A 56,959-nucleotide genomic window follows, 5' to 3' on the forward strand; every position below is an offset into this window, starting at 1 on the left:
CATTCACTGGCCGCGGTCAGCAGAAGAACTGCGACATGCGAGCGCCCAGGTATGGGCTTTGCCTCCTCGCTTGTGATCGAAGAACCATCACCTGAGCCCCACCGGCACATATTGCGGAGGTTTTAGTCACTGCAGCGGGATAAAATGTACCGCACCTCAGGCTGTTCAAAGATGCACCTTCGATGCGCTCAGGAACAGAGCATCCATACCCCATGGGCCAGGTCAATCCATATACAGTACCGACATGGAAACGAAAGTTTGGTGGCTCCACAAACCCCGAGGGCCACCTTATTCAGTGAAGCCTTAGGAACAATTCCACCACTGAAAGGATCTGTTTTGATCAAGCGCGGCACCATACTTGTTCGCTGTCATTGTCGTGACGAAGACGGCTCGTTACTGGGTGGAAAATGCCCACAGAAGACAAAGCGAAATCATGGAACTTACTATATTCAGCAGGAGTTATTCCCGGTAGATGGCCAACGGAAGGTATTTCGGCGCTCAGGATTCAGCAAGAAAGGAGAAGCCAGTGAAACCTTGAACGCCGTATACGAGTTGCTGTCGCTACCTGAGACTGATGCCGAGAAGTATCGATTGACCGAGCTATTGCTTGAGGTCAGCACGAATCGGGATTCCGTTCCGGAACCTGACCGTGTCCGGGCTTACCTTCATCAGGATCAGGTCGTGTTCGGGGTAGCCCCGACGGTGCGAGAGTGGCTGGAGTATTGGCTGCCTCAGCAGAAGCATCTTTCCCGAGCAACGTTCCGCAGTTATTCGGATCATGTGCGTATGTATTTGATCCCGTACCTGGGTGACGTGCCGTTGCACCGGCTCAACGTCAGCCATGTCGGTAAGATGTTCGAGGAGATAATCGCCGAGAACGAGCGTGTCACCGCAGCGAACGAAGACCGGCGCGCCATGCTGAGCCGCATCGACCGAGCCCCGACTAAGCCTCGGACGATCCGACGCGAACTGCGCGCTGAGCTGGCCCAGATGGCTCCGTTTCGTCGCCCCGTTGGGCCTAGCAGTCGGGATCGTGTCCGGGCGACGTTGCGCAAGGCGCTCAACGACGCAGTCCCGTTGGAGTTGGTGTCGATCAACGTCGCCCATCACTTCAAGATCAGCTACGACAGGCCCCGGCCGATGGTCTGGACTGCCGAGCGCGTCGCGGCGTGGCGCCGCACCGGCGTTCGCCCCTCGCCAGTGATGGTGTGGACGCCAGAACAGGCCGGGCAGTTCCTCGACGGAGTCGCCGAGGACCCGCTGTACGCGCTTTGGCATCTCGCGGTGATACGCGGTCCTCGCCGCGGTGAACTCTGCGGAGTGAGCTGGACCGAAGCTGCCGAAGACTACCGGTCTCTTGAGGTACTGACGCAGCTCACCGAGGTGGACTACGAAGTCGCAGAGGAATCACCGAAATCCGAAGCCGGGTTCCGCACGATCGCACTCGATGCTGAGTCCGGAGAAGTACTGCGCGCACACCGACTTCGCCAGAACAAGCACCGCCTGGAGGTCGGAGAACTGTGGACCGACACCGGATACATCTTCACTCGCGACGACGGCCAACCCCTACGACCGTCGTACGTCAGCGACCGCTTCGAACGGATCGTCCGCAACCTCGATCTGCCACCGGTCCGATTCCATGACCTGCGGCACACCGCGGCGACGATCGGCCTGAAAGCCGGGACCGACATGAAAGTCGTCCAGGTACTCCTCGGCCACTCGTCACTATCAGTGACCAGCGACATCTACACGTCGGTGCTCCCCGAGCTCGCCACAGCGGCGGCCGAAGCTAGCGCCGCAGTAGTCGCGAACACGCGTCGCCGGGCGATGGGCACGCAATGAGCACGCAGACCGACTAATCGGACAGCCCAACACTGGGGATCACGATCTTGCTCGACCATGGACATGAAGAAACCCCCTGCGTAGAGGGGGTTTCGGGTGATGCCTTCACTGCGCGCCCGTAGGGATTCGAACCCCAAACCTTCTGATCCGTAGTCAGATGCTCTATCCGTTGAGCTACGGGCGCATGGCCTGTCGGCCGTTTTCAGTTGTGTCGCCGGCGGACCGGCGAGCGCGGAGGCTCCGGGATTTGAACCCGGGATGGGCGTAAACCCAAACCGCATTAGCAGTGCGGCGCCATAGACCAGACTAGGCGAAGCCTCCTGGAGCCTTCGGCTATGTGCAGGAGATAGCTTACACAACCGTTCGCGGGCTCCGCACGCGGGTTCCGGTTCACCCTCGGAACCCGCGCTGCGCTGGGCTGATCACGCCAAGCACCCGGATCACCCGGATCGCTGGGCGGCGAGCTCGATGAAGGGCTGCAGCGCTTCGGGGCTGGCGAGCGCGTCGAGGGAGACGGCTTTCTCGACGGGGGTGCCCGCGAAGATGCGCTTGACGGGCACCTCGCATTTCTTGCCGTTGAGGGTGCGCGGGATGGCCTGGACGAGGTGGAATTCGTCGGGCACGTGGCGCGGGGACAGTTCGCTGCGCAGGGCTTTGCGCAGTTCGGCCTCGACGTCGGCGAGCTGGGCCCCGGGCGCGAGCACGAGGAAGCACAGGAGTTTGCCTTCGGCCCCACCGGCGGAGGTGTCGATCACCAGTGAGTCGGCGATGGCCTCGAAACCTTCCACGACGCGGTAGAACTCGGCGGTCCCCATCCGCACCCCGCCGCGGTTGAGGGTGGAGTCGGAGCGACCGTGGATGACGGCGGAACCGCGTTCGGTGATGGTGATCCAGTCGCCGTGGCGCCAGATCCCGGGGTACATCTCGTAGTAGGCCTCGCGTTCCTTACTGCCGTCGGCATCACCCCAGAGCCGCAGTGGCATGGAGGGCATGGGTTCGGTGATCACGAGTTCGCCGACCTCGCCGAGCACGGGCCGGCCTTCGGGATCGTAGGCGGCGACGGCGGAACCGAGCGCGGCGCAGGAGAGTTCACCGCGCCAGACGGGAACATCCGGGGCGGAGCACACCATGGCGGTGCACAGATCGGTGCCACCGGAGACGGAACAGATCTGCACGCGTTCCCCGATGTGCTCGCCGATCCAGCTGAACCCTTCCGGGGAGAGCGGTGCCCCGGTGGAGCCGAGGGCACGCACCCCGCTGAGGTCGTGCTCGGCGCGCGGATCGATCCCGGCCTTGAGGCAGGCCTGGATGAACGGGGCCGAGGTGCCGAAGTAGGTGACGCCTTCCTCGGCGGCGAGCTGCCAGAGCGCGGACATGTCGGGATACCCAGGGGAACCGTCGTAGAGCACGATCGCCGAGCCGACGAGCAGCCCGGAAACGAGCAGGTTCCACATCATCCAGCCGGTCGTGGTGAACCAGAAGAACCGGTCGGACTCGCCGAGATCCATCTGCAGGCGCAGGGACTTGAGGTGTTCCACGACAATGCCGCCGTGCCCGTGCACGATTCCCTTGGGCAGTCCGGTGGTCCCGGAGGAGTAGAGCACCCACAGCGGGTGGTCGAAGGGCACCGGTTCGAAGTCGAGCTCGCCGCGCTTCGCGGTGAACTCGCTCCACGCCACGGTGCCCTCGAGGGAACCGGTACCGGTGTAGTCGATCAGCACGCACTCCGCGCCGATGGTCTCGCGCACCTGGGTGACGGTGTCCAGCACCGAACGGACTTTCCCGCCGTAGCAGTACCCGTCCACGGCGATGAGCACCTTCGGCTCGATCTGGGCGAACCGGTCGATCACCGCGTGCGCCCCGAAGTCCGGGGAACACGAGGACCACACGGCGCCGAGGCTCGCGGTGGCCAGGAAGGCGACGAGGGTCTGCACGCAGTTGGGGGCGAACGCGGCCACCCGGTCACCGCGGCCGACCCCGAGCGCGCGCAGTCCCTCGCGCGCCTCGGCGACCTGTGCGCGCAGCTGTCCGTAGGTCACCCGGTCGCGCAGCCCGTCCTCGCGGGCGAACACCACGGCGAGCGCATCATCGGCCCAGCCGGTGAGCGCGTGTTCGGCGTAGTTCAGCGTGGCTCCGGGGAACCACTGCGCACCGGGCATGGTGCGGGTACCGAGCGCCGAACTCGGCTGCTGGTGGAACCGCACACCGGCGTATTCGGCGAAGGCGGACCAGAAGGCCTCGAGTTCGGCGACCGACCACTCGTGCAGCTCGGCGTAGTCGGCCAGTTCCAGGCCGTGCCGCTCCCGCAGCCAGTCGCGGAACCGCGCGGTCGCGGTCTGCTCGGGTTTTTCCGGACGCCACAAGACTTCTGGCTCAGCATTCACGGTTCGCACAGTACCTAAGCGCGCTCGCGAACGGGAGCACTACGGACTGTGGATGTAATGGGCCTCCGCGCTCGACCGTTGGGGGGATGGACGGGAACGCGGAGGCGGCCCCAGCGTAATACACCCACCCGTGCATGGCACAACCTAGGGGCAGATGTCCCACTCAGCGCAGATGCGCGTCGAACCAGTTGACGACGCGGTGCAGCACACCGGCCGCGACCTCCTGATCACGGTCGAATCGGTGCTCCTCGGCGGGCACGGTGAGCACGTCGTGGGCGACCTCCGAACCGGCGACCGCGCGCTTGAGCACCTCGATCGCCTCGGCGGTGGCGAACCCGTCCGCTTCCCCGTAGACACCGAGCCAGGGACAGGACAGTTCGCCTGCGATATCGCGCAGCGCGGGAAGGCTCGCCGAGCCCGGTTCGAGGATCCCGGGCGCGGCGATGCTCACCGCGGCCCCGATGGACCGCTTGGCCGCGATCTCGAGCGCGTATCCGCCACCGAGATCGAACCCGAGCACGCCGAGCCGGTCGGAGGAGATGTCCCGTTCGGACAACCACACCCCGGCCGCGTCGAAGTCTTCGATGATCTGCCCCTCGCCGGATTCGGGGACGACCGTGAGCCAGCCCTCGCGCGCGAGGGTCGCGGGGACATCGGCCGCCGCATCCCCGTGGAGCACGATCAGCCCGCCGCGAACCGCGTGCTCGGGTTCGGCGATGGCCATCCGCAGTGCGCGCCCATCGGTGAGCCGCACCGTTTCGGTGAAGGTTTGGGTCATCGGGCAAGCCAACCGGTCGGTGCGAGCACGAGTCAACAGTTCACCGACGGTTACCGACCTCCTCCCGCTTCCGCCTCCGGAGCCGATCCTGATTAGCTGTGTCCATGACCTCCTTGCCACGCGCCGACCTCGCCACGCTGCCCGCCTACGTTCCCGGGAAGACCATTCAGGGGGCGATCAAACTCGCGAGCAATGAGGTTTCCGCTGGTCCACTGCCGAGCGTCCGCGCGGCGATCGCCGAGGCGGCCGCGGGGGTGAACCGCTACCCGGACACGGGTTCCCAGGCGCTGGTCTCCCGCCTGGCGGAACGGTTCGATCTCGAGCCCGAGCGCGTGGTCGTCGGCTGCGGTTCGGTGAGCCTGTGCCAGATGGTGATTCAGGCCACATGCACCTCGGCGGACGCGGTGCTGTTCGGCTGGCGCTCCTTCGAGGCGTACCCGATCCTGAGCCAGGTCGTCGGCGCCACCCAGATCACGGTCCCGACCACCCCGGAGCACGCGCTCGACGTGGACGCGATGCTCGCCGCGATCACCCCGGAAACCCGGGTGGTTTTCCTGTGCTCACCGAACAATCCGACCGGGACCACACTGACCGGGGCCGAGCTCACCCGGTTCGTGGAGTCGGCCCCGGAGCACGTGCTGATCGTGCTCGACGAGGCCTACCGGGAGTTCGTGGACGATCCGGAGGTCCCGGACGGCATCGAGTTCGCCAAGCGCTGCTGGGCCGAGGGCAAGGAGAACGTCGCGGTACTGCGCACCTTCTCCAAGGCCTACGGGCTGGCCGGGATCCGCGTCGGCTACTGCGCCGCGCCGGTCCCGGTGGCGGAGGCGCTGCGCAAGGTCGCCGTGCCGTTCGCGGTGAACATGCTCGCCCAGACCGCCGCGATCGCCTCGCTGGACGCCGAGGACGAACTCATGACGCGCTGCCGGGAGATCATCGCCGAGCGCGCGCGGGTGCGCTCGGTACTGCAGGAGTACGGCTACGAGGTGCCGCCGAGCCAGGCCAACTTCGTCTGGCTGCCACTCGGCGCGCGCACCGCGGCCTTCGACGAGCACTGCCTCGGGCACAAGGTGATCGTGCGCGCCTTCGCCGACTCCGGGGCGCGGGTCACCATCGGGACGCGCGAGGAGAACGACGCCCTGCTCGAGGCGGCGCGCACCTTCAGCGGGTAGCCGTTCGGTCACCGAGGATTACCCGCCTGGCGGTACCCCCTCAGGGGGAGCGGTACTTACCGTCAAAATATGAGGCGGATCACAATGGCGTGCCGCGTCGCGCTGACAGCACTGCTCATCGTCCTGCTCGCCGCGCCGGGTACCGCATCGGCGGTCACCCCGCGCAGCGCGAACGGGGCCCATGTCGTGACCCAGAAATGGCTCGGCGACCGAACCATGGACCTCACGATCTCCTCCACCGCGCTCGGCAGGGATGCCATGGTGCGGCTGATCGTGCCACCTGGCTGGTCACCGGAATCCGGGCGCAGCTGGCCGGTCGTGTACCTGCTGCACGGCGCCAATGACGACGCCGACTACACCGCTTGGACCAAGTACACCGACATCCAGCGGTTCGCCAGGGACAAGAACGTCATCATCGCGATGCCGACCGCGGACACCTTCGGCTTCTATTCCGATTGGCTGCACGGCAAGCCCGCGTGGCAGACCTTCCATCTCGACGAGCTCCCGCAGATCCTGGAGCGCGGCTATCACGCGAGCGATCAGCGCGCGATCGCCGGACTGTCCATGGGCGGGTTCGGCGCGATGCGCTATGCCGAGCTGCGCCCCGGAATGTTCAGTGCCGCGGCCTCCTACAGCGGGTTGCTGGACACCACGTTCCCCGCGGTGCCCCAGGCGCTGCAGTTGCTGATGTTCGCCCGCGGTCTCGATCCGAACGCGCTGTGGGGTGACCCGAACCGGGAATCCGCGATCTGGCAGCGGAACAACCCGATCGCGCACCTCGGCGAACTGCGCGGCACCCGGTTGTTCTTCTCCTCGGGCAACGGGAAACCGGGAAAGCTCGACCGGCCGGGCAAGGGGTTCGATCTCGTCGAGGCCGTGATGGGCACCGTCACGAAGATGTTCACCGATTCGCTGCACAAGGCAGGAATCCCCGCGACGACCGAGCTCTACGGCAACGGCACGCACGATTGGCCCTACTGGCAACGGGAACTGCATCGCTCCTGGCCGCTGCTGACCGAGGGGTTCACGCGATAGCGTGCTGCGCATGACCCGCAAGCTCGTGCTCGACGTGGACACCGGAACCGACGACGCGGTCGCGATCATGTTCGCGGCACTGCATCCCGAACTCGAACTGCTCGGGGTGACAACGGTGAACGGGAATGTGCCGGTCACCAATACGACCGACAACACGCTGCGGGTGCTCGACTGGATCGGGCGCTCCGAGATTCCGGTGTACCGCGGCCTTTCCCGCCCGCTCGCCCGCAACGGTTCGCCGGGGCCGCGGCACTACGAACGGGACGGGAAGGCCGATCCGCACGGACTGGCCCTGGACATTCCGGAACCGCGCAGCAGCGCCGCGGACACCGGGGCGGTCGAATTCCTCGTCGAAACCCTGCGCGCGGTCACCGATCCGCTCACCCTGGTCGCGGTCGGCCCGCTGAGCAATATCGCCACCGCGCTCGCCATCGATCCGGGACTGACCGAGTCCGTCGAGGAACTCGTGATCATGGGCGGTGGGCATGCGGTGACCAATGTGACCGCCTCGGCGGAGTTCAACATCTGGGGTGATCCGGAAGCGGCCGCGGTCGTGTTCTCCGCCGGATTCGGCCGTCTCACCCTCGTTCCACTGGACGCCACCCATCGCGCGCTGATCACCAGGGAGAGCGTGAACGCACTCGGATCGCTCGGCACCCCGGCCGGTACCGCCTGCGCGCGGTTCATCGGGAAACGAATCGAGGCCTATACGGCGATGCTGCCGGGTACCGATGCCGCGCCGGTGCACGACGTGGTGTGCACCGCTTCCCTGGTGCGCCCGGAGCTGATCACCACCGAGCACATCCCGGTCCAGGTCGAGACCGCGAGCCCGCTCACCATCGGCCGCACGGTGATGGATCGGCGCCCGCACACCCCGGACGAGCCCAATGCGCATGTCGCCTTCGACGCGGACGCGGCACTGCTCACCGAGCTGCTGCTGGAGACCTTCGGCTAGGCGGTTTTCCGGCTCAGCGCCCCGGTCAGCAGCGAGGCGCCGTGCCCGAGCAGGCAGATCCCGGCTCCGAGCCCGGTGACGGTGCTCGGGAGCACCGGGCTCAGCAGTCCGGTGATCAGGGCCGCGATCGCCACCGCGGTCACCGCGCCGGAGAGCGCGAGCATGCCGATCCCCGGGAACACCCGGTTCAGCGGCGTGAAGTGGATGCCCACCACGAAGCAGATCAGCGCGGCGATGAACTCCGCATGACCGGTGACGCCGAGGATCGCGGCGCCGACACCGCATACCCCGAACTCCGCCCCGACGGTGATGCCGTACCGCCGGGCGGCCGCGCGGTCCCGCAGCGGCGAGGAATCCCGTGGTGCCCGGAGCATCGCCAGCACCCCACCGAGCAGGAGCAGCACGGCGAGAATCTGACCAGTGCCCCAGGATCTTTCCGATCATGGCGCGGGTTCGCCGGGTTCGAGCACCGTGATGCGCACCCGCCCGGCCAACAGGGTATTCGCGGGAAGGCCGAACATGGCCCGGAAACTGTCGCTGAAGTGACCGGGTGAGGCGAACCCGGCCGCGGCGCCCGCCCGGGTCAGATCGTGCCCGGCCTCGATCGCCGCGGCCGCGCAGAGCATCCGGTTCCACAACCGGTAGCGGCGAAAGCTCGTCCCGGTGTGCGCGGAGAACAGGTGCAGGAACCGCGAACGTGACAGGCTCACCTGGCCGGCGAGCCGATCCGCGCTCGGGGTGTTCGCCGGATCGGCCCGCATGATGCGCAGCGCCACCCGGATCCGCTCATCGAGCCGCGCGGAATCCGGGGCCGTGCACAGTTCGCGTGGTCCCGTGGACCGGACCCGCCGGATCAGCTCGCGTTCCCCGGTGATCCCGAACCACGCCGCGCTCGTGTGCTCGCTCATCCGTTCCCGGATCCGCGCCGCGGCGGCCGATCCGGGATCCAGGTAGCAGAACAGCATGCGGCCTTGCGCGGACAGCAGATGCCGTTGTCGCGCGGGAATGAGCGCACTGCGCGCCCGCCGCTCCCCGATGCCCTCGGCGCACAGCGTGAACTCCGCGTCCATGCCGAGCGCGAAACAGTCCACCGAGCCGGAATGCGCGCCGAGGCGCAGCGCCGGTCCCAGATACGCGGCCTGCCCCGGTCCGATCCAGATCCGGGACTCATCCGCGGGACAGCACGTTTCCGGAAGCGCGGGATCGTCCACATCCCCGATGCTCGCACGGAAACCGATCCGCCGGAGGGAACCACGCTGCCATGAGTACCGTTCTGATCCTCATCGTCTGCGCGTTCTTTCTCGGCATGGGCTGCTATGCGCTCATCGCGCCCGCGGCACTGGCCCGGCCGTTCCGGCTCAGCGTGGACAGCTCCGAAGCGCGCGCCGAGGTCCGCGCGGTCTACGGCGGATTCGGCCTCGCCATCGCCGCCGTGCTGCTGCTCGCCGCGTTGGACCTCGGCGGTATCCGCGCGGGCGTGGTGTGCACGGTCGTCGCCGCGCTCGGTGGCATGGCCCTCGGCAGGCTGCTCTCCGCCCTGTTCGACCGACCGGGGGCCTTCTACCCCGTCTGGTGCTATTTCCTCGTCGAACTGCTCGGCACCGCGCTGCTGCTCGCCGCGTGGTGAACGGCCGTCAGGGCACCAGTTCGGCGAGGTGCTTGGCGAAGCGTTCCCCGATGCGCCGGTGCGTCGCCGCGTCCGGGTGCAACTCGTCGGGTAGCGGCAGGTCGGCGAAGTCGGCCTCGCCGTAGAGCTCGCGGCCGTCGAGGTAGTGCAGATTCGGGTCCCCGGCCGCGCGCTCGCGCACGATCCGGTCCAGTTCCTCGCGGATCACGGTCAGCGTCAGCTTTCCCGCGGCGCGATCCTCGGGGTCGCCGGTCGCCTTGAACCGCAGCCGCCCGCTGCTGAGCGCCCCGAAATCGAAGGCTCCCGGGCCGGGGGTGTCCTCGTGGATCGGGCAGTACAGCGGCGAGATCACCAGCAGCGGCGCGTCCGGATGCCCTTCCCGGATAGTGTCCAGGAATCCGTGCACGGCGGGGCGGAAGGCGCGCAACCGCATCAGGTCGCCGTTGACCACGTTGATGCCGAGCTTGACGCTGAGCAGATCCGCGGGGGTGTCACGCAGCGTGCGGGCGGTGAACGGGTCGATCATCGCGCTGCCCGCGAGCCCCAGGTTGACCAGTTCGGCGCCCGCGAGCGAGGCGGCGAGCGCGGGCCAGGTCGCGGTGGGGCTGGCCGCATCCGAGCCATGGCTGATCGAGCTGCCGTGATGCAGCCACACCGGCCGGGTGTGTTCGGTGATCGCTTCGATCGGGGCATCGGCGCGCAGCGCGACGAGCTCGGTGGTTTCGTTGTGCGGCAACCAGATCTCGAGTTCCTTGGCGTGCCCGGGCAGACGAGCGAACCGGACGGTGCCGACCGGTCCGGGTTCGCGCGTCGCCGATCCGGTGCGCAGATCGACGGTCAGTACGTTGCCGCCCGGCACCCCCGACTGCGCGGTGAGCTGCCCGTCCACGAGCAGGTCGTAGACGCCGTCCGGGCGCGGCGGGGCACCAGTATAGGCGCGCTTGGTGCGCAGCGTGTCCAGTTCCACCACCGTTGCCGTGGTGCGGAACGCGAGCCGAACACCGGAAGGCTGTGCCTCCGCCATCGTCAGTTGTGGGTCGGCGGCCTGGGCGCGGGCCCATGCCGGAAGCCGGTGCGGCAGCAGGCCGTTCTCGGTGCGCTCCAGTTCGAGCGCGCCACGCAGCAGCTCCGCGGTGATGGGTGTGCTGATCATCGTTCTCATTCCCCGTCGGTTTTCGCGTGGTTGCGCAGCAACGCGTCCAGGGCACCGATGGACCAGTCCCAGCTCTGCTGCGCATCGGGAGAGCTGTGCGCGAATCCGCCCGCCAGTTCCAGGGTCACGAAGCCCTGGAAAACGCCGCCGAGCAACCGGACGGCGTGCGTCTGATCCGGCTCGTCCAGGTCGTAGGCGCGCAGGAGCGCCCTGGTCAGTTGCGCATGCCTGGGCCCAGCGCTGGCGGCTGCGGTTTCCGCGTCGAGCGGGTGCTTGGCAGCCGCGAACCGGCCGGGGTGTTCCCTGGCGTAGTCGCGGTAGGCGTTCGCGAACGCGAACAGTGCGTCCTTGCCCGCCCGCCCGGCCAGCGCCTCGGTCACCCGGTCAGCGAGCTCGGCCAGCGCGAACAGCGCGATCCCCGTCTTGAGCTCAGCCGAGCTCTTGACGTGCGAATACAGGCTCGCGACCTGCACATCGAACCTTCTGGCCAGCGCCGAGACCGTCACCTGCGCGAAGCCGACCTCATCGGCCAGCTCCGCACCGGCGTGGATCAGCCGCTCCGCGGTCAGTCCGGCTCGTGCCATAATCCTTCTCCCGTCTAGCTATAGCTAGCATATATCTACCTAAAGACATTAGGCAAATAAGATCAGGCTTAGGCACAGCACGGAGCCGACGGGGGCGCTCAGAGCGGGGCGCGGTCCAGCGGACAGGACATGCAGCGCGGTCCGCCACGCCCGGAACCCAGCTCCGAACCCGAGATGGGCAGCACCTCGACCCCGGCGTCGCGCAGCCGCGCGTTCGTCTCGGTGTTGCGCTCGTAGGCGACGACCACACCAGGGGCCAGCGCGAGGGTGTTGTTGCCGTCGTCCCACTGTTCGCGTTCGGCGGTGACCGGATCCAGCCCGGTGTCGATGACCCGCAGCCGCCCGATCCCCATGGCCTCGGCGGCAGCGTCGAGGAAGGGCACCGGCCCTTCGACGGTGACCCCGTCTCCGTTGGGGCGCACCGGATACGCGTCGAGACTGTCCCGGATCGCCGGGTACATCACCACGGCATCGGTGTCCACCATGGTGCACACGGTGTCCAGGTGCATCGAGGCGCGCTGCTGTTCGATGGGCACGGCGAGCACGGTGTGCGCGAGCTCGTCGCGGAAGGCGCTGCGCGCGAAGGATTCCGCACCGGCCGGGGTGGTGCGCTCACCGACGCCGATGGCGAGCACTCCCGGAGCGAGCGCGAGCACATCCCCGCCCTCGATGGGCGCGGAGTGCGCACCGTAGGCGCGGGCGGTCCCGGCGAACCGCGGGTGGTAGGCGTACACGATGTCGGTGATGGCGGATTCCCTGATCCGGGCGGGAAGCACGAGCGAGGCGATCGCCACCCTGTCCCCGACCCAGGCCGAGGAATCCCTGGTGAACAACAGGTTCGGCAGCGGGTCGATGACGAAATCGGCCGGCTGGTGCATCCGGCGCACCAGTGAGGCCCCTTCGGCGGCGGGCAGTTCCTCGAAGGTGAGCCCGGCCATCAGCACCCCGGCAAGGTCCTCGGGTTTGAGCCCGCTCAGGTGCGAGCGCAGCGCGTCGGCGAGGTCGAGCCCGATCCGCCGTTCGACCACGGCGGAACCGATCCCCGCGGCCCGCGCGCGCTCGTCCTCGAGTGCGGTCGCCAGCAGCTCACCGAGCAGCAGCACCTCGATGTCCCGGGAGCGGAGCAGCTCGGCGAACGCGTCGTGTTCCTCCTGCGCCCGCCCGACCCAGGGCAGGCCGTCGAACAGCAGCTGGTCGTTGTTGCGCGGGGTGAGTCGCTTGAGTTCCTTGCCCGGACGGTGCAGCAGCACGCTGCGCAGCGTGCCGACCTCGCTTTCCACGCTTCCCATGGTTTCGGAGCGTACTCGCAGCCGAGTCCCGAACCGAGAGCTGACGGCGTATTCGATCGTGATTCGCCGCAGGACCTACAGATTATTGTGCAAATTCACGATCTGACCGATGGATCGTTGCTCAGCGCAGGAACGGCAGCAGTGGCGCGAGCAGCGCATAGCCGACGAACGCGATCAGGTCGATCAGGCTGTGCGCGAGCACCAGTGGCCAGAGCCGGTTGGTCCGCTGCCACACCCGCCCGAACACCAGTCCCATGAGCAGATTGCCCACGAATCCGCCGAATCCCTGGTACAGGTGATAAGAGCCGCGCAGCACGGCGGCGATGAGCAGCGCGCTGTTCTCCCTGGCCCCGAACCGGCGCAGCCGGGTGAGCAGGAACCCGACCACCAGCACCTCCTCGGCGACCGCGTTCGCGACCGCGGAGATCACCAGCACCGGCACCCGCCACCAGGTCCCATCCAATGTGGACGGTGCGACGTTGAGGTTCGCCCCGATCGCGCGGGCGGCGAAGTACAGACCGAGCCCCGGAATGCCGATCAGCGCGGTGAGCCCGATCCCGCCGAGCCAGTCCCGCCCGGTCACCCGGCGGGCGAACCCGATCGCCCGCGCGCCGATCCCACTGCGGTGCAACAGGTACAGCCCGAGCGCGGCCCAGGCGAACAACTGCAGGATCCCGGCGAGCTGGGCGAGCAGGTCGAGCCAGCCCGCGCGTGCCTGCGGGGCATTGATCGCCACGGTCTGCTTGTCCAGCGGGGTGGTACGCAGCAGCGAATCGAGCAGCGAGAGCAGGCTGCGCAGCCCGGAGAGCCCGAGCGTGATCGCGAAGACGATGACGAGCTCGACGACGATGAGCCGCCGCTCACCGCGATCGGCCCGGGACTCGAACGGATTCGCGGGGTTCAGCCAGTCACGCAACACAACGGGAAAGTTACCGGTAACCAATACCGGGGATACGCGCACTCCCCGCGAGGGGTTGTTTTTTCCGAATGATCGATTCACCGCGGATAAAGTCCGCGTATGCGTACCGGAAACAAAACGGTGCGCGCAGCGTTTTCGCTGTTGGCGGCCGTACTACTCACACTGAGTGGCACCGGGATCACCGGCGCGGCCCCGACACAGCGCCAGGCGGACGACGGTGCGCGCGTCTACCAGGAACAGTGGATCGGCCCGCGGGAACTGGATGTGCGGATGCACTCGCCCGCGCTGGGCAAGAACGCGAGCATGCGATTACTGCTGCCGCCCGGCTGGTCGAAGAACTCCCCGCGGAACTGGCCGGTCGTGTACCTGCTCGCCGGTTGCTGCGAACCGGTCCACGACTACCGGTCCTGGACGGATTTCACCGATATCGAACAATTCGCGAAAGACAAGAACGTCATCATCGCCATGCCGAGCGGCGGCATCAACGGCAATTACTCCGACTGGTGGAACTTCGGCAGGTACGGTCCGCCGAATTGGGAGAAATTCCATCTGGACGAGATGCGCCAGATCCTCGAACGCGATTACCGCGCGGGCACGAAACGGGCGATCGCCGGGCTCTCCGCGGGCGCGTACGGCGCGATGGAGTACGCGAGCCGCCGCCCGGGCATGTTCGGCGCCGCCGCGTCGTTCAGCGGGATCCTGAACACCCGCGCGCCCACCGGTCAGGTCTCCGTGCTGTTCGGCACCCTGCGCAACGACCAGGTCCCGTTCGCGCTCTGGGGAAACCCGGTCACCCAGTCCGATACCTGGCGGGCGCACAATCCCTTCGACAATGCGGACAAGCTGCGCGGCACCCGGCTGTTCGTCTCCGCGGGCAACGGCGTGTCGACCGATCTCGACCCGCCGAACCAGACGCCGGCCGCGAACCTGCTCGAACCGCCGACCCTGGCGAACTCGCTCGGTTTCGTGGCCAAGCTGAAGCTGCTCGGGATCCCGGTGACCACCGACTTCTACGGCGCGGGCACGCACGCCTGGCCGTACTGGTTCCGCGAGCTACAGCGCGCGTGGCCGCTGCTGACCAGGGACTTCTAGGACCCCAGCCGCAGCTGCCGCGCGGGAAGCGAACGGCGGCGATCGGTGACCACGATGCTGGCCAGCCCACCGACGATCAGCCAGGCGAGCAGCTGGATCAGCCCGCTGGCCAGCCCGTCGGATCCGGTGGTCACCGAACGCACGGCCTCGATCGCGCCATTGGTCGGGAGTAGCCCGCCGATGGTGTCGAAGAAACCGGGCACGGTGCTGACCACCCCGCTGGCGATGGTGAGCACGAGCACCGCGAAGGACAGGAATCTCCCCGGCCGCTTGAAGATCGCGATCACGGCCTGGTTGAGCGCGACGAAGGAGTTCGCGGCGAGCACGAGCACCCCGAGCAGTTCGAACCAGTGCCCCGCACCGAGCCCGAGGAAGGGCATCAGGATCAGGCTGATCACCACGGCTGCCGCGGTCGCGATGCCCGCACCGGGCAGTGCGGCGCGGAACACGATCTTCCAGGTCGGTTCCCGGGAGGTGAGCACCTCGGGCGGCACCGCGCGGGTGAGCATGTAGAGCGCGAGCGCGAGCGCCCACAGCGCGACGGCGAGGATCAGCGCGATCGCGAACGGTCCGAAGTCCTGCTGGTCGAGGTAATTCGCCAGCGCGGGATTCGCCGCGACCGACTTCAGGTGGTCCCTGCCGTCCTCGGAGTAACTGGGCACCTGCTGCTTGCCCTTGTCCAGCCCACCGGCGAGCTGCCCGGCACCGTCGCCGAGCTTCGAGGCGCCGTCCTGCAGTCCGCCGACCCCCTTGACGAGTTGGGGTGCCTTGTCGGCGAGCTGTTTGGTCCCGTTCGCGAGCTGCCCGGTTCCGCCCTGCAGCTTGTGGATCCCGCCGTCCAGCTGGCTCGCGCCATCGGCCGCTTTCCCGATCATGCCGATCATCTGCGGCGCCTTGTCGGCCAGCTGCTGGTTACCGTCGGCGACCTGCCGCGCGCCCTTGGCGAGCGCGGCGGTTCCGTTCTTCGTGTCCACCGCGGCCTTGCGGATCTTGGCGAGCTGGCCCTTGGTGTTGTCGGCCTGCCCGGCGAAGTTGTCCGCGGCCTGCTTGAGCCCGGCACAGAACTGCGGGGCCGCACCGGATGCCTCGCACTGCGCGGCGATCTGCTGGAACTTCTTGGCCACTCCGTCGGTGGAGGGGAGGGAATCGATGAACTTGATGATCCCGTCCGCCATCGGGCCGATCTGGTCGGCCATCTTCTGGTTGCCGTCCGCGACCTGTTTGGCGCCGTCCGCGAGTTTGCGCATCAGCGCGGGCATCTGCTTGGTCTGCTCGGCACCCTGCTGCAGCCCGTTCGCCAGCGCACCCGATCCCTGGGCCAGCTGGCCGATCCCGCCGTTGAGCGTCTGTGCCCCGTCGTTGAGCTGATTTGCCGCGCTGCTGAGCAGTTTCGTGCCGTCGGCGAGCTGACCGGTGCCACTGGTGAGCTGGCTCAGCCCGTCCTTGACCTTGCCCGCACCCTGCGCGGCTTTGCCGATCATGTCGTGCATGCCGTTGAAGCCGACGTAGATCTGGTCCAGATAGGTCTCCACGACCTGCTGGTTGAGCGTGGCGACGGTGGCCTTGGCGATATCGCTGCTCATCATCGGGTCGACGACTTTGCCATTGCTCGAGGTCTTGATGTCCACATTGGCCTGGCGGGCCGTTTTCGGATCGCCTTTCATCGTGACGCTCGCCGCGGAGGTCGCGGATTTGGAGAAATTCTTCGGGATGGTGACGACGGTGGCGTATTTTCCGCTCGCCAGACCGTCCTTGGCATCGCTTTCGTTGGTGAGGCTCCAGTCGAAGCTGGAGTCCTTGTTGTCGATGATCTTCCCGGCGAGCTCGCGGCCGAGCGGGAGCAGTTGCCCCTGGATCTTCACCGGCTCGTCGTTGTTCACCACGGCGGCCTGCGCGGTGCCGCGGTTGGTTCCCGGGGCCCAGAACGCCCAGGCGAGCACACCGACGATGAGCGAGGGCACGATGATCAGCCCGAGCCAGGTGCGCCAGGTGACCGGTCCGGTACCGGTCGAACCGGCCGCGTTCGCGAACGGCCGGAAAAGCGAGCCGAACCGGGATTTGCGCTGCGGGTCGAACATTTCAGTTGACCTCCGCGTCCTGAATCGTGAGGGTGTGTTCCATCGTCGGGTCGTCGTTCGCGGGTTGGTTACCCAGATCCACCGAAATGGTTCCCGCGGGTAACAGGTCGAAAAGCAAGGTGGGGGACTGACACGTTAGCGCCACGCTCGCCGGTGTTCCATCCCCGCTGATGGGGGCGGAGAGCACATCCCGGAGGATCGCGCGCTCCTCGGTGTTCACCACCAGATCGGCGTCGTCGAGCAGGATCAGCTGGATCCCGTCGCGCAGCGCGGCGCGCACTTCCTCGCCGGGATGGTTGGTGGTGCGGCAGGGAATCAGCGCCACCTGACGACGGACCGCGTGCGCCCGCTGCGGAAGCACCTTGCCGAGCACCTTCAGGTCCCCGTCGATACGCCGCACCCGCCCGGCGAGCGTGTACAGCAGCGCGGATTTGCCGGACGGGGCCGGTCCGCTGATCGCCAGCACGCCGCCGCGCGGCAGGTGCACCGCGAAGTCCGAGAACACGGTGTGGTTGCGGTCATCGCCGAGCCGCAGCCCGGCCGCGTTGATCGCGTCATCGGCCTCCGGGCTCGGCCAGTCCTGCAGCCGCAGCTCGTTCATCAGGCCGTCGCCCTCGGCGTCGAAGACCGGCAGGCGGCGCTCCAGCCAGCGCGGCAGCCACCAGGCATGCTTACCGAGCAGCGCGAGTACCGCGGGGACCAGGATCATCCGCACGATGAACGCGTCCACGAACACCCCGATCGCCAGGGAGAACGCCATCGGTTTGATGGGCCCGTTCCCCTCCGGGACGAAGGCGGCGAACACCGCGAACATGATGATCGCCGCGGAGGTCACCACGCGGGAGGCGGAGATGAACCCGGTCTCGATCGCCTTGCGCGGATCGCCCTTGTGCACGAATTCCTCGCGGATCCGGGTCACGAGGAACACCTCGTAGTCCATCGCGAGCCCGAAGAGCACACCCATCAGCAGGATCGGTAAGAAGCTGATCACGCTACCGGTCTTCGGGATGTTGAACAGATCGGCGAAATGCCCCTGTACGAACACGAAGGAGGTCGCCCCGAACGCGACGAGTACCGAGAGCAGATATCCCGCGGCCGCCTTGATCGGCACCCAGATCGAGCGGAACACCATCGCGAGCAGGATCAGCGAGAGCCCGACGACGAGGATCCCGAACGGCAGCAGCGATCCGGCGAGCTGGTCGGAAACGTCGAGCGCGACCGCGGTGATCCCGGTGACCGCCGTGGAAACCCCGTACTTGTCCTGGAAATGTCCTTGCAGCGAACGGATCTTGGTGACCAGCTGCTTGGTCTGCTCGGAGAACCCGTCCCCGTCCGGGACCACCTGCATGATGCCGGTGTCCGCGGTCGCGTTCGGGGTGGAGATCGGCACCGCGGCAACCCCGGGCAGATCCCGGACCTCGTCGGCGACCCCGTTCATCACGCCGATCGGGTCGTGGCTGCCCACGATGTTCGCGGTCACCATCAGCGGGGCGTTGAATCCGGGGCCGAAATGCTCGGAGATGGTGTCCCAGGAATCGCGCGGCGCGGTGCCCACCGGTTCCTGGCCGTTGTTCGGCAGGCTGAGCGTGAGATCGCTCGCGGGCAGGGCACACACCCCGAGCCCGGCGATCACCAGCACCACGGTCAGCGCGGGAACCTTGGTCACCGCACGCACCCAGCCGCGCGCGATGCGGTGCTTGGGCTGACGGCGCGGTTTGTCGTCGCCGTGTTTGCGCGGGCGGGCCGAACGCGGGCGCAGCTTCTCCCCGGCGAAGGCCAGCAGCGCGGGAATGAGCGTCACCGCGACCAGTACCGCCACCGCGACCGAGAAGGCCGCGACCATGCCCATCACGGTCAGGAACGGGATTCCGGCCACGAACAGCCCGATGAGCGCGATCATCACCGTGGTGCCCGCGAAGATCACCGCGGACCCTGCGGTCGCGGTCGCCCGCCCGATCGACTCGCGCACTTCCAGTCCCTCACCGAGCTGATCTCGATGCCGGGAGAGGATGAACAGGGCATAGTCGATCCCGACCGCGAGCCCGAGCATGATGCCCAGCAGCGGGGCGGTGGAGTTGATCTCGATCACCGCGGTCGCGGCATAAGTCAGCCCGACCCCGATCCCCACCCCGATCAGCGCGGTGAGCAACGGCATCCCCGCCGCGATGAACGAGCGGAACATCAGCAGCAGCACGATCAGCGCGACGATGACACCGAACACCTCGGTGATGCCCAGCTGGGGAAGCGGGTTGTTGAAGGCGTTCCCGCCGAGCTGCACGCTCGCCCCGTGCCCGACCTGCCGGGCCAGGTCCTGGGAGATGCTGCTGAGCTGGTCCTTGGTCTGCTGGTGAAGATTCTGTGGCTGCGCGTCGATCTGAATGTTGATCAGCGCGGCCTGGTTATCCTTGGCGATCTGTCCCTTGGCGTTCTTGTCGAACGGGTCGGAGGCCATGCTGACCTGGTCGACCTTGGCCATCCGCTTGACCGCGGTGGATACCGCGGTCTTGACCCCGGGGTCGTGGATGTTCATACCCTTGGGCACGACCAGGATCGCCTGCCCCTGCGAACCGCTCACCTGCGGGAACACCCGGTTCAGGTGGTCGAGCGCGTCCTGGGCGGCGGAGCCCGGAATGGTGAACTTGTCTTCGGTTCCCTTGTTGAACAGCGCATACGCCCCGCCCACCAGGATCAGCACCACGAGCCAGGCGACGAGCACGAACCAGCGAGCGCGCGCGGCGGCACGACCAAGGCGGTACAGGAACGAAGACAATGTTTTGGCTCCCGGCTGTGCTCGAAGCTGTTCACCACGATGAACGGTGCGCAGTCTCTACTGTGTCAACTCAGGCCGCGACACCACTCGATACATGACGTATCCTAGATGCACAGTGTATTGAACGCTGTATGTGTTGAGTCACGTGGGCATGACGGGCCGGGAGGCGCTGGAGTTATGACAGTTCGAGGTGCTAGCGACCAGCTTGCCGATCCCGGGGCCCCGCGGGCGAAGACCTCACCCGGTGGGGGTACCCGCAGACGCGCGGAAACCCGGCGGCGGCTGATGGACGCCGCCTATGAGGTGTTCACCGAACACAGTATCCGGGATGCCCCCATCGAGCTGATCTGCGAACGTGCCGGGTTCACCAGGGGCGCTTTCTACTCCAACTTCGGCAGCAAGGAAGACCTGTTCCTCGCCGTGTTCGAGGAGCACATGCGCACCCAGGTGGACAATCTGCGCAGCACTCTCTCCGAGGTGCTCGGAGACGCCGAACTGCGCGATCTGACCTCACTGCGCGAGGCGATCGGCCGGGTCAGCGCGGTCTATCTGGAACCGCTCGTCACCGACAAGAGCTGGCATCTGATGACCATCGAGTTCAAGGCGATCGCGCTGCGTGATCCACAGCTGCGCGCCGGGTTCCGGGACATGATGAACCAGCTGGACAGCCAGCTCTCCGAGGTGCTGGCCACCCTGTTCACCAAGGTCGGGGTGGAACTGGCCATGCCGGTGGAGGACGTGGCCTCGGTGCTCGCGACGCTGTACGAGACGGCCGCGGAGCGGGTGATGTTCGAGGGCGAGCTCACCCCGATGGAGAGCCCGTTCATCACCCAGGTGCTCCCCCGGCTGCTCACCGCGGCACTGATCACGCCGCCGCAATGAGCTGCAACCAACAAAAAGAGTGCCTCCCGTTACCGGGAGGCACTCTTCGTACGGACCTCTACTCGCTTCAGTTGGCGAGTTCTTTCCCGCCGTTGACCGCGATCGTGCGCGCCTTCGCCTGTTCCACGATCGGAATGCGCAGGGTGAGCACACCGGCCTGGTAGTCGGCGGTGATGTTGTCGGTGTCCAGGGTCTCGCCGAGGAACACCTGACGGGACTGGGTGCCGCGGCGGCGCTCGGCGATCTGCACCTTGGCGTCCTCGCCGTACTCGGGAGTGCGCTCGGCCTTCACGGTGAGCACATTGCGCTCCACCTTCACCTCGATCGCGTCCTCGGCGACCCCGGGAAGGTCGAAGCTGAGCACGTACTCGCCGTCCTTGGCGTAGGCGTCCATGGCGAGGCCTCCGGTGCGGCCGGTCCAGCCGGTGTTCCGTCCGGGGCCGCCCTGCCCATTGAAGAACAGGCGGTCGAGCTCGCGGAAGGGTTCGGTACGCAGCAACATGGTCTTCTCCTCTCGCTGACCAGCGGCTCCTGCCGACTGGGTTCACCCTTGACAACGCTCGACTCAAGTTTCTTGTTTCCGCGACGATCTATGAACTGGATCACACCGGAGAGGATTCGGGTGCGACTCTTCGGACAAGAGTCGAGGCGCGGTCGCCGGGACGTCATGAGCTGGTCACCGAACGCGGCTGTACTCGAACCATGGACACCCGGCTGGCGGTCTCGGTCTCCGACATCACGCACCAGGGACTGCGCTGGTGCGCGAACTTCCTCGACGCACTGCACGCTCGCGGGGTGCCCGCCTCACTGCTCGTGGACCCGTTGCGGGTGCGCAAGGTGCGGGACTGGCTCGCGGAGCGCGCGGAACTCGGCGACGCCATCGTGACCCGCCCGGAGGTCCGGTTCGCGGCCCTTCCCGCGCACGAGGCGGGGCTGCGGCTGCTGGCCGCGCGGCGGGCGATGGACGCGGCCGGGCTGCGCAGCCATGCCTTCGCCGCGCCGGGCTGGCACGCCTCGATGGGAACCCTGGTCGCCTTGCGGCGCAACGAATATCTGGTGTGCGCACGGCGCGCCGATCTGATCGACCTGAACAGCGCCGCGGTCACTCGTGGCCGGGTGCGCGAACCCGGCATCGCACTGCACGCGCACATCGACCGGACCGCGCGGCGCGGCGGACTGGTGCGCCTCGATGTGCCCGCGGGCACCGAGATCACCCCGGTGCTGCGGGCCGTGGACAGCGCGCTCGCCAGGGGTGCGAGCGCGCTGACCTACGCGGGATTCGCTAAAGAGCGGTTGACTGTCCCTGCTCGAGCACGGTGAAGGTGGTCTTCTCCGGGAGCAGATTGCCGATCATGCCGTGGAACATCGCGGGATTCGCGTGCACCGCCTCGTGGATCGGCACCGCAACCCGCGGCTTGGCCACCCGCGCGAATCCGATCGCCTCGGAGGTCTTGAGCCACGGCCCGGAGATCGGCACCCCGAGCACGTCGATGTCCTGCGGCGGCACGAAAAGCGAGTCGCCGGGGTGATAGAAGCCGCCGTCCTCGACCAGGAAACCGGTGTTCGAGATGACCGGGATGTCCTCGTGGATGATCGCGTGCTGCCCGCCGATGGCCCGCACCTGCGCACCGCCGAGGGTGAGCTCGGCCCCCGGGCGCGCCACCGTGAACTCCAGCCCTTCCACGAGCTTCGCCGCCCCGGCATCCACCACCAGCTGCGCCCGCGGATTCGCCTCGAGCAGCGCCGGAAGCGCCTCCGTGTCCAGGTGGTCGAAGTGCTCGTGGGTGATCAGGACCGCGTCCAGATCGGTGAGCCCGGCATAGCCCGTCGAGAACGCGCCCGGATCGAAAAGCAGCCTGGCCTTCTCCGTCTCCACCAGAACACAAGCATGTCCATAATGGACAAATCGCATCGATTTTCTCCTTGTCTGGCAAGCATTACCGCCACGCACTGTGCTGGATCGAATCCCTGAGCGGTTCGCCAAGTGCGCCCCGCGGACAGCCTACTCGCGCCCGCACCTCCCGCGGTGGGCAAACCGGCGCCACCGAGCCGCCCGGTGAGCCGCGCCACGCGGTCCTACCTCCCTGGACAGCGGCCCGTGTTCGCCGGAAGCGAACGGCTACGATGAAGCCGTCACGCCAACCCCACACCATCTGGAGCACGCACGTGGCACGAGTCGTCGTCGAGGTCATGCCGAAGCCGGAGATCCTCGACCCGCAAGGGCAGGCCGTCGCCAAGGCGCTGCCTCGCCTCGGGTTCACCGGTATCGGCGAGGTACGTCAGGGCAAGCGTTTCGAACTGGATGTCGACGACTCCGTCGACGACGAGGCGCTGCACCGGATCGCCGGGGAGTTCCTGGCGAACACGGTGATCGAGGAGTTCACGGTACGCAGGGTCGAGTCATGAGGATCGGGGTCATCACCTTCCCCGGCTCGCTCGACGACGGGGACGTGGTGCGCGCGGTGCGCCGCTGCGAAGCCGAGGCGGTCCCGCTCTGGCACGGGGACGCCGAGCTGCACGGGGTGGACGCGGTCGTGGTCCCCGGTGGGTTCTCCTACGGCGACTATCTGCGCTGCGGTGCCATCGCCCGGTTCGCCCCGGTGATGGGCCCGGTACTGGAGGCGGCCGCGGGCGGGATGCCGGTGCTCGGCATCTGCAACGGTTTCCAGATCCTGTGCGAGGCCGGGCTGCTGCCCGGGGCGCTCACCCGCAACGCGGGGCTGCACTATGTGTGCCGGGACCAGTGGCTGCGCGTGGAGAACACCCGCACCGCGTGGAGCACCCGCTACGAGCCGGGCGCGGAGATCCTGGTTCCGATCAAACACGGCGAGGGCAATTACCAGGCGGACAAGGAAACGATCGCCGAACTGGAAGCCGAGAACCGAATCGTTTTCCGTTATATCGAGGAGAACCCGAACGGTTCGCGTGCCGATATCGCCGGGATCTGCTCGGCGAACGGACGCGTTCTCGGCCTGATGCCCCATCCGGAACACGCGATCGATCCGCTGACCGGCCCGAGCGACGACGGACTCGGCATGTTCTATTCCGCACTCGACTCTTTGGTGAAGGTGACGAACGAGTGAGCATCGACCGAGGAACGAGGGAGGAGCGGAACGAGCGAGGAGCCGAACAGTTGACGCGTGAACGCATGATCGACACGACGGCCGAGGCCGCGAAAACCCCGGAACTCGACCAGCCGTACGCCGAGCTCGGGCTCAAGGACGACGAGTACGCCCGCATCCGGGAAATACTCGGCCGCCGCCCGACCGACGCCGAACTGGCGATGTACTCGGTGATGTGGTCCGAGCACTGCTCCTACAAATCCTCCAAGGTGCACCTGAAGTATTTCGGGGAGACCACGACCGAGGAAATGCGCTCCCGCCTGCTCGCCGGAATCGGGGAGAACGCGGGCGTCGTCGACATCGGCGACGGCTGGGCGGTCACGTTCAAGGTCGAATCGCACAACCATCCCTCGTACGTCGAACCGCATCAGGGCGCGGCGACCGGGGTCGGCGGGATCGTGCGGGACATCATGGCCATGGGCGCGCGCCCGATCGCGGTCGCGGACCCGCTGCGGTTCGGTGCCGCGGAGGCCGAGGACACCAGGCGCGTGGTGCGCGGGGTGGTCGACGGCATCGGGCACTACGGCAACTGCCTCGGCCTGCCGAACGTGGGCGGTGAGCTCGTCTTCGACTCGTCCTACAACGGGAACCCGCTGGTCAACGCCCTGTGTGTGGGCGCGATGCGCAGCGAGGACCTGCACACCGCGCATGCCAGCGGCACCGGGAACAAGGTGATCCTGTTCGGCGCGCGCACCGGCCTGGACGGGATCGGCGGGGTCTCGGTGCTCGCCTCGGAGACCTTCGACGGGGACGAGACCTCGGGCGGGCGCAAGAAGCTGCCGAGCGTGCAGGTCGGCGACCCGTTCACGGAGAAGGTGCTCATCGAGTGCTGCCTCGAGGTGATCCACGCGGGCCTCGTGGTCGGGATCCAGGACCTCGGCGGGGCCGGGCTCTCCTGCGCGACCAGTGAACTCGCCTCAGCCGGGGACGGCGGGATGCGCGTGGAACTCGACCGGGTTCCGTTGCGCGCCAAGGACATGACCCCGGCCGAGGTGCTCTCCAGCGAGTCCCAGGAACGGATGTGCGCGGTCGTCGCCCCGGAGAACGTGGACGCGTTCCTCGCGGTGTGCGCGAAATGGGATGTCACCGCGACCGAGATCGGCGAGGTCACCGACGGCGACAACCTGGTGATCACCTGGCACGGAGAGACCGTGGTGGATGTGCCACCGCGCACCGTGGCGCACGACGGGCCGGTCTACCAGCGGCCGGTGCAGCGCCCGGAAAGCCAGGATGCCTTGCAGGCCAACACATCCGCGAGCCTCACCCGGCCGGACGACCTGCGCAGGACGGTGCTGGAGATGCTCGCCGCGCCGAACCTCGCGGCCAAGCGCTGGGTCACCGACCAGTACGACCGCTATGTGCGCGGCGGCACCGTGCTCGCTCAGCCCGCGGATTCGGGCATGGTGCGGGTGGACGAGCAGACCGGACGCGGCGTCTCGGTGGCCACCGACTGCAATTCCCGGTTCGTGGCGCTCGATCCGTACGAGGGCGCGCGGCTCGCGCTCGCCGAGGCCTACCGCAATGTGGCCGCAGGCGGGGCCACCCCGCTCGCGGTCTCCGACTGCCTCAACTTCGGTTCCCCGGAGGATCCGGGTGTCATGTGGCAGTTCCGCGAGGCGGTGCGCGGGATCGCCGACGGGTGCGCCGAACTCGGCATCCCGGTCACCGGCGGCAATGTCAGCTTCTACAACCAGACCGGCTCGACCGCGATCCTGCCCACTCCGGTGGTCGCGGTGCTCGGCGTAATCGAAGATGTGGACCGGCGCATCCCGACCGGGATCGGCACCGAGACCGGGGAAACCCTGCTGCTGCTCGGCGAGACCCGCGACGAGTTCGACGGTTCGGAATGGGCCAGGGTCGCGCACGGCCACCTGGGCGGGCGCCCGCCCAAGGCCGACCTCGCGCGGGAGAAGCTGCTCGGCGAGATCCTGGTCGCCGGTTCCCGGGACGGGATGATCTCCGCGGCACACGATGTGGCCGACGGCGGGCTGATCCAGACCGTGATCGAGATGGCCCTGGTCGGCCAGACCGGGGCACGGGTGCTGCTGGACCCGGACCAGGACCCGTTCGTGCAGCTGTTCGCCGAGTCGGCGGGCCGGGTCGTGGTCGCCGTACCGCGTTCCGAGGAGCTGCGGTTCACCGAGATGTGCACCGCGCGCGGGCTGCCCTGGCGCAAGACCGGGGTGGTCGACGCGGAGTCCGGAAGCCTGGAGATCCAGGGCATCGCCGAGTTCAGCCTCACCGAGCTCGCCGAGACCTGGAACGCCACCCTGCCGCGGCTGTTCGACTAGAGGAGCACGCATGCGGGTGCTGTTCACCGCGGTTCCCGGCCACGGTCACGTGCGCCCGCTGCTTCCGCTCGCCGCGGCGGCCCGCTCGGCCGGGCATGAGGTGCTGTTCGCCACCGATACGGACTTCCTGGCCGCACCGGAGCAGGCCGGACTGCGCACGGTGTCCGCGGGCGGGAGCGTCCGCGAGGCCTTCGCCGCCGCGACCGGTTCGGTGCCCGAGCGGCCGCCGAGCGGGGACGGGATGCGGCACGTGCTCGGCACCGTGTTCGGGGACGCCATGCCACGCCGGTTCCTCGCCGACCTCGGCCCGATCCTGGAGCGCGAGCGTCCTGATCTCGTGGTGTACGAGCAGGGCAATCTGGGTGGCGGTCTCGCCGCGAAGCTCGCCGGAATTCCCGGTATGCAGCACGGATTCGGCCGCGTCGCGCCGTCCGGTATCGGCACCGAGATCCGGCAGGTGTTCCAGGCCCTCGGTACCGAACTCGGTATCGGGGAACCTCCGCAGGCCGGTGATCCGTTCATCGATATCTGCCCGGAATCCGCGCAGGCACCCGAAACTCTCGCCATCGCCAACCGGATTCCGCTGCGCCCCGGCGAAGGACACGAGCCGGTCACCAGGACCGGGCGGCCGCTGCTCTATCTCACGCTCGGCACCGCGTTCGGCGATGCCGAGATATTGCGCACCGCCATCGCCGGACTGTCCACTCTGGACGCCGAGGTCCTCGTCGCCACCGGGCCCACGATCGACCCCGCGGCGCTCGGCGCCGTCCCGGACAACGTTCGCCTGGAAGCGTGGGTCTCCCAGGACACCGTGCTGCGGGCCAGTTCGCTCGCCGTGCACCACGGCGGAAGCGGAACCATGCTCGGGGCCTTCGCCGCGGGCGTCCCGCAACTGATACTCCCGCAGGGTGCCGACCAGTTCACCAATGCCGAAACCGTGCAAGCGCTCGGCCTCGGCGCGGTGCTCACCGAACCGGGCACGATCACCGAGGCCGCACGGCAGCTGCTCACCGCGCCGGAGGTGGCAGCGGCGGTCCGGCGCATGGCCGCGGAGGTCGCGGCCATGCCCGCACCTGCTGAACTGGCTGCTCGCCTTCCCGAGTTCGCCTAGTCGGCGGCGGTGGCGAACTTGGTGAGCTGATCCATGGACCCGTTGAACACGTTCTGATCGATCGGCGAATCGCTGTACTGCCACACCGAGTAGCCGCCCCAGGTCCCGGGCAGCTGGCCGGGGTCGGCGGCGTAGCGCGCGACCCACAGCGGGTTGGTCTTCGCGAAGTCCCCGTCCACGCACTGGCTCCACCAGTTCGCGGAGGTGTAGATGGCGGGGTATTTCTTCGTCTTGGCGTGATAAGTGTCGGAGAAGTCCTTGATCCAGGCGCCCATCGCGGACTTGCTCAGCCCATAGCAGGCCGGCTTGCCCTGCACGCTTTCCATGTCGAGCGCGCCGGGAAGGGTCTTGCCGTCCCCGGTCCATCCGCCGCCGTGCGCGATGAAGTAGTTGGCCTGCTCCGCGCCGGAGGTGGAGTCCGGATGCGCGAAGTGGTAGGCGCCGCGGATGAAGCCCTTGTCATAGGAGCCGTTGTACTGCTGTCCGAAGTAGGGGTTCGTGTACCCGGTGCCCTCGGTCGCCTTCACCCAGGTGAACCGCTTACCGGCGTTCCACTGGCCGGCCCAGTCCACATTGCCCTGGTGGCTGGCCACGTCGACACCGCGCACCGTATCGGCCAGGCGTGCGGCGCGTTTGTCGATCGCGGAGAAGGCCTTCGGTGCCTTGCCCTGCTCGGCGCGAATGGAATCGCCCATCGAGTGGTTCTGCACCGATTCGGTTTCCGCGCTCGCCGGAAGCGTGCCACCGAGGCACAAGGCCGCGGCCACTACTCCGACCGTCGCACTCGCCGCCCGGATCTGCTTTCCATGTTTCCCCGACTTCATGATTCTGCTGGCCCCTTCTTGAGAGTTTACAGTTTCACAGTTGACAGTTTTGCTGTCCTCACTGAAAGCTGAATTCCCCGCCACGAAGACGACTCATGACGGGGAATTCGGCACTATGCGGCTCCGGCTTCAGTCGTGATTCGTGGCGAATACCTTCAACCTATCATAGGAGCCGTTGAATACGTCCTGATCGATCGGCGATGAGGAATACTGCCATACGGTGTAGTTGGTCCAGTTCGGCGGCAGCGCGCCGACGCTCGAGCTGTATCGAGCCACCCACAGTGGATTCGTCTTCGAGAAGTCTCCGGAGACGCACTGGTTCCACCAGCTCGTCGAGGTGTAGATCGCCGGATACTTGTTCGTCTTGGCCTTGTAGGTGTCGGAGAAGTCCTTGATCCAGTTGGTCATCGCGGACTTGCTCAACCCGTAACAGGTGGAGCCGTACGGGTTGTACTCCATGTCGAGCGCGCCGGGCAGCGTCTTCCCGTCGCCGCTCCATCCGCCGCCGTGCGCAAGGAAGTAGTTCGCCTGCGTGGCGCCGGAGGACTTGTTCGGCAGTGCGAAGTGATACGCGCCCCTGATGAATCCCTTGTTGTACGAACCGTTGTACTGCTGGGCGAAGTACGGACTGGTGTAACCGGTGCCCTCGGTCGCCTTCACCCAGGCGAACCGTTTACCCGCATTCCACTGCGCGTTCCAGTCCACATTGCCCTGATGCCCGGAGACATCGATACCCTGCACGCCCGCCTGCAGATTCGACGCGGCCTTGTCGAGCGCGGAGAACGTGCGCGCGGCGGGCTGGCCCTCGTGCTTCCGGATCTGCGAACCCATCGAATGATCATCCGGGTTCTGCATACCGTTGGCCGGGAGTGTGTTCGCCGGTTCGGCACTAGCCTGGGAAATAGGAAGTGCCAAGGCCGCGGCGCACACTCCTGCCGCACCCGCCGCGATGAGTCTTGGTCTGATCTTCATGATCATGCCTTTCTGTGCCCTCGCTTTTCAGATTTGCCCCGGTCACCGCCAGTAGGCGGATGCAAGGCACTCACCACAAACCGTAATTTTCCGTTAATTCATGGCGAGAGCCGTATGATATGCGCGCCCGACCCATGGGGCAATAATCTTCGGAACGGTTTGCCTGTTCGCGAAAACGGAGACCGAAGTGAACAATTCCGCACGCCTAATTGCGCGAAAATCCACGGTTCCGATCGCGAATCCCCACGCCCCCGTCGATACACGGAGCCGTCGAAGCTTTCACGCAAACCGGTCACGCGGCAAGTGTGCGTGACTGATGTGGCGGTTGTAAACAGTTGTGGTCAAAGTTGCGCATGGTACTACGCAGAGTTCATCTGATCGGGCGGCGACACGCGGTACTTCGCAGGAAACTCATACAGTGAGTACTAGCGCGACGCAGCGCACAGAGCTATTTCGCCCGGGTACGGTCCCGATGATGCCTGCGGTGCACGCCGTCTCCCCACAGCGTGGCCGCGCTGTTCACCAGTGCGAGGTGGGAGAACGCCTGCGGGAAGTTCCCGATGAACCGCTGCTGCTCCGCGTCGTATTCCTCGGCGAGCAGGCCGACATCGTTGGCCAGCCCGAGTAACCGCTCGAACATCGCCTCGGCCTGTTCCCGGCGCCCGGCGAGCGCCAGCGCGTCCACGTACCAGAAGGAGCACATCAAAAAAGCGCCCTCCTTTCCGGAGAGCCCGTCCAGTCCCTGCTGGTCACCGGTGGTGTACCGATCCACGAGGTCGCCGTGCGCGAGTTCCCTGCCGACCGCGTCGATGGTGCCGAGCATGCGCTCGTCGTCGCCGGGAAGGAACCCGACCGAGGACAGCCGCAGCGTGGCCGCGTCCACCGTCGTTCCCCCGTAGTACTGGGTGAACGTGCCGAGCTCGGCGTTGTACCCGTGCTCGAGCACCTCGGCGTGCATCGCCTCGCGCCTCTCCCGCCAGCGCTGCACCGGCCCGGGAAGGCCCGATTCGCAGGCGCGCACCGCCCGGTCGAAGGCCACCCAGATCATCACCCGCGAGTAGACGAAGTACCGGTCCTCGCCGCGCACCTCCCACAGTGACTTGTCCGGCTGCTGCCAGATCGTCTCCAGGTGGCGCATCAGCCCGCGCTGCATCGCCCAGGACTCCGGGGTCTCCTCCAGCCCGCGCTCGCGCGCCAGCTGCAACGCGTCCATGACCTCGCCGAACACATCCAGCTGCCGCTGCCGGAACGCCCCGTTGCCCACCCGTACCGGGGCCGAACCGTGATAGCCGGGCAACCAGTCCAGCTCCTGTTCGAACAGGTGCCTCGACCCGTCGATGCCATACATGATCTGCAGATCGCTCGCATCCCCCGCCAGTGCCCTGTGCAGCCAGCGCCGCCAGGCGAGCGCCTCTCCCGAACGGCCGAAGTTGTCCAGCGCGAGCAGGGTCAGCGTGGCATCGCGCAGCCAGCAGTACCGGTAGTCCCAGTTGCGCTCTCCGCCGATGGTCTCTGGCAGCGAGGTGGTGGGCGCGGCCACGATGCCCCCGGTCGGCGCGTAGGTCAGCGCCTTGAGCGTGAGCAGCGAACGGCGCACGGTCTCCCGGTGCGGCCCCTCGTAGCGCAGCCCGCTCGCCCAGTCCCGCCACCAGCGCTCGGTGTTCTCCACCTCGGTCGCCGGATCGATCACCGGCTGGTGCACCTCGGGATCCGGGCAGTAGGACAGCGCCCAGGACAGCTGCTCGCCCTCGTCGAGGGTGAACTCCGCCCCGTGCACGCGCTCCGAGTCGACCCGATAGGGGAGCAGGTCCCCGTGCAGGGTGACCGCGCTCGGACCGGCGACCGCGAGGATGTACTCCCCGTCCTCCGCGCGCACCCGGCGCACCCAGGGGATCGAGTCCCCGTAGGCGAACCGCAGCACCCAGCGCATCTCGAGGGTGACTTCACCGGAGATCCCGATCACGGTGCGCACCACGGCCGGCGCGTCATCGGTGTCGGTCTGCTGCGGCTGCATCGCGTCGACCAGCCGCACCACGCCCTCCTCGGTGTGGAAGTCGGTCTCGAGCACCATGGTGGTGTCCCGGTACCGCCGTTCCACCTTGGTGACCTGCGCGGCCGGCGCGATCCGCCAGTGCCCGTGCGATTCGTCGCCGAGCAGCCTGGAGAACACCGAGGGGGAATCGAAGCGGGGAAGACACAGCCAGTCGATGGAGCCGTCCTTGCCGACGAGCGCGGCGGTGCGCATATCGGAGAGCAGCGCGTAGTCCTCGATCGGCCCGGGGGCGCTTCGCTGGTCAGCAGTCACATCCGGACCCTATCCCCGGGGCCGGGGCACCCCGGGGCGCCCGGTAATAACGTTTCGCCCGGCCCCTCGCACGCGCGCGCGGAGATTTTTCGACGGCTCCGCTGTGTACCTGTGCGTGATTTTGTATGGTGAAGTGGCTCAAATGGGGCGATCGGATCTCCGGGAACCGGACCACCGCGTCATACGTCGCAGCTACGATCGTCGCATCGATACGCGAGCAGGGAGGCGCAGTGTCTACACCAGGTGGGAACACCGGGCAGCCGGACGTACCGGCGCCGGGTGGGTCGCAGCGGCTGCACGTCGATCCGGCTTCGATCGGGGCGGCCAAGCAGGCATTCAGTGAGGCGCTCGATGGCGTGCAGCAGCAATTGCGCCGCATCCAGTCCGCCCACCAGCAGCCCTGGGCGGGGGACCCGGTGAGCGCCGAGACCGCGCAGGCGATCAACAACCGCACCAAGGGCGGCGCCGAGGAGTTCAACGCGGAGAACGTGCTGCTCAACTACGCGCGCCAGCTCAGCAATGTGGTCGAGGGGCTGCAGCGCACCGAGCGCACCTACCGCGATTCCGAGGACGACAACGCGGCGATGTGGCACAAGCACGCACGCGAAGGGGGTGGCCAGTAATGACGGACATGCGCTGGCGCGGACAGAACCACGAGACGCTGTACAACTGGATCAACAGCGGCGAGGGCGCCCGCGCGGCCACCCCGCAGCTGGAGTACTGGGAGGGCCTCAAGCGCTCGCTGGTGGACATCAGCGGCCGGCTCAACGACTCGCTGAACAAGATCGGTGCCAACTGGGAGGGCAGCGCGGGAGAGGCCGCACACAAGGGCATGACCCCGCTGCGGCAGTGGGCGGACGCCGCGCAGGCCGCGGCCGATGTCATGCGCCAGACCGCGCAGGACCAGGCCGATCACGTCTCGACCGCGCGCGCCAAGATGCCCGAGCCGGTACCCAAGACCGACGGCGGCGCCATGTCCTGGCCCGCCGAGGGCGCAGCGCCTCCCGGACAGGGCAAACCGGCCAACCCGGCGGCCGCGATCGCACTGCACGGCAAGGACCTGGAGACGGTCGAGCGCGCGGCGGGGGACGCCTCGGAGCGCGCCGTGCAGGTGATGAACGAGTACCAGACGGCCAGCGAGCACAACGCGGGCACCATGGCGAACTTCTACAACCCGCCGAACATCGTGCTGGAGGTCGGTAACCAGCTCATCTCCGGTGGCGCCGCGTTCTCCGGCGGGCACAACCGGGCGGGTTTCCAGCACACCGGGAACCAGGACCCGACGCCGCGGTTCAACACCGAGACCGCGGGCTACGGCTCCGCGCCGACCGGGATGTCCGGAACCGGTGCGCAGCCGCACCTGCCGAGCTCGGCCCCGGCGCCCGCCGCCGCGGCCAGCTACAACGAAAGCGCGGCGGGAACCCTGGGCGCGAGCGCGGCACTCGGCGCGCTCGGCGGCCAGCTCGCCCCGAAACTCGCCCCCGGCGGGTTCACCGGCGCGGCCTTCGGCGGTCGCGGCGGCAAGGACGAGGAGCGCTCCTCCGGTTCCCGGCCGGGTGCCACGACCGGAGCGACCAACGCGGCCGCGGCGAACACCACGCCGTCCTCGGCCCCGCAGAACAACACCCCGGCCGGTGCCCCGATGTCCCCCGGCATGGGCGCGGGGGGCGCGGGCATGAGCGGTGGGGACACCACCAAGGGCGGTAACCCCTACCTCGCCAACCGCGGTCTCACCGGGAACTCCCCGAATTCGGAGGGCTTCGACCCGCTCGGCCAGGACAAGCCGAGCGCGGGCGGGCACACCGGAGCGACCGTGCAGGCGGGCAACCAGCAGCACGGCGGCGGTGGGGCCGCCGGCGGCGCGCCGGTGCAGCACCAGCAGCAGCCGGGCGGGTACGGCTCCTACGGCGCGGACATGCAGCACCCGGCGGGGATGCCACCCGCTGGCGCGGGCGGTGCCGGCGGGGCCGGTGGCGCGGGCGGCTTCGGCGGCAGCGGCGGCGACCAGGTGCACGAGCAGAACTCCTTCCTGGTCTCGGCGGACAACGTGTTCGGCGACGACGAGATCAAGGTCGCCCCGCCGGTCATCGGTGAGGACTACTGAGCAGGAAACGCATCGACCCGGCGCAGGCCCGTGCGGCGGTCGGCGAGGTCCTTCCGTGGCTTCGCGGAGAGGCCGAGCCTCCCGCCCGCACGGTCCTCGCGCCCGCGGTCCGGCTCAGCCTGCGGCTGCTCGAACAGCTCGCGCCCGGGCACACCGTCGAGGTGCGGGTGCCGCCGTTCGCCGCGGTGCAGTGCATCGAGGGGCCAAGGCACACCCGCGGAACGCCCCCGAACACCGTGGAAACCGATCCGCGCAGCTGGCTGCTGCTCGCCTGTGGCCTGCTGGGCTGGGCGGAGGCCGTGGACCAGGGCGCGGTGCAGGCCTCCGGGCACCGCGCGGATCTGTCCGCCGAGCTACCCCTGCTGCGGTTCTGAGGTTCGCGCGGTCACCTCGAGCACCCGGAATCCCCGGTGCGAGGCGAGCCGTTCGGTCGGGTACCCCTGCGCGATGAGCCAGGCGGCCAGCGAATCCGAGCCGAGGTTGCGCTGCACCACCAGGTAGGCGCGCCCGTCCTCGGTGAGCCGGGAAAGCCAGCGCAGCAGCAGCTCGTGCAGCGCGGCCTTGCCGATGCGCACCGGCGGATTCGAGTACAGATAGTCGAAGCGCAGCGCATCGGGCACCTCGTCCGGGGCGCAGGCGGTCAGGTTCGCCGCTCCGAGCCGTTCGGCGTTCGCCCTGGTCAGCTCGATGGCGCGCTCGTTCGTGTCGATGCCGTACACCCGCGAACCGGGCCGGTGCAGCGCGAGCGCGCAGGCGATGGGCCCGTATCCGCAGCCGAGATCGAGCACCGTGCCATCGGTGTCCGGCCAGGGCATCTCGTCCAGCAGCACCGCGGTGCCCTTGTCGAGGTGGTCCTTGGCGAACACCCCGGCATCGGTGCCGAGCTCGAAGTCCAGCTCACCCGCGCGCACCGGGACCACGCCCGGACGGGACCGCGCCTCCGGTCGCTGACTGAAGTAATGCCCCACGCGGCGAGAGGTTACCTTGCACGAATGGCGATCATCAGCTCGGTGAAGGATCCCCGCATCGCCGCCGTGCGGGAGCTGAGCACCGCGACGGCCCGGCGCGCGGCGAACAAGTGCGTACTCGAGGGCGAACTGCTCATCGAACAGGCCATCGAGGCGGGTGCCGCGCTGGAGTTCGTGCTGCTCGCCGAGCGCGCACTGGACCGTGCACCGGACTGCCCGGTGCACGAGGTCACCCCCGGCGTGCTCAAACAGGCGCTGCGCAGCCAGAAACCGGTGACCGCGCTCGCCGTCGCCGAGCTCGGCGCGCAGTCCGGGGAGTTCGGCGAGCTCGCCCTCGTCGCCGAGGACATCGCCGATCCGGGCAACCTCGGCACCATCGTGCGCACCGCATGCGGGCTCGGTGCCACCGATATCGTGCTCACCGAGGAGCGCGCCGATCCGACGAGCAGGCGGGCCCTCGAGGCCTCCCGCGCGGCAGTGCTGCGGGCCAGCCTGCACCGCTACCCGGATCCCGCCACCGCGCTGGATTCCTTGCACGCCTTGGGTTTCGAGATCGCGGTGACCGCACCTGCCGGGCGCACCGTTCCCGCGCTCACCCCGCTTTCCGGCGGCCCGCTGGCCGTGGTGCTCGGCAACGAGACCACGGGGGTCAGCGAGGCCGTGCTGGAGCGCGCGGATCACGTGGTGCGCATTCCGATGGCCACCGAGGTGGAATCGCTGAACGTCGGGGTCGCCACCGGGGTGGCCCTTGCCGCGCTGCGCGAGCGGATGCTGGCCGTCTCGCTACCGCGGCGCTGCGCGGCAGCGGTGTTCCCGGAACCGGTGCGGGCCGCGCTCGCTGCCCGGCTCGGTTCCCTCGGGCACGCCGCACCGGCCGAGTTCGAGGCGCTGACCGCGGCGGGCGCCGGGCGGGAAACCCCGCTGGACGAGACCCTGCGCGCCAAGGGCTGGCTCGACGACCGGGGCCTGAGCACCGAGGGCAGGGCCCAGCTGCTCGCGCTGTGGCCGGAGTACACGGCGGCACTGCGAGCCTGCCCACGTGGGACGGACAAACCGGGGAACCCGACCTAGGCTCAATGAGATGAGCATGGCTAAGTGGCCGCCCGTGGAGGTCGAACAGGCCACACGACACCCGAAGGCGCCCGCACCCGGGCAGCTGCTCGGCGAGCACTACCGGGACTGTTTCGGCTGCGGCAGCGGCACACCGGGCGGGCTGCACCTGCGCACCACCGCGGGTGAGGGCGCGACGGTGCGCGCCGAGTTCAAGGTCAGCGAGGCACATCAGGGTGCGCCGGGGCTCGCGCACGGCGGGGTGCTCACGGCCGCGTTCGACGAAACACTCGGCGCGGTGTGCGGACTGGTCAGCTATCCCGCGGTCACCGGGAAACTGGAGACCGACTTTCTCCATCCGGTCCCGGTCGGCAGTGTGCTGCACATCGACGCCCGGGTGGACGGGATCGCCGGGCGCAAGCTCTACACCAGCGCGCTCGGCAGGCTGGACGCTCCGGACGGCAGACTCGCCCTGCGCGCGCGGGCGCTGTTCATCCGGGTCGGCATCGAGCACTTCCGCGAACACGGCACGCCGCCGCAGGATTGGGGCAGCGAGGTCAACCCCTGACCCGCTGCTCGTAGGCGGTGCGCTCGGCCGAATGCGCGCCGCTGGCCAGCAGCTGGTCCGCCTTGAGGGTGCGGGCCATCCAGTCGGTGAACCCGCGCGGCAGCGCCCGCGGCAGTTTCAGCAGCGCACCGGCGAATCCGGGAACGAAGACGTCGAACCGGGGGAACTGCAGCACCCGCACGATCGCGGCGGCCACATCCTCGGGCGCCACGGATTTCACCAGCTTGGCCTCGCCGAGCCCGCTGGCCAGTTCGGTGCGCACGATGCCGGGCAGCACCACCGAGATGTCCACCCCGGTACCGCGCAGTTCCCTGGCCACGGCATCGGAGAAGCCGACGACCCCGTGCTTGGTCGCGCAGTAGGTCGCCCCGCCGGGGAACCCGCCGACTCCCGCGATCGAGGCGATGTTCACGATGTGGCCTCGGCGGCGCGCCTTCATCCGGCGCATCGCCTCCTTGGTGCCGTGGATGACCGCGAACAGGTTGATCTCCAGCTGCTTGCGCGCGGTTCCGGTCGGTTCCTCGTCCGCGGGGCCGAGCGGCATGATGCCCGCGTTGTTGATCAGCACATCGATCGGCCCGGCCCGCCGCTGCGCCTCGTCCAGGAAAGCGGTGAACGCCTCCGGATCGGTCACGTCGACCTGCAGCGCGATCGGCTCCTTGTCCAGGCGCTGGGCGGTCTCCTCGGCGGTGGCCAGGTCGATGTCCCCGATGACCACCTTGGCACCATGCGCGACAAGGGCACTCACCGTCGCGGCGCCGATTCCGCGCCCGCCGCCGGTGATGACGACGACTTTCCCGCTCAGACTCCTCGGCTGCTTCGCCATCGGGCCTCCTCGCCTCGAACCTGCGAACGAACCTACAAGCAATCCATCCTGCATGTAAATATCGTTCGGTCATCGGGCAGTATGGTTCCGTGACCGAAGACCAGTCCTGGGCGCCCGCCGATGTGGATCCCGAGCGGCCGAACGCGGCCCGGATGTACGACTACTTCCTCGGTGGCGGGGCCAATTTCGCCGCCGATCGCGAATACGCGCGCAAGATCATCGAACTCGCCCCTGAGGTGCGCACCGCGGCCCGGCTGAACCGGGCCTTCCTGCGCCGCTCGGTGGAGTACTGCCTCGACAACGGGGTGCGCCAGTTCCTCGACATCGGTTCGGGCATCCCCACCGCGGGCAATGTGCACGAGATCGCCGCACAGCGCACCGGAGAGGCGCACGTGGTCTACGTGGATCACGAGGCCGTCGCGGTGACCACCGCCGAGCGGCTGCTCGCCGCGGAGCCGAACGCCCGTGTGGTGCGCGCGGACCTGCGCGATCCCGAGACGATCCTGCGCTCCGATGCCACGCGCGCGCTACTCGACCTGGACCGGCCGGTCGCGCTGCTGATGGTCGCGGTACTGCACTTCATCCCGGACTCCCCGGAGCTGGACCGGGCGATCCGCCATTATCTGGACGCCCTCGCGCCGGGCAGTGTCGTCGTGGTCTCGCACGCGACCACCGAGGGCGATCCCGACCGGCTGGACAAGGCCGCCGAGCTCTACCGGAACAGTTCCACCCCGTTCATCCAGCGCAGCGCCGCGGAGATCACCGCTTTCCTGGACGGGACCGAAATCGTCGACCCCGGGCTGGTGTGGACCCCGCAGTGGCGCCCGTACGCACCGGCGGATGTGCCCGAACACCCCGAGGAATCCCGCTTCTACGCCTGCGTCGGCCGCAAACCCTGAAGCGGCCGCCATTCCCGGAGCGCGGCGACGAACTCCCCCGGCGCATCGGATTCCACATAGAGGCCCGCACCCTCGACGATCACGGTCTCGCGCTCGGGGAAACTCGCTTCCAGGCGTTCCCGTTCCCGGGGTCGGAAACCGATCTGGGCGTCGCTCCACACGATCAGCGTCGGCAGCCGGCCCAGCTCCGCGAGTCCGGCCTGGACCTCGGTGAAGAACGCCCGGCTCGCGGTCATCCTGCGCGGGAGCACGGCGGAGGCCTGGCGAGGCGCGGGAGTGTCCAGCGCCCGGCGATAGTGGGTCAGCTCGGCAGCGGTGACCTTCCGCCTGCGGTGCCCCATCGGGACGAACGCCTTGGCGACCAGGTTGAAGTGCCGGGACAGGAACCGGATCGGGGCTCCGCCCGCGAGGAGCGCGAAGGCCTCGAAGTAGGGATCGCCGTTGACCGGCCAGGCCCAGGCATTGGCGAGCACCAGCCGATCGAAGGCGCCCGGCCGCCGGGAAGCGGCGGCCAGCCCGATCGGCCCGCCCCAGTCCTGCCCGACCAGGGTGGCCCCCTCGAGACCGAGCGCGTCGAGAAACCCGGTGACCACCTCCGCGTGTTCCTCGGGCAGGAAACGGTAGCCCGGCTTCGGCGTGGACAGGCCGAACCCCGGGTAGTCCAGCGCGATGCACCGGAAGTCCGCACGCAGCGCGCGGATCACCTCCCGCCAGAGGAACGACCAGGTCGGATTGCCGTGCAGGAGCAGCAGCGTCGGCCCGGCGCCCTCGTCGACGTAGTGCACGGTATGCCCGTCGATAGCGATGAACCGGCTCTCGAACGGGAACAGCTCCGCATCGACCCAGGCGGGCCGCACCCCCGCCACGCCACCGGACATGGTGACCCCCTCTCGGCCGCACAACGGCCTTGAGATTGTCACTTGCACTTGAAATAGTCAAGTGCAAGTGGGTGGAGTGCACGAAAAACCGCCCCCGGCACGCGGCCGGGGGCGGTTCTCGGTTCGGGGGCTCAGTTCTTGTGCAGTGCACTGCCCTTGAGCCACTGGTCCCAGGAGAGCGACCAGTCACCGTAGAGGTCGTAGACCGGAAGCTTCCCGCCCCCGTTGGCCACCTCGACCACATCACCGACGCCGAAGTTCTCGAAGAACCAGGAAGCGTTCGCCTCGTTCAGGTTGATGCAGCCGTGCGAGACGTTGGAACTGCCCTGGGAACCGACCGAGGCCGGATTCTCGTGCACGAACTCGCCGTCGTTGGAGATCCGCTCCGCGTAGTACTCGGTCGTGTTGTAGGCGTGCGGCCCGCTGCAGACACCGTAGGTACAGGAGTTCATCTGGTAGGAGCGCGACTTCGAGGAGACCACGTGCGTGCCGCTGTGCGTGGGGGTGTCGTCCTTGCCCATCGAGACCGGCATCGTCTTGACCGCCTTGCCGTTGTGCTCGATCGTCATCTTCTCGGTGTTCGCGTCCGCCTTGGCGATCCACGAGTCGTGCACCGTCAGGTCGAGATCGCGGTCGGCCTTGCCGTACACCCCGTCGCCGAGGTTCACCCCGTAGATGCCGACGTGCAGGTGGATCTTGGTGCCCGGCTTCCAGAACTCCTTGGGCCGGTAGTCGACCTGCTTGTCGTCGATCCAGTGCCAGGCGCCCTCCTGGTTGGGTGTGGAGGTCACCTGCAGCGCCTTCTCGGCCGCGGCCTTGTCGGTGATCTTGTGGTCGAACTGCACGACGAGCGGGAGCCCGACGCCGATGCTGTTGTTCGAACCGGGCGGCGGGATCAACGCGGGATAGGCGGTCGTCTTCGGATCGATCGTGTGCACGGTCGATTTCTTGTCGGTGTTCTTACCGTCTCCGTTGGCCTTCGCGTCCACGTTGTACGTCGCCCCGTAACCGAGGTCTTCCGTGGTGTGCCACGAGGTCTTGTCCGGAGAAAATTCCCCTTTGACCGCTTTGCCCTTTTCATTGGTCACGGCGACATTCGTCAGTTTGCCGTTCGCGACCTTCACATTGATCGGTGCATTCGGGCTCAGCTGCGCACTGGCCGCCGGCGTGATCGCGATCGTGGCGTCCTGCGCATCGTCGCCACCGCCGCCACTGCCTCCGTTACCCGAACCACCACTGCATGCGGCGAGCAGCAGTGTGGCCGCACCAGCGAGCGCGACCACACCGAGTCGCGCACGATTCTGCCGTCGGTTCTTCGTCATCGACCGATTCAATCCCTTCGCCCTCACTCCCCTGTTATTGGTGACGCATCGGGGCGGCCCACGTTGCTGCGGACCGCCCTAATCGCGGGGATTAAGCCGTGAGCGTGATCACGCAGTTAACATCGACCTCATGTCCGACTCCGGCCGCCTGCCAGACTACTCCTCCGCCGTACGCGATCTGCGTGCCCAGTACACCGCCTTTCCCCCGGGTACCCCCGTCCGGCTGGGCAAGGCCACCTCGAACCTGTTCCGCTTCCGGGACAACGGCGGACCGCGCCTGGATGTCGCCGCGTTCGACCAGGTATTCAGCGTCGACCCGGTCACGAGGACCGCGGAGGTCGGCGGGATGACCACCTACGAACACCTGGTCGACGCGACACTGCAGCACGGGCTGATGCCGCTCGTCGTCCCGCAACTGAAAACGATCACCCTCGGCGGGGCGGTAGCGGGGCTCGGTATCGAATCGACATCGTTTCAGCACGGTTTGCCGCACGAATCCGTACTGGAAATGGACATTCTCTGCACGGACGGTGAAATCGTCACCGCATCCGCCGAGCAGAACCCCGATTTGTTCACTACCTTCCCGAATTCCTACGGAACGCTCGGTTACGCATTGCGATTGCGCATCGAACTGCAGCCGGTTTCCCCGTACGTCCGGCTGCGCCACGAGCGATTCGGTTCGGCGAGCGAGGCGGTGGCCGCGATCGAGCAGATCTGCGCCGAGCGGAGCTGGCGCGGGATCGGAGTGGACTTCATCGACGGCACCGTGTTCAGCCGCGAGGAGTGCTACCTGACCCTGGGCAGCTTCGTGTCCGAGGCGCCCGGCGGCACCAGTGACTACGCGGGCCAGCGGGTGTACTACAAATCGCTGCGCGAGCGCCCGGTGGACAACCTGACGGTGCGCGACTACCTGTGGCGCTGGGATGTGGACTGGTTCTGGTGCTCGAGGGCACTCGGCGCGCAGCACCCGCTGGTGCGCCGCTTCTGGCCACGCGCGAAACGGCGTTCGGATGTCTACCGGAAGGCCGTCGCGCTCGATCGCAAATACGGCTTCAGTTCCAAGGGTGCGAAACTGGTCGGCAAACCACAGCGCGAGCCGGTGATCCAGGATGTGGAGATCCCGGTCGAACGGCTCGCCGAATTCCTCGATTTCTTCCACACCGAGATCGGCATTTCCCCGGTCTGGCTGTGCCCGCTGAAACTGCGCGGGGAACGCACCTGGCCGCTGTATCCGATGGAAGCGGAAAAGCTGTACGTCAACGTGGGTTTCTGGGCGACCGTCCCGCTCGCAGGCTGGGAACAGGAGGGGCACTTCAACCGGCTGATCGAGCACAAGGTCACCGAGCTCGGCGGGCACAAATCGCTCTACTCGGAATCGTTCTACACCGAAGAGGAATTCTGGAAACTCTACAACGGCGCCGCCTACGAAAAGGCGAAGAAGAAGTACGACCCTCAGTCGAGGGCCAAAGATCTGTACACGAAATGTGTTCTCGGAGGATAGTACGCAATGCGGATCGCTGATGTTTTCTCGCGTATCGCCGGATCGGAATTTCCCGTCGAAGTGCGCGCCTATGACGGAAGTAGCACCGGAGACCGGAACGCGCCGGTGCGGCTGGAGATCAACTCTCCGCTCGCGCTGTCCTACTTCGCCTCGGCACCCGGGCAGCTCGGTGTGGCCCGTGCGTACGTGGCGGGCACCATCGACGTGGTCGGGGACATGCACACCGGCCTTTCCCTGATGCCGAAGCTGAGCATGGCCGATATTCCGCGGGATCTGCGGCTCAAGGTGTTCGCCAAGCTGGCCGCCGCGCGGTTCTGGTGGCCGGTACAGCCGCCGCCGCAGGAGTCGAATGTGCGCGGGCGGCGGCATTCGAAAAACCGGGACGCGAACGCCATCCACCACCACTACGACGTCTCGAACACCTTCTACCGCTACGTGCTCGGTCCCTCCATGGCCTACACCTGCGCGGTCTACGGCGCGGAGAAGGACAGCCTCGAACAGGCCCAGTTCAACAAGCACGACCTGATCGCGAAGAAGATCGGGCTGCGCGAGGGCATGCGGCTGCTCGATGTCGGCTGTGGCTGGGGCGGCATGGTGCTGCACGCGGCGCGCGAATACGGCGTGCGGGCCATCGGGGTCACCCTGTCCAAGCAACAGGCCGAATGGGGCCAGCGCGCCATCAAGGAGGCCGGGCTCGACCACCTCGCCGAGATCCGGCACTCGGACTACCGCGACATCCCGGAGACCGAGTTCGACGCCATCTCCTCCATCGGGCTCACCGAGCACATCGGGATGGCCGAGATCCCCGGCTACTTCCGGTCCCTGTACGCCAAACTCGTGCCCGGCGGGCGGATGCTCAACCACTGCATCACCCGCCCCGACGACTCCATGGCGGCCGAGACCGGGCCGTTCATCAACGGGTACGTCTTCCCGGACGGCGAACTCGAAGGCCCCGGCTGGCTCGCCTCCACCATGAACGCGGCGGGCTTCGAGATCCGGCACTCCGAGAACCTGCGCGAGCACTACGCGCTGACCCTGCGCGACTGGTGCGCCAACCTCGAGGAGAACTGGCAGGCCGCCGTGGCCGAGGTCGGCATCGCGACCGCGCGGGTGTGGCGGCTCTACATGGCGGCCTCCCGGATGGGCTTCGACCGCAACATGATCCAGCTGCACCAGATCCTCGGGGTGAAGCTGGACGGGGAGAACTCGCACATGCCGCTGCGCCCCTCGTTCACCTGATCTCCACGGCATAGCGCAACGGCGCCCGCGATCGGCTGTCGCGGGCGCCGTTTCGTGCTCCCGGCGCCGCCGAAACTGTGCGGCGGATCACCGCGTGTCGACTTCCTTACCGCGGTTTCCCGGTACGGCACTGTGTTCGGCGAACGTATTGCCGAGAGTCGAGGAGAACGGTGATAACCGATGAAAATGCCGGGACGTGGCGGCAGCTGCGGTCGTACGGCGCGACGGTGGTCGTGTTGGCCGGCGGGGTGTTCGTCGGTGCGGTGAGCATCTATCTGGCGGCGAGCCTGCTGCCGACGGCGGTGGAACAGATCGGCGGCCGGGAGCTCTACGCCTGGAACATGACGGTTTTCCTGGCCGGTCAGGTCATCGCGGCGATGCTGACGGCCACCGTGCTGCGCCGGATCGGTGCCCGGCCGGCCTATGCCACGGGATTCGGGGTGTTCGCGGCGGGCTCGGTGGTGTGCGCGCTCGCCCCGGCGATGCCGCTCATGCTGGCCGGGCGCGGACTGCAGGGACTCGGCGCCGGTCTGCTCAGCGGGCTGGGGTTCGCGTTGATCCAGGCGAGCCTGCCGTCCGCGCTGTGGTCCCGGGGCACCGCGGTGATCTCGGCGATGTTCGGGGCAGGGAACTTCGTCGGTCCCGCGGTCGGTGGCGCCATGGCCCAGGCGGGGGCCTGGCGCTGGGCGTTCGCCGCGCTCGCGAGCTGCGCGGTGCTGCTCGGCGGCGTCGCCGTGCGGGTACTCCGTCCGGACGGGGTTCCCGCGCAAGGCGAACTCCGGATACCGGTGTGGTCACTGGTGTCCGTGGTGGCGGCGACCGGCGCACTGAGCGTGGCCGGACTGAGCGAGTCCTGGACGGTCCGGCTCGCCCTCGTGTGCGCGGCCGCGCTCCTGCTGATCGGCTTCGTGCTGGTGGAGAGCAGGCACCCGGTCCGCGTGCTTCCGGTGTCCACCTACCGGGGTGGCTCGGCCATGCGGTGGGTGTATCTGACGATCGCGGCGCTGGCCTCGGCAGTCGCGGTGGAGACCTTCCTGCCGCTGTTCGGGCAGCGGCTGGGGCAGCTTCCTCCGGTGGTCGCCGGGTTCTACGGCGCCGCGCTTTCGCTCGGCTGGGCGCTCACCCAGATCGGCAGCGCCTCCGCGCGGGGCCGTGCGGTGTCCGTGCTGATCCCGGCCGGTCCGGCGGTGCTGACGGTCGGCCTCGCGGCGCTGACGCTGCTGTTCGTCCCGAACGCCTCCACCGTGCTCGTCCTCGTATGGCTGATCGCGCTTCTGGTGGCGGGCGCCGGAATCGGCATGGCGATGCCCCACCTGACCGCGCGGGCCATGTCGCTCGCGGAGGATCCGGCCGAGGCGCAGCAGGCGGCGGCAGCCGTGGCCACCGTGCTCACGATGGCCACCGCGACCGGTGCCGCGATCGCCGGGCTGCTGGTCAACATCGGTCAGCCGGAACTGACCGCCGCGGCCCGCTACCTGTTCGCCGGGTTCACGATCATCGCCCTGCTCGGGACAGGTACCGCCCGGCTCAGCGCAGGCCGAGTTCCCGGGCGATGAGCATCCGCTGCACCTCGGAGGTTCCCTCGCCGATCTCCAGGATCTTCGCGTCCCGGTAGAACCGGCCGACCGGGAACTCGTTCATGAAGCCGTAACCGCCGAAGATCTGGGTGGCATCCCGGGCGTTGTCCATGGCGGCGTTGGAGGCGGTGAGCTTGGCGATCGCCGCCTCCTTCTTGAACGGCTTGCCGCGCAACATCTTCCCGGCCGCGGCGTAGTAGGCCAGCCGCGCGTTGTGGGTGCGCAGTTCCATATCGGCGAGCTTGAACTGGATCGCCTGATACCCGCCGATGGGCTTGCCGAAGGTGCTGCGTTCGCGCGCATAACGCAGGCATTCGTCCACACAGCCCTGCGCGAGACCGGCGGAGAGCGCGGCGATCGCGATCCGGCCCTCGTCCAGAATGGACAGGAACTGGGCGTACCCGCGGCCGCGCTCGCCGACCAGGTTCTCGGCGGGAATCCGGCAGTCGTCGAAGGAGAGCGGGTGGGTGTCCGAGGCGTTCCAGCCGACCTTCGAGTATTTCTTCTCGACGGTGAACCCCGGGGTTCCGCTCGGCACCAGGATGGCGGAGATTTCCTTGCTGCCATCGGGTTTCTTTCCGGTGACCGCGGTCGCGGTGACCAGCGCGGTGATATCGGTTCCGGAGTTGGTGATGAACGCCTTGGACCCGTTGAGCACCCATTCCCCGTTGTCCAGCACGGCGGTGGTGCGGGTGGCCCCGGCATCGGAGCCGCCGTCCGGTTCGGTGAGCCCGAACGCGCCGAGCTTCGTTCCGGCGGTCAGTTCGGGCAGCCAGCGGCGTTTCTGCTCCTCGGTGCCGAATCGGTAGAGCGGCATGATCCCGAGCGAGACCCCGGCTTCCACGGTGACCGCCACCGAGGAGTCCACCCGCGCGAGTTCCTCGAGCGCGAGGCACAGCGCGAAGTAATCCCCGCCCATGCCACCGTATTCCTCGCTAACCGGGAGCCCGAACAGGCCCATCCGGCCCATCTTCCCGACGATCTCGTACGGGAACTCGTCGCGTTCGTAGAAGTCCCCGATCACCGGGGCCACCTCGGCCTGCGCGAACTCCTCGACGGTCTTGCGCAGGGCCTCGTGCTCTTCACCAAGCTCGAAGTCGATCATTCAACTCACCTCGATTACCGCGAGAACTTCGCCGAGTGCCACGGATTTCCCGACCTCGGCAGGCAGTTCGGTCACCACTCCGTCCGCCGGGGCGGTGATGGTGTGCTCCATCTTCATCGCCTCGACGACCGCGATGGGGGCGCCGGCGCGCACCGTTTCCCCGAGTGCGGCCTTGACCAGCAGCACGGTGCCGGGCATCGGGGAGACCACCGGCCCACCACGCGCCCCGGCCTCTTTCCGGTTCGCCGCGAGCCGCTCGATCTCGGTGAGCTGCCAGCAGGCGCCCTCGTGTGCGAGCCACAGCGAATCCTCGGTGCGCGCCTCGGCGTAGACCCGGCGCACCCCGGCGAATTCCACGACCAGCGCACCATCGGCCCGGTGCGCGCTCGCGGTGACCGGTTCGGCCTCCCCGATCGCGACCTCGGCCCGTTCGGCGCGTCCGCGCAACGCGATCGCGAACGGGTCCCCGCCGGGAACCGCCAGCTGCCACCGGGTCCAGGCGTGTTCCCCGATCCGCCAGCCACCGGGCGTACGCCACGGATCGGTGCCCGCGTTGGCCTCCTGCCACAGTGCGCGTTCCATGGCCGCGGCGACGAGCACGTGCTCCGGCGGCTCGGTTTCCAGGTAGCTCTCGAGATTCCGCTCGACCAGTCCGGTGTCGAGTTCGCCTGCGCGCACCTGCGGATCGGCGAGCAGGGCGCGCAGGAAGGCGATGTTGTTCGGCACCCCGAGCAGCACGGTCTCGCCGAGCGCGGTGCGCAGTTTCCCGATCGCCTCGTCCCGGCTCGGTGCGTGCGCGATGTACTTGGCGAGCATCGGGTCGTAGTGACTGGTGACGCTGTCCCCGCGCTCGATCCCGGAATCCACCCTGACCTGTGCGGGTTCGGCGAGCGCGTGCACGGTTCCTCCGGAGGGCAGGAAACCCAGCTCCGACACGGTTTCCGCGTACACCCGCACCTCGATCGCGTGCCCGTCGAAGGCCGGTTCGGTGACCGAGAGCGGGAGCCCGGCCGCGGCACGCAGCTGCTGTTCCACCAGATCCACCCCGGTGACCAGTTCGGTGACCGGATGCTCGACCTGCAGCCGGGTGTTCATCTCCATGAAGAAGAACTCCTCCGGCCGGTCCCCGGAAACGATGAATTCCACCGTGCCCGCGCCGACATAGCCCACCGCGGCGGCCGCATCGACCGCGGCGGCGCCCATCCGTTCCCGCGTCGCCGCATCGAGCAGCACCGAGGGGCACTCCTCCACGATCTTCTGGTGACGGCGCTGTAGCGAGCATTCCCGTTCACCGAGGTGGATCGTGTTGCCGAGGGAGTCGGCGAGCACCTGGATCTCGATGTGCCGCGGATTGCGCACGAACCGCTCGATCAGCAGCGTGTCGTCCCCGAAGGCGGCGGCCGCTTCCCGGCGCGCGGAGGCGATCGCCTCGGGCAGTTCCCCTGCCTCGGTGACCTGGCGCATGCCTTTGCCCCCGCCACCCGCGGATGGTTTGAGCAGCACCGGAAATCCGACCTCCGCGGCGGCCTCGATCAGCTCCGCGTCGCTCATCCCCGCTTCGGTTCGCCCCGGAACGACCGGAACCCCGGCCGCGGTCACCGTCTGCTTGGCGCGGATCTTGTCCCCCATCGCCTCGATCGCGCTCGACGGCGGGCCGATGAACACGATCCCCTCGCGCGCGCAGGCCGCGGCGAATTCGGTGTTCTCACTGAGGAACCCGTATCCCGGATGGATCGCCTGCGCACCGCTGACCCGGGCGGCCCGGAGAATGTCCGGAATGGACAGATAACTGCGCGCGGCCTCGGCCGGTCCGATGCGCACCGCGCTGTCCGCCGCGCGCACGTGCCGCGCGTCCGCGTCCGCATCGGAGTACACCGCGACCGAGCGAATTCCCATCCGTCGCAGGGTTTTCGCGATCCGGACCGCGATCTCACCGCGGTTGGCGATCAGTACCGTTTCGAACATCGCTCACATCCGGAAGACGCCGTTGGAAATGGGTTCGAGCTCGGCATTGGCCGCCGAGGCGAGCCCCAGTCCGAGCACCATGCGGGTGTCGGCGGGATCGATGACCCCGTCGTCCCAGATCCGCGCGGTGGAGTAATAGGGATTCCCCTGTTCCTCGTACTGCTCGCGGATCGGGTCCTTGAATTCCTCCTCCGCTTCCGCGCTCCAGTCGTCGCCGAGCTGTTCCCGGCGCACCGTGGCGAGCACCGAAGCGGCCTGTTCCCCGCCCATGACCGAGATCCGCGCGTTCGGCCACATCCACAGGAACCGCGGTGAATAGGCGCGCCCGCACATGGAATAGTTCCCCGCGCCGAAGGAACCGCCGATGATCACGGTGAACTTCGGCACCCGCGCGCAGGCGACCGCGGTTACCATTTTCGCGCCGTGCTTGGCGATTCCGCCCGACTCGTACTGCTTGCCGACCATGAACCCGGTGATGTTCTGCAGGAACACCAGGGGAATCTTGCGCTGATCGCACAGTTCGATGAAATGCGCGCCCTTCATCGCGGACTCGGAGAACAGCACCCCGTTGTTCGCCACGATCCCCACCGGATGACCGTGGATCCGCGCGAAACCGGTCACCAGGGTGGTGCCGTAGTTCTGCTTGAACTCCGCGAACCGGGAACCGTCCACGACCCTGGCGATCACCTCGCGCACATCGTAGGGAGTGCGCGAATCCGTCGGCACCACACCGTAGAGCTCATCGGCCGGGTAGGCGGGCGGCTCCGGCTCGGCACGCTCCCATGGCGGGGCGGCCCGCGGGCCGAGCGTGGACACGATCTGGCGCACCAGCTGCAGCGCGTGCGCATCGTCCTCGGCGAGGTGATCGGTGACCCCGGAGGTGCCCGAGTGCAGTTCCCCGCCGCCCAGTTCCTCCGCGGTGACCACTTCCCCGGTCGCCGCCTTCACCAGGGGCGGGCCGCCGAGGAAGATCGTGCCCTGCTCGCGCACGATCACCGCCTCGTCGCTCATCGCGGGCACATAGGCGCCACCGGCCGTGCAGGATCCGAGCACCGCGGCGATCTGCGGGATGCGGCGCGCGGACATGGTCGCCTGGTTGTAGAAGATCCGCCCGAAATGCTCCCGGTCGGGGAACACCTCGTCCTGGCGCGGCAGGAAGGCCCCGCCGGAGTCGACCAGGTAGATGCACGGCAGGTTGTTGTGCAGCGCCACCTCCTGGGCGCGCAGGTGCTTCTTCACCGTCATCGGGTAGTAGGTACCGCCCTTGACCGTGGCGTCGTTGGCCACGATCACGCACTCCCGGCCGTTCACCCTGCCGATCCCGGTGATGATCCCCGCCGCGGGTGCCTCGTCGGAGTACATGCCGTTGGCCGCGAGCGTGGACAGCTCGAGGAACGGGGAACCGGGATCGACCAGCGCGTCGACCCGGTCGCGGGGCAGCAGCTTCCCGCGCGCCACGTGCCGTTCACGGGATTTGGCCGAGCCCCCGAACCGCGCGGTCGCCAGCCGGTCTTCGAGTTCGGTACGCAGCGCGGCATGTGCCTCGGCATTGCTCGTGAACGCCGCCGATGCCGGATCGGCCTTGCTCTGCAGCACGGGCGCGTCCATCCTGCTCCTCGTTAGTCGCCGTTAACCCTGCCTAGAGGTTAACGCTTACTAACAGGCGCGTCCAGTGCACGTGTCCTAGACCGCGGCGGCCGCCTTGCTCGCCGCGCTGAAGGCGGGCAGATAACCCTCGGACTGTCCCTTCTTGTTCGGGTGATAGGACTCGTCGACCGGCCAGGTGGTGCTGTGCAGCCACGGATCGGAGGTGCAGATCAGGTGCGGGGCGAAGGCCGAGCGCACATCGGCGAAGGTGGCACCGGCGGCCTTGGCGCGCGCGGCGATCTCGGTGTCGAGCTCGTCCGCGGCGTTGTTGATGTAGCCACGCGAGGTGTCCGAGAGGCCGACCGAGCAGGAGCCGCCGATCTTGTACAGCCGCGAGTAACCGAGCACCACGAGCTTGGCGTTCGGCGCCGCCGCCTTGATCTTCTGGTACGTGGTGTCGAGCTGGCCGGGCAGCGTCTTGTGCACGTAGTCGATCGCCTTGTCGGTCGCCGTCTTGCAGCCCGCGTCGCCGCCGGTGATGCAGGAGGTCAGGGTCGGGGTGAACCCCGCGTCGTTGCCGCCGATGTTGATCGAGACCAGGCTCGTCGACGAACTGAGCGCGGAGAGCTGGTCGGAAAGCACATCCCCGGTCTTGGCGCCGAGGCAGGCGACGAAGCTGAACGAGGCCGGTTTGTTCGCGTCCGCCCACAGCTTCGGGTAGGCGTTCGCGCTGCGCTTGCAGTTCCCCGAATCCGGGTCGTAGTCCCCGGAACCGACCCCGGCCGAGTAGGAGTCGCCGAGCGCGACGTAGTTCGCGGCCTGTGTCGCGTTCGCCGGAGCCGCGCCGAGTGATCCGAGTATTCCGACGCCGAGCGCGCACGCTCCGGCGAGACCGAGCAGTTTCCGCATGAGAGCCCCCTGGTTCCGTGCTGTGGACAGCTGTGAACGGTCACAGAACTTGTAGCACTCGCGGCCCCCGGAAGCGAGACCATTGCCACAAAATGCACCGAATGGACGCAGAACCTCGCGCGACGGCTACCGCGCGTTGTTAACAGCAGCTAACCTGACTGTGAAGAAAGGAGTTCGTGTGACGCTGGCGGAGGATACGGCGAAACCGGCGCGGCGCGAGCAGATCCTCGACGCCGCGGCCGGGCTGTTCGCCACACACGGCTACCACGGTGTCGGCATCGACGACATCGGCGCGGCCGTCGGCATTTCCGGCCCCGCGCTGTATCGGCATTTCCGTAGCAAGGATGCGATGCTCTCGGAAATGCTCACCGCGATCAGCGACCGGCTCTGGGCGGGCGGGCAGCAGCGGCGCACGGCCGAGGACCCGTTGCGCGAACTGATCGCCTTCCACGTGGACTTCGCGCTCGACAATCCCGCGCTGATCGTGGTCCAGGAGCGCAATCTGGCCCATCTGACCGAATCCGACCGCAAGCGGGTGCGGGCCCAGCAGCGCCGCTACGTGGAACTGTGGGTCGAGGCGATCCGCGCCACGATCCCGGAAACCGGGGAGCTCACCGCCCGCGCGGCCGCGCACGCGGTGTTCGGGCTGATCAACTCCACCCCGCACAGCAGGCTGCTCGGCCGCGAGCGGATGGCCGAACTGCTCACCGCGATGGCCCTCGGCGCGATCGAGTCACTCGCCGCGGGCGGCTGAACCGCTCGGGACACTCATCCGCTGTTCGACCTTCCCGATCCGCCACACCGCGAGCGCGATCGCCCAGGTGAGCACGAAAATCCCGACGATGGCGAAGCCGACGTAATCCAGATCGAGGTTCGCGATCCAGGCGAGCGGGCCGGAATTCACATCCAGTTTCTCGGCGAGCAGGCCGATCAGTTCGACCAGCCCGATCACCAGTGCCACCGCGACCGACAGCGCGGTGACCGTCATGTTGTAGTACACCTTGCGCACCGGGGTCGCGAACGCCCAGCCGTAGGCGAAGTTCATGAAACACCCGTCGATGGTGTCCAGCAGGCTCATCCCCGCGGCGAACAACAGCGGGAGGGTGAGAATCGCGTACCACGGAAGGGAAAACGCCGCCGCTCCACCCGCGAGCACCAACAGGCTGATCTCGGTCGCGGTATCGAACCCGAGCCCGAACAGCAGCCCGAGCGGGTACATCTGCCACGGTTTGCGGATCGAACGGGCGACCGGGCCGAGCAGCCGGTTCATGAATCCGCGGCTGGCCAGCCGCTGTTCCAGTTCCTGCTCGTCGTATTTCCCGGAGCGCAGTCCGCGGAACACCCGCACGATATGGCGCAGTGCCACCAGATTGAGCAGCCCGATCAGCATCAGGAAGACACCGGAGACCACCGTGCCGATCACCCCGGCCACCGCCTGCAGGGTCGAGGCCCCGTTCTCCACCTGCCCGGCGAGCGCCCGGATCCCGAAGCTGAGCAGCACGCACAGCCCGAACACCACCGAGGAATGCCCGAGCGAGAACCAGAAACCCACCGAAACAGGGCGTTTCTCCTCGGCCATGAGTTTGCGTGTGGTGTTGTCGATCGCGGCGATGTGATCCGCGTCGAACGCGTGCCGCATCCCGAGCAGATAGGCGGTGACCCCGAGCCCGACCCCGAACACCTGACTACCGGCGAGCGTGAAATGCCGCGGTGCCACCAGAAACACCAGCGAGCCCCAGCCGAGCGCGTGCAACAGCAGGATGAACGCGCCCATCCCGAGCATCGCGAGCTTGCCTTCCCGGCCCAGCCGCAGCGTGTCCGTCACCCAATCCTCCTCAGCACTGGCTTGCAGTTGCCAGTGTGTGGCAATAAGGCGGCGGAGGGAAGGGTTCTCACCCTGGGTACGCACGCTTCGCGCGGTTTGGGCGGTAATTCAACCGCTCAGGAATTCGGCGACCGGCTGGGCGAGTTGTTCGGTCTCGATCAGGAAACCGTCGTGCCCGTGCGGTGAGTCGAGCACCAGCAGGGGACGCGCTTTCGGCACCGTTTCGGCGATCTGGCGCTGCTGCTCGAGTGGGTAGAGCCGGTCCGAGCTGACCCCGACGGCCAGGGTTTCCGCGCTGATCGAACCGAGCGCGCGCTCCAGGCCACCGCGTGCGCGGCCGATGTCGTGCCCGTTCATGCTGCGGCTGAGCACGACGTAGCTGCCCGCATCGAAGCGGTGCATGAGCTTGCCCGCGTGATGGTCCAAATAGGACTCGATCGCGAATCTTCCGCCGTTGTAAGGGTCTTCTCCATCCTGGAACGAGCGGCCGAACCGGTCGTCGAATTCCAGGGCGCTGCGGTAGCTCAGCTGCGCCATGCGCCGCGCGGCACCGAGACCCTCGGTCGGCCCCTGCTCGACGTGGTAGTAATCCCCGCCGTTCCAGCGCGGATCCCCTTCTATCGTCCGGATCTGGGTGCTGCTCCAGGCGATCTGGTCCGCCGATGCGGCCGCGACCGTGGCCAGCGGAATGAGTTTGGCGACCCGGTCCGGGTACATCACCGCCCATTCCAGCGCGCGCATCCCGCCCATGGAACCGCCGATCACGGCTGCCCAGCGGGTGATGCCGAGGTGTTCGGTGAGTTCGAGCTCGGCCGCGACCTGATCGCGCACCGTCAGCGCGGGAAACCGGCCACCCCAGGGCCAGCCGTCCGGGCGCGGGGTGGCCGGACCGGTGGAACCCTGGCAGCCGCCGAGCACGTTCGGTGCCACGACGAAGTACCGCCGGGTGTCGATGGCCTTGCCCTCCCCGACAAGGCCGTCCCACCAGCCCGGCGAGGGATGCCCTGGGCCCTGCGCACCGGCGACGTGACTGTCCCCGGTGAGCGCGTGCTCGATCAGGATCGCGTTGTCCCGCGCGGGATTCAGCGTTCCCCAGGTCTCATAGGCGAGGGTGTACTCCGGGAACGCGGCCCCGGACTCGGTGAGCAGACCCCACCGGGCGGTGAAGAACTTCCGCCGCCCGGTGGGGTCTCCCTCCCGCCAGCCCCCGCTGATGGTTACCTCACTCACTCGTCCCCTTTGCCGCACGGAATCCGGATTCGAGGTCCGCCTTGAGGTCCTCGATTCCCTCCAACCCTACGGCGAGCCGCACCAGCCCGGGGGTGACCCCGCTGGAGAGCTGCTCGGCCTCGGAGAGCTGGCTGTGCGTGGTGGACGCGGGATGCACGATGAGGCTGCGCACATCCCCGATGTTCACCAGCTGACTGTGCAGTTCGGTGCCGTCCACGAACTTCCGGCCCGCTTCGACCCCGCCGCGCAGCTCGAAGGAGAGCACCGCACCCGCTCCGCGGGGCAGGTATTTCTGCGCGGCACCGTGATACGGGCTCGACGGCAGGCCCGCGTAGTACACCCGCTCCACCTCGCTGCGGGACTCCAGCCATTCGGCGAGCGCCTGCGCATTGGCCACGTGCCGCTCGAGCCGCAGGGACAGTGTCTCGATCCCTTGCAGGATGAGGAAACTGTTCAACGGGGAGATCGCGGCACCGGTGTCCCGGAGCAGCTGCACGCGCGCCTTCGCCGCATAGGCGCCCGGTCCGAGCGCCTCCCAGAACTTGAGGCCGTGATAGCTGGGATCCGGTTCGGTGAAACCGGGGAACCGCTGCGGATCGGCGCCGAAGTCGAAGGTTCCCGCATCCACCAGCAGCCCGGCCACCGTGGTGCCGTGCCCGCCGAGGTATTTCGTCGCCGAATGCAGCACCACATCCGCGCCGTGCTCGATCGGGCGGAGCAGATACGGCGTCGGAACCGTGTTGTCCACGATGAGCGGGACTCCGGAATCGTGCGCGATATCGGCGACCGCACGGATATCGAGCACATTGCTTCCCGGATTGGCCAGCGTTTCGGCGAAGAACAGTTTGGTGTTCTCCCGCGCCGCGGAACGCCAGGAATCGAGGTCGTCCTGATCGGAGACGAAACTGACCTCGATCCCCAGCTTCGGCAGCGTGTAGTGGAAGAGGTTGTAGGTCCCGCCGTAGAGCGCCGGGCTGGACACGATGTGGTCACCGGCATTGGCGAGGTTGAGCACCGCAGCGGTGGTGGCCGCCGATCCGGAGGCGAAGGCCAGCGCGGCCACCCCGCCCTCGAGCGCGGCGATGCGCTGCTCGAGCACTTCCTGGGTCGGATTGTTGATCCTGGTGTAGATGTTGCCCGGTTCCGCGAGGCTGAACAGGTCCGCGCCGTGCTGTGAATCGCGGAAGACATAGGAGGTGGTCTGGTAGATCGGGGTCGCTCGCGCACCCGTCGCCGGATCCGGTTCCGCTCCGGAGTGGATCTGCTTCGTCTCGAACGACCAGTTCGGCGGTGCTTCGGTCATGACGGTTTCTCTCCTAGGTGCGCTCTACGAGTTCCTTGTGGTGCCGGCTCGCTACCTCGGGATGGGCGCGCAGCCAGCCTTTCATGGCGTTGTTTCCGTACACGTCGAAAAGAGGGTTGTCCGGATCGGCGATGAATCCCGGTGCGTCCGCGACGAATTCGGCGGGTAATTGCCGCACCCGGTAATCGAGGCTCGGATTGTAGAAGAACGCCACCGAATACCGTTCCGATTCGGTGGCCACGACCCGGTGCGGGGTGGCGATCAGCCTGCCACGCGAGGCCACCTCGAGCAGTTCCCCGAGATTCACGATGAAGGCGCCGGGCCGCGGCTCGACGGCGATCTCCTGCCCGGCGCGCGGTTGCACCCGCAGACCGGGGACCCCGTCGGAGAGCAATAGGGTCAGGAAGCCGTAGTCCTTGTGGGTACCGACGCCCTGTTCGTTCGCCGCGGCACCGAGGCCCGGATAGCGGATCAGCTTGAGGTGTACGTGCGGGTCCTCGGCGAAGGCATCGGCGAAGAAACCGCGCGGACCACCGAGCGCGACCACGAACTCGTCGAGCAGGCGATCCGCAACCGGGCGCAGTTTCTCCAGCCAGCCGAGCACGATCGGGCGCAGTTCCGGGAGCGCGGGCGGCCAGAGGTTCGGTCCGCGCAACCAGTGATAGGCGGGTTCCCCCTCCGCGGGCGGGCGCGCCGGAAGTTCCTCGGCGATATCGAGCTGTTCCCGCGAATCGGCTCGCCCGTTCGTGTGTTCCGTGCCCAGCCTCGTGTACCCGCGGAAATGCGGCGAGCCCAGATTGCTGATCGCCAGCCGGTCCTGCTCCGGGAGGGCGAAGAATTCCTTGGTCACGGCGAGAATCCGGTCGATCTCCGACTGCGCGATCCCGTGCCCGGTCAGCTGGAAGAACCCGATTTCCTTGGCGGCACGCGCCAACTCCGCGCGACGGCTCTCGATCTCCGCGAGATTGATGACCGGAATGTCGAGCTCCATGCCCAGCGAAGCTAATGCCGCCGCCCACGGGCGACAACCGACGTCCAGGCATCGGGAAAGGATCGCGGTCCGCGTCAACTTCCACTTGACGATCCGGCGACGTCAACCTACCGTTGACGGCATGGCGAACATTCAACTGCACGAACTCATCGACGAACTCGAAGCGCAGACCCCCAGCGCCACCGAACTCGAACGGGTCGGCGAGGCCCAGCGGCGCGCCCAATCCCTGGCCGACCTCGGTGATCAGCTCGTCGGGCACTTCGTCGCCAGGGCACGGGACACCGGTGCGTCCTGGTCCCAGATCGGCGAAGCCATCGGCGTCTCCAAACAGGCCGCCCAGCAGCGAGACACCTTCCGGATGTACGAACGGTTCACCGATCGCGCCCGCCAGGCACTCGTCCAGTCCCAGGATGTGGCACGCACCCACAACGGCGCGTACATCACCAGCGAACACCTGCTGCACGGCACCCTGTCCATCCGGGAAGGAGTCGCCGCACTCGTCGTCGAACAGCTCAGCGGATCCCTGGACACCGTGCTCGAACAGCTCGAACAGCGGTTCCCGCGGGATGCCGAAACCCCGCCGCTGCGACTCGTCTACGCCGAAATGGGCCGCCGCGTCATCGACGAGACCATCAAGGTCGCGCTCAAGCTCAACCACAACTACGTCGGCACCGAGCACCTGCTGCTCGGCGTGCTCGCGGCGGGCGGACCGGCCGCGGCGCTGCTCGGCGAGCACGGCGTGACCAGCGAATCGGCGGAACCCGCGATCCTGGCGAAGGTCGAGGAGATCGTGGCGAACCTGAAACGCCAGCAGCAGTAGAGTGCGGCCCCATGACCACCGTGCAGGGCGTCGTGGACCGGGTCGGGCCGACACTGCTGCACGCCGTCGTCGTCCCGGACGAGGCGGTCGCGGTCACCGATGTCGTGATCGCCGAGCCCGGGCGGCACGCGGCGGCGGGTGACCTGCTGCTCGGGGTGGCCGCGAACACCGCGAAGGAGGCCGCCGCCCTCGTGCAGATGGCCGGTGAGCACAAGGCGGCCGGGGTGGTACTGAAACCGCCGATCGCCTCGAGTGTGCAGCGGGCGGCGCGTTCGGCTGGGGTCGCGCTGATCGAGGTGCACGGGCAGACCGCGTGGGCCCAGCTGGTGTGGCTGCTGCGCACGGTGCTCGACGCGGCGGAGTCGGAGAACGACGAGGGGGACGATCCGGCATCGGGCGCGCTCGGTGATCTGTTCCGGCTGGCCGATGCGGTGGCCGCGATGGTGGACGCGCCGGTGACGATCGAGGACGCGAACTCCCGGGTACTCGCCTATTCGGCGCGCCAGGACATCACCGACCCGGCGCGGGTTTCCACGATCATGGGGCGGCGCCAGCCGGACGAGGTGCTCGCGAAGTTCCGCTCGAAGGGCGTGTTCCGCCAGCTCTCCAAGGGCCGCTCGGCGATCTTCGTGCCCGCGCAGGCCGACGGCACGCTGCCGAGGCTGATCGTGCCCATCCGGATGGGTGGCGAACTGCTCGGTTCGATGTGGGCCGTGGTGCGCGACCGGGTTTCCGATGAGCGCTCCGCGGCCTTCGCGGACGCGGGCCCGGTCGTCGCGCTGCACCTGCTGCGCCGCCGTGCGCGCACCGATGCGCAGCGCCGCCGGTTCGCCGAGACGCTGCGCGGGCTGCTCGACGGCACCGGTTCACCCCGGCTCGCGGTCGCCGAGCTTGGCCTGCCCGACGCACCGCACCGGGTGGTCGCGATCGATGCCGCGGGGCGCGCGCCATCCGGAGAGGTGGACGCGGAAGGGGTGCGGCTGGCGCTGTTCGACCGCATCACGACCGGGTTCTCCCGGCTGCGCGCGGTCGCCGAGCTGGACGGTGTGCTGTACGCGGTCGTGGGCAAGGACAGCTGGCCGAAGTTCGCGGAAACCCTGACCGCGC

51 protein-coding genes and 2 tRNA genes (1 of these 53 cut by a window edge) are annotated in these 56,959 nt (G+C 67.9%); 24 read left to right on the plus strand and 29 right to left on the minus strand.

What is annotated here, in order from left to right:
* Positions 1 to 336: 336 nt before the first annotated feature.
* On the plus strand, positions 337 to 1,842 hold the full coding sequence (locus tag AD72_RS14130) for a site-specific integrase (protein WP_197284970.1): 1,506 nt from the start codon (positions 337 to 339) through the stop codon (positions 1,840 to 1,842).
* A gap of 111 nt (positions 1,843 to 1,953) precedes the next feature.
* Here AD72_RS14130 and AD72_RS14135 read toward each other — a convergent pair.
* From AD72_RS14135 to AD72_RS14150, 4 genes are all read right to left on the minus strand, one after another.
* Positions 1,954 to 2,026, minus strand: a tRNA-Arg gene (locus AD72_RS14135).
* Between the two features lie 48 nt (positions 2,027 to 2,074).
* Positions 2,075 to 2,163, minus strand: a tRNA-Ser gene (locus tag AD72_RS14140).
* 119 nt (positions 2,164 to 2,282) lie between these two features.
* On the minus strand, positions 2,283 to 4,235 hold the full coding sequence (locus AD72_RS14145) for an acetoacetate--CoA ligase (RefSeq protein ID WP_031466958.1): 1,953 nt from the start codon (positions 4,233 to 4,235) through the stop codon (positions 2,283 to 2,285).
* 154 nt (positions 4,236 to 4,389) lie between these two features.
* Positions 4,390 to 5,004, minus strand: a complete 615-nt coding sequence (locus tag AD72_RS14150) for a dienelactone hydrolase family protein (protein WP_031466959.1) — start codon at positions 5,002 to 5,004, stop codon at positions 4,390 to 4,392.
* Positions 5,005 to 5,108: 104 nt separating this feature from the next.
* On the opposite strand from AD72_RS14150, the gene hisC reads away from it, so the two are divergent.
* The 3 genes from hisC to AD72_RS14165 all read left to right on the plus strand — a co-directional run bounded on the left by hisC (position 5,109) and on the right by AD72_RS14165 (position 8,166).
* Positions 5,109 to 6,176: a histidinol-phosphate transaminase gene (gene hisC, locus AD72_RS14155; protein ID WP_031466960.1), complete on the plus strand. Its 1,068-nt coding sequence runs from the start codon at positions 5,109 to 5,111 to the stop codon at positions 6,174 to 6,176.
* A gap of 69 nt (positions 6,177 to 6,245) precedes the next feature.
* Positions 6,246 to 7,211: an alpha/beta hydrolase gene (locus AD72_RS14160; protein ID WP_031466961.1), complete on the plus strand. Its 966-nt coding sequence runs from the start codon at positions 6,246 to 6,248 to the stop codon at positions 7,209 to 7,211.
* 10 nt (positions 7,212 to 7,221) lie between these two features.
* Positions 7,222 to 8,166 (plus strand): nucleoside hydrolase, encoded by a 945-nt coding sequence (locus tag AD72_RS14165; protein WP_031466962.1) that lies wholly within the window; start codon positions 7,222 to 7,224, stop codon positions 8,164 to 8,166.
* Here AD72_RS14165 and AD72_RS14170 read toward each other — a convergent pair.
* A complete protein-coding gene (locus AD72_RS14170; protein WP_051898595.1) occupies positions 8,163 to 8,570 on the minus strand; it encodes a hypothetical protein in 408 nt (135 codons plus the stop codon). The genes AD72_RS14165 and AD72_RS14170 overlap by 4 nt on opposite strands.
* Positions 8,571 to 8,606: 36 nt before the next feature.
* Positions 8,607 to 9,377: a helix-turn-helix transcriptional regulator gene (locus tag AD72_RS14175; protein WP_051898596.1), complete on the minus strand. Its 771-nt coding sequence runs from the start codon at positions 9,375 to 9,377 to the stop codon at positions 8,607 to 8,609.
* Positions 9,378 to 9,427: 50 nt separating this feature from the next.
* Here AD72_RS14175 and AD72_RS14180 point away from each other — a divergent pair, with 50 nt between their 5' ends.
* Positions 9,428 to 9,793: a DUF4345 family protein gene (locus AD72_RS14180; RefSeq protein WP_031466965.1), complete on the plus strand. Its 366-nt coding sequence runs from the start codon at positions 9,428 to 9,430 to the stop codon at positions 9,791 to 9,793.
* A gap of 7 nt (positions 9,794 to 9,800) precedes the next feature.
* Here AD72_RS14180 and AD72_RS14185 read toward each other — a convergent pair whose 3' ends face one another.
* From AD72_RS14185 to AD72_RS14200, 4 genes are all read right to left on the minus strand, one after another.
* Positions 9,801 to 10,946, minus strand: coding sequence for a GDSL-type esterase/lipase family protein (locus AD72_RS14185; protein ID WP_037345834.1), 1,146 nt, complete (start codon positions 10,944 to 10,946; stop codon positions 9,801 to 9,803).
* Positions 10,947 to 10,951: 5 nt separating this feature from the next.
* The gene (locus tag AD72_RS14190; protein WP_031466967.1) at positions 10,952 to 11,530 is read right to left on the minus strand and encodes a TetR/AcrR family transcriptional regulator; all 579 of its coding nucleotides are present in this window, start codon (positions 11,528 to 11,530) and stop codon (positions 10,952 to 10,954) included.
* A gap of 98 nt (positions 11,531 to 11,628) precedes the next feature.
* On the minus strand, positions 11,629 to 12,819 hold the full coding sequence (locus AD72_RS14195; RefSeq protein ID WP_031466968.1) for an arginine deiminase: 1,191 nt from the start codon (positions 12,817 to 12,819) through the stop codon (positions 11,629 to 11,631).
* Between the two features lie 121 nt (positions 12,820 to 12,940).
* Positions 12,941 to 13,735, minus strand: a complete 795-nt coding sequence (locus tag AD72_RS14200; protein ID WP_425480769.1) for a CPBP family intramembrane glutamic endopeptidase — start codon at positions 13,733 to 13,735, stop codon at positions 12,941 to 12,943.
* 102 nt (positions 13,736 to 13,837) lie between these two features.
* Here AD72_RS14200 and AD72_RS14205 point away from each other — a divergent pair, with 102 nt between their 5' ends.
* Entirely contained in the window at positions 13,838 to 14,830 is a 993-nt protein-coding gene (locus AD72_RS14205) for an alpha/beta hydrolase (protein WP_031466970.1), read from the plus strand.
* On the opposite strand, the gene AD72_RS14210 is transcribed toward AD72_RS14205, so the two are convergent.
* Positions 14,827 to 16,908 (minus strand): YhgE/Pip domain-containing protein, encoded by a 2,082-nt coding sequence (locus AD72_RS14210; protein ID WP_037345841.1) that lies wholly within the window; start codon positions 16,906 to 16,908, stop codon positions 14,827 to 14,829. The two genes, AD72_RS14205 and AD72_RS14210, sit on opposite strands and share 4 nt — an antisense overlap.
* A gap of 1 nt (position 16,909) precedes the next feature.
* Positions 16,910 to 19,678, minus strand: a complete 2,769-nt coding sequence (locus AD72_RS14215) for an MMPL family transporter (RefSeq protein WP_051898598.1) — start codon at positions 19,676 to 19,678, stop codon at positions 16,910 to 16,912.
* 177 nt (positions 19,679 to 19,855) lie between these two features.
* Here AD72_RS14215 and AD72_RS14220 point away from each other — a divergent pair, with 177 nt between their 5' ends.
* Complete coding sequence (locus AD72_RS14220; protein ID WP_037345842.1) at positions 19,856 to 20,560, plus strand: TetR/AcrR family transcriptional regulator; 705 nt, start codon at positions 19,856 to 19,858, stop codon at positions 20,558 to 20,560.
* Between the two features lie 67 nt (positions 20,561 to 20,627).
* Here the strand turns inward: AD72_RS14220 and AD72_RS14225 are convergent, their stop codons facing one another.
* Entirely contained in the window at positions 20,628 to 21,062 is a 435-nt protein-coding gene (locus AD72_RS14225; protein ID WP_031466974.1) for an Hsp20/alpha crystallin family protein, read from the minus strand.
* 200 nt (positions 21,063 to 21,262) lie between these two features.
* Here AD72_RS14225 and AD72_RS14230 point away from each other — a divergent pair, with 200 nt between their 5' ends.
* Positions 21,263 to 21,880, plus strand: a complete 618-nt coding sequence (locus AD72_RS14230; protein WP_051898600.1) for a polysaccharide deacetylase family protein — start codon at positions 21,263 to 21,265, stop codon at positions 21,878 to 21,880.
* Here the strand turns inward: AD72_RS14230 and AD72_RS14235 are convergent.
* Positions 21,843 to 22,472, minus strand: a complete 630-nt coding sequence (locus tag AD72_RS14235) for an MBL fold metallo-hydrolase (RefSeq protein ID WP_031466976.1) — start codon at positions 22,470 to 22,472, stop codon at positions 21,843 to 21,845. The genes AD72_RS14230 and AD72_RS14235 overlap by 38 nt on opposite strands.
* 254 nt (positions 22,473 to 22,726) lie before the next feature.
* Between AD72_RS14235 and purS the strand changes: the two genes are divergently transcribed.
* The 4 genes from purS (at position 22,727) to AD72_RS14255 (ending at position 27,084) form a co-directional block, all read left to right on the plus strand.
* A complete protein-coding gene (gene purS / locus AD72_RS14240; protein ID WP_031466977.1) occupies positions 22,727 to 22,966 on the plus strand; it encodes a phosphoribosylformylglycinamidine synthase subunit PurS in 240 nt (79 codons plus the stop codon).
* Positions 22,963 to 23,643: a phosphoribosylformylglycinamidine synthase subunit PurQ gene (gene purQ, locus AD72_RS14245; protein ID WP_031466978.1), complete on the plus strand. Its 681-nt coding sequence runs from the start codon at positions 22,963 to 22,965 to the stop codon at positions 23,641 to 23,643. Before purS ends, purQ begins: the two co-directional genes overlap by 4 nt.
* Positions 23,644 to 23,708: 65 nt before the next feature.
* Positions 23,709 to 25,973: a phosphoribosylformylglycinamidine synthase subunit PurL gene (gene purL, locus AD72_RS14250; protein ID WP_031466979.1), complete on the plus strand. Its 2,265-nt coding sequence runs from the start codon at positions 23,709 to 23,711 to the stop codon at positions 25,971 to 25,973.
* A 10-nt stretch (positions 25,974 to 25,983) separates the two neighbouring features.
* Entirely contained in the window at positions 25,984 to 27,084 is a 1,101-nt protein-coding gene (locus AD72_RS14255) for a glycosyltransferase (protein ID WP_031466980.1), read from the plus strand.
* Here AD72_RS14255 and AD72_RS14260 read toward each other — a convergent pair.
* From AD72_RS14260 to AD72_RS14270, 3 genes are all read right to left on the minus strand, one after another.
* Positions 27,081 to 27,908, minus strand: a complete 828-nt coding sequence (locus AD72_RS14260) for a lysozyme (RefSeq protein ID WP_031466981.1) — start codon at positions 27,906 to 27,908, stop codon at positions 27,081 to 27,083. The two genes, AD72_RS14255 and AD72_RS14260, sit on opposite strands and share 4 nt — an antisense overlap.
* A 129-nt stretch (positions 27,909 to 28,037) precedes the next feature.
* Positions 28,038 to 28,886: a lysozyme gene (locus AD72_RS14265; RefSeq protein ID WP_425480768.1), complete on the minus strand. Its 849-nt coding sequence runs from the start codon at positions 28,884 to 28,886 to the stop codon at positions 28,038 to 28,040.
* Between the two features lie 442 nt (positions 28,887 to 29,328).
* The gene (locus AD72_RS14270; protein WP_031466983.1) at positions 29,329 to 31,185 is read right to left on the minus strand and encodes a glycoside hydrolase family 15 protein; all 1,857 of its coding nucleotides are present in this window, start codon (positions 31,183 to 31,185) and stop codon (positions 29,329 to 29,331) included.
* A 230-nt stretch (positions 31,186 to 31,415) separates the two neighbouring features.
* Between AD72_RS14270 and AD72_RS14275 the strand changes: the two genes are divergently transcribed.
* From AD72_RS14275 to AD72_RS14285, 3 genes are read left to right on the plus strand one after another with little or no spacing between them, the layout of a single operon-like run.
* Positions 31,416 to 31,808, plus strand: coding sequence for a hypothetical protein (locus AD72_RS14275; protein WP_031466984.1), 393 nt, complete (start codon positions 31,416 to 31,418; stop codon positions 31,806 to 31,808).
* A complete protein-coding gene (locus tag AD72_RS36530; protein ID WP_031466985.1) occupies positions 31,808 to 33,289 on the plus strand; it encodes a PPE domain-containing protein in 1,482 nt (493 codons plus the stop codon). The genes AD72_RS14275 and AD72_RS36530 overlap by 1 nt, the downstream gene beginning before the upstream one ends.
* Positions 33,286 to 33,663: a sterol carrier family protein gene (locus AD72_RS14285; protein ID WP_031466986.1), complete on the plus strand. Its 378-nt coding sequence runs from the start codon at positions 33,286 to 33,288 to the stop codon at positions 33,661 to 33,663. The genes AD72_RS36530 and AD72_RS14285 overlap by 4 nt, the downstream gene beginning before the upstream one ends.
* On the opposite strand, the gene AD72_RS14290 is transcribed toward AD72_RS14285, so the two are convergent.
* Positions 33,643 to 34,257, minus strand: coding sequence for a class I SAM-dependent methyltransferase (locus AD72_RS14290; RefSeq protein ID WP_031466987.1), 615 nt, complete (start codon positions 34,255 to 34,257; stop codon positions 33,643 to 33,645). The two genes, AD72_RS14285 and AD72_RS14290, sit on opposite strands and share 21 nt — an antisense overlap.
* A 24-nt stretch (positions 34,258 to 34,281) precedes the next feature.
* Between AD72_RS14290 and AD72_RS14295 the strand changes: the two genes are divergently transcribed.
* Both AD72_RS14295 and AD72_RS14300 read left to right on the plus strand, forming a co-directional pair.
* A complete protein-coding gene (locus AD72_RS14295) occupies positions 34,282 to 35,328 on the plus strand; it encodes a TrmH family RNA methyltransferase (RefSeq protein ID WP_051898602.1) in 1,047 nt (348 codons plus the stop codon).
* 10 nt (positions 35,329 to 35,338) lie between these two features.
* Complete coding sequence (locus AD72_RS14300) at positions 35,339 to 35,875, plus strand: PaaI family thioesterase (protein ID WP_031466989.1); 537 nt, start codon at positions 35,339 to 35,341, stop codon at positions 35,873 to 35,875.
* Here the strand turns inward: AD72_RS14300 and AD72_RS14305 are convergent.
* Positions 35,865 to 36,701, minus strand: coding sequence for an SDR family oxidoreductase (locus AD72_RS14305; protein ID WP_031466990.1), 837 nt, complete (start codon positions 36,699 to 36,701; stop codon positions 35,865 to 35,867). The genes AD72_RS14300 and AD72_RS14305 overlap by 11 nt on opposite strands.
* An 89-nt stretch (positions 36,702 to 36,790) precedes the next feature.
* Here AD72_RS14305 and AD72_RS14310 point away from each other — a divergent pair, with 89 nt between their 5' ends.
* Positions 36,791 to 37,600, plus strand: a complete 810-nt coding sequence (locus tag AD72_RS14310; protein WP_031466991.1) for an SAM-dependent methyltransferase — start codon at positions 36,791 to 36,793, stop codon at positions 37,598 to 37,600.
* Here the strand turns inward: AD72_RS14310 and AD72_RS14315 are convergent.
* Both AD72_RS14315 and AD72_RS14320 read right to left on the minus strand, forming a co-directional pair.
* Complete coding sequence (locus AD72_RS14315) at positions 37,573 to 38,478, minus strand: alpha/beta fold hydrolase (RefSeq protein ID WP_031466992.1); 906 nt, start codon at positions 38,476 to 38,478, stop codon at positions 37,573 to 37,575. The two genes, AD72_RS14310 and AD72_RS14315, sit on opposite strands and share 28 nt — an antisense overlap.
* A 131-nt stretch (positions 38,479 to 38,609) precedes the next feature.
* A complete protein-coding gene (locus tag AD72_RS14320) occupies positions 38,610 to 39,800 on the minus strand; it encodes a L,D-transpeptidase (RefSeq protein WP_051898603.1) in 1,191 nt (396 codons plus the stop codon).
* 130 nt (positions 39,801 to 39,930) lie between these two features.
* Between AD72_RS14320 and AD72_RS14325 the strand changes: the two genes are divergently transcribed.
* The 3 genes from AD72_RS14325 (at position 39,931) to AD72_RS14335 (ending at position 44,096) form a co-directional block, all read left to right on the plus strand.
* Positions 39,931 to 41,301 carry an FAD-binding oxidoreductase gene (locus AD72_RS14325; RefSeq protein ID WP_031466994.1) on the plus strand — a complete coding sequence of 457 codons (1,371 nt, stop codon included), beginning with the start codon at positions 39,931 to 39,933 and terminating at the stop codon, positions 41,299 to 41,301.
* A 6-nt stretch (positions 41,302 to 41,307) separates the two neighbouring features.
* Positions 41,308 to 42,540: an SAM-dependent methyltransferase gene (locus tag AD72_RS14330; RefSeq protein WP_031466995.1), complete on the plus strand. Its 1,233-nt coding sequence runs from the start codon at positions 41,308 to 41,310 to the stop codon at positions 42,538 to 42,540.
* Positions 42,541 to 42,767: 227 nt separating this feature from the next.
* Positions 42,768 to 44,096, plus strand: a complete 1,329-nt coding sequence (locus AD72_RS14335) for an MFS transporter (RefSeq protein WP_231644833.1) — start codon at positions 42,768 to 42,770, stop codon at positions 44,094 to 44,096.
* On the opposite strand, the gene AD72_RS14340 is transcribed toward AD72_RS14335, so the two are convergent.
* From AD72_RS14340 to AD72_RS14355, 4 genes are all read right to left on the minus strand, one after another.
* A complete protein-coding gene (locus AD72_RS14340) occupies positions 44,068 to 45,222 on the minus strand; it encodes an acyl-CoA dehydrogenase family protein (RefSeq protein ID WP_031466997.1) in 1,155 nt (384 codons plus the stop codon). The two genes, AD72_RS14335 and AD72_RS14340, sit on opposite strands and share 29 nt — an antisense overlap.
* Positions 45,223 to 47,187, minus strand: a complete 1,965-nt coding sequence (locus AD72_RS14345; RefSeq protein WP_031466998.1) for an ATP-binding protein — start codon at positions 47,185 to 47,187, stop codon at positions 45,223 to 45,225. It lies immediately after the preceding gene.
* A 3-nt stretch (positions 47,188 to 47,190) separates the two neighbouring features.
* Entirely contained in the window at positions 47,191 to 48,795 is a 1,605-nt protein-coding gene (locus AD72_RS14350) for a carboxyl transferase domain-containing protein (RefSeq protein WP_031466999.1), read from the minus strand.
* Between the two features lie 75 nt (positions 48,796 to 48,870).
* Positions 48,871 to 49,683 (minus strand): SGNH/GDSL hydrolase family protein, encoded by an 813-nt coding sequence (locus AD72_RS14355; protein ID WP_031467000.1) that lies wholly within the window; start codon positions 49,681 to 49,683, stop codon positions 48,871 to 48,873.
* Between the two features lie 178 nt (positions 49,684 to 49,861).
* On the opposite strand from AD72_RS14355, the gene AD72_RS14360 reads away from it, so the two are divergent.
* Positions 49,862 to 50,437 (plus strand): SACE_7040 family transcriptional regulator, encoded by a 576-nt coding sequence (locus AD72_RS14360; RefSeq protein ID WP_031467001.1) that lies wholly within the window; start codon positions 49,862 to 49,864, stop codon positions 50,435 to 50,437.
* Here AD72_RS14360 and nicT read toward each other — a convergent pair.
* From nicT to AD72_RS14380, 4 genes are all read right to left on the minus strand, one after another.
* Positions 50,417 to 51,466: a Nickel transporter NicT gene (gene nicT, locus AD72_RS14365; protein ID WP_231644835.1), complete on the minus strand. Its 1,050-nt coding sequence runs from the start codon at positions 51,464 to 51,466 to the stop codon at positions 50,417 to 50,419. The two genes, AD72_RS14360 and nicT, sit on opposite strands and share 21 nt — an antisense overlap.
* 150 nt (positions 51,467 to 51,616) lie before the next feature.
* Positions 51,617 to 52,738 carry a homoserine O-acetyltransferase MetX gene (metX, locus tag AD72_RS14370; protein WP_031467003.1) on the minus strand — a complete coding sequence of 374 codons (1,122 nt, stop codon included), beginning with the start codon at positions 52,736 to 52,738 and terminating at the stop codon, positions 51,617 to 51,619.
* The gene (locus AD72_RS14375; protein WP_031467004.1) at positions 52,731 to 54,041 is read right to left on the minus strand and encodes a bifunctional o-acetylhomoserine/o-acetylserine sulfhydrylase; all 1,311 of its coding nucleotides are present in this window, start codon (positions 54,039 to 54,041) and stop codon (positions 52,731 to 52,733) included. The genes metX and AD72_RS14375 overlap by 8 nt, the downstream gene beginning before the upstream one ends.
* 13 nt (positions 54,042 to 54,054) lie before the next feature.
* Complete coding sequence (locus AD72_RS14380; RefSeq protein ID WP_031467005.1) at positions 54,055 to 55,032, minus strand: isopenicillin N synthase family dioxygenase; 978 nt, start codon at positions 55,030 to 55,032, stop codon at positions 54,055 to 54,057.
* 121 nt (positions 55,033 to 55,153) lie between these two features.
* Here AD72_RS14380 and AD72_RS14385 point away from each other — a divergent pair, with 121 nt between their 5' ends.
* The gene (locus tag AD72_RS14385) at positions 55,154 to 55,852 is read left to right on the plus strand and encodes a Clp protease N-terminal domain-containing protein (RefSeq protein WP_051898604.1); all 699 of its coding nucleotides are present in this window, start codon (positions 55,154 to 55,156) and stop codon (positions 55,850 to 55,852) included.
* An 11-nt stretch (positions 55,853 to 55,863) separates the two neighbouring features.
* On the plus strand, positions 55,864 to 56,959 hold the 5' portion of the coding sequence (locus AD72_RS14390) for a PucR family transcriptional regulator (RefSeq protein WP_031467007.1). Its footprint extends 443 nt past the window's final position; the window shows 1,096 of its 1,539 coding nt (coding positions 1-1,096); it begins with the start codon at positions 55,864 to 55,866; the stop codon falls past the right edge of the window.

The sequence above is a fragment of the Sciscionella sediminilitoris genome (assembly GCF_000737195.2).
GTDB classification, from domain to species: Bacteria; Actinomycetota; Actinomycetes; order Mycobacteriales; family Pseudonocardiaceae; genus Sciscionella; species Sciscionella sediminilitoris.

What these genes read in the sequence shown, in the direction of transcription:
- AD72_RS14150 (WP_031466959.1), bottom strand. Translation starts at nt 5,004, where the DNA reads ATGACCCAAACCTTCACCGAAACGGTGCGGCTCACCGATGGGCGCGCA.
- hisC (WP_031466960.1), top strand. Translation starts at nt 5,109, where the DNA reads ATGACCTCCTTGCCACGCGCCGACCTCGCCACGCTGCCCGCCTACGTT.
- AD72_RS14160 (WP_031466961.1), top strand. Translation starts at nt 6,246, where the DNA reads ATGAGGCGGATCACAATGGCGTGCCGCGTCGCGCTGACAGCACTGCTC.
- AD72_RS14165 (WP_031466962.1), top strand. Translation starts at nt 7,222, where the DNA reads ATGACCCGCAAGCTCGTGCTCGACGTGGACACCGGAACCGACGACGCG.
- AD72_RS14180 (WP_031466965.1), top strand. Translation starts at nt 9,428, where the DNA reads ATGAGTACCGTTCTGATCCTCATCGTCTGCGCGTTCTTTCTCGGCATG.
- AD72_RS14185 (WP_037345834.1), bottom strand. Translation starts at nt 10,946, where the DNA reads ATGATCAGCACACCCATCACCGCGGAGCTGCTGCGTGGCGCGCTCGAA.
- AD72_RS14190 (WP_031466967.1), bottom strand. Translation starts at nt 11,530, where the DNA reads ATGGCACGAGCCGGACTGACCGCGGAGCGGCTGATCCACGCCGGTGCG.
- AD72_RS14195 (WP_031466968.1), bottom strand. Translation starts at nt 12,819, where the DNA reads ATGGGAAGCGTGGAAAGCGAGGTCGGCACGCTGCGCAGCGTGCTGCTG.
- AD72_RS14205 (WP_031466970.1), top strand. Translation starts at nt 13,838, where the DNA reads ATGCGTACCGGAAACAAAACGGTGCGCGCAGCGTTTTCGCTGTTGGCG.
- AD72_RS14210 (WP_037345841.1), bottom strand. Translation starts at nt 16,908, where the DNA reads ATGTTCGACCCGCAGCGCAAATCCCGGTTCGGCTCGCTTTTCCGGCCG.
- AD72_RS14220 (WP_037345842.1), top strand. Translation starts at nt 19,856, where the DNA reads ATGACAGTTCGAGGTGCTAGCGACCAGCTTGCCGATCCCGGGGCCCCG.
- AD72_RS14225 (WP_031466974.1), bottom strand. Translation starts at nt 21,062, where the DNA reads ATGTTGCTGCGTACCGAACCCTTCCGCGAGCTCGACCGCCTGTTCTTC.
- AD72_RS14230 (WP_051898600.1), top strand. Translation starts at nt 21,263, where the DNA reads ATGGACACCCGGCTGGCGGTCTCGGTCTCCGACATCACGCACCAGGGA.
- AD72_RS14235 (WP_031466976.1), bottom strand. Translation starts at nt 22,472, where the DNA reads ATGCGATTTGTCCATTATGGACATGCTTGTGTTCTGGTGGAGACGGAG.
- purQ (WP_031466978.1), top strand. Translation starts at nt 22,963, where the DNA reads ATGAGGATCGGGGTCATCACCTTCCCCGGCTCGCTCGACGACGGGGAC.
- purL (WP_031466979.1), top strand. Translation starts at nt 23,709, where the DNA reads ATGATCGACACGACGGCCGAGGCCGCGAAAACCCCGGAACTCGACCAG.
- AD72_RS14255 (WP_031466980.1), top strand. Translation starts at nt 25,984, where the DNA reads ATGCGGGTGCTGTTCACCGCGGTTCCCGGCCACGGTCACGTGCGCCCG.
- AD72_RS14260 (WP_031466981.1), bottom strand. Translation starts at nt 27,908, where the DNA reads ATGAAGTCGGGGAAACATGGAAAGCAGATCCGGGCGGCGAGTGCGACG.
- AD72_RS14265 (WP_425480768.1), bottom strand. Translation starts at nt 28,886, where the DNA reads ATGATCATGAAGATCAGACCAAGACTCATCGCGGCGGGTGCGGCAGGA.
- AD72_RS36530 (WP_031466985.1), top strand. Translation starts at nt 31,808, where the DNA reads ATGACGGACATGCGCTGGCGCGGACAGAACCACGAGACGCTGTACAAC.
- AD72_RS14295 (WP_051898602.1), top strand. Translation starts at nt 34,282, where the DNA reads ATGGCGATCATCAGCTCGGTGAAGGATCCCCGCATCGCCGCCGTGCGG.
- AD72_RS14300 (WP_031466989.1), top strand. Translation starts at nt 35,339, where the DNA reads ATGAGCATGGCTAAGTGGCCGCCCGTGGAGGTCGAACAGGCCACACGA.
- AD72_RS14305 (WP_031466990.1), bottom strand. Translation starts at nt 36,701, where the DNA reads ATGGCGAAGCAGCCGAGGAGTCTGAGCGGGAAAGTCGTCGTCATCACC.
- AD72_RS14315 (WP_031466992.1), bottom strand. Translation starts at nt 38,478, where the DNA reads ATGTCCGGTGGCGTGGCGGGGGTGCGGCCCGCCTGGGTCGATGCGGAG.
- AD72_RS14320 (WP_051898603.1), bottom strand. Translation starts at nt 39,800, where the DNA reads ATGACGAAGAACCGACGGCAGAATCGTGCGCGACTCGGTGTGGTCGCG.
- AD72_RS14325 (WP_031466994.1), top strand. Translation starts at nt 39,931, where the DNA reads ATGTCCGACTCCGGCCGCCTGCCAGACTACTCCTCCGCCGTACGCGAT.
- AD72_RS14330 (WP_031466995.1), top strand. Translation starts at nt 41,308, where the DNA reads ATGCGGATCGCTGATGTTTTCTCGCGTATCGCCGGATCGGAATTTCCC.
- AD72_RS14340 (WP_031466997.1), bottom strand. Translation starts at nt 45,222, where the DNA reads ATGATCGACTTCGAGCTTGGTGAAGAGCACGAGGCCCTGCGCAAGACC.
- AD72_RS14345 (WP_031466998.1), bottom strand. Translation starts at nt 47,187, where the DNA reads ATGTTCGAAACGGTACTGATCGCCAACCGCGGTGAGATCGCGGTCCGG.
- AD72_RS14350 (WP_031466999.1), bottom strand. Translation starts at nt 48,795, where the DNA reads ATGGACGCGCCCGTGCTGCAGAGCAAGGCCGATCCGGCATCGGCGGCG.
- AD72_RS14355 (WP_031467000.1), bottom strand. Translation starts at nt 49,683, where the DNA reads ATGCGGAAACTGCTCGGTCTCGCCGGAGCGTGCGCGCTCGGCGTCGGA.
- nicT (WP_231644835.1), bottom strand. Translation starts at nt 51,466, where the DNA reads ATGCTCGGGATGGGCGCGTTCATCCTGCTGTTGCACGCGCTCGGCTGG.
- AD72_RS14375 (WP_031467004.1), bottom strand. Translation starts at nt 54,041, where the DNA reads ATGACCGAAGCACCGCCGAACTGGTCGTTCGAGACGAAGCAGATCCAC.
- AD72_RS14380 (WP_031467005.1), bottom strand. Translation starts at nt 55,032, where the DNA reads ATGGAGCTCGACATTCCGGTCATCAATCTCGCGGAGATCGAGAGCCGT.
- AD72_RS14385 (WP_051898604.1), top strand. Translation starts at nt 55,154, where the DNA reads ATGGCGAACATTCAACTGCACGAACTCATCGACGAACTCGAAGCGCAG.